This is a genomic window from Paractinoplanes globisporus DSM 43857 (assembly GCF_000379645.1).
Lineage (GTDB): Bacteria > Actinomycetota > Actinomycetes > Mycobacteriales > Micromonosporaceae > Actinoplanes > Actinoplanes globisporus.
Window position 1 is genome coordinate 1312927 of sequence record NZ_KB903294.1, and the last position, 56971, is coordinate 1369897.

Sequence of the window (56971 nt, forward strand, 5' to 3'; positions counted from 1 at the left end):
TCGGACCGGCCGTACTTCTCGTCCAGGGCCACGAGGTCGGCGACCGGCGGCGGACGGCGAACGGTGACCGGGCCGGACACGCTGACGAAGCTGCGTACGGTCCCGTCGGTGGTCTCGACGCACAACGTCGCCTGGCCGGTACGCGCCGCGTTGCGGGACTTGACCGCGTCCGCCTCGGCCAGAAAGCGGATCTCCCCGTCCGCGTAGAGGAAATGAACCGGCACCGAATGGATCCAGCCGGCGGGATGCAATGTGGAGAACACGCCGGCCAGGGGGCGGGCCAGCAGGCCGGCGCTCTCGTCGGGGGTCAGCCGGCGCCGGTTCTCGTCGGCGGGTGCGGGCTGGGACATGCCGTCAGCGTACGGAGGCGGCGGCTGCCGCGGTCCCGCCGCACCCGCGACGGTCCGAATCAGCGAACGGTGATCACGGCGACCGGGAACTTGCGGTCGGTCTTCTTCTCGTAGTCGGCGGCGTCGGGCCAGTACTCGCGCCACACCTCGTACAGCTGGTCCCAGTCGTCGTCGAGCCCGGGGCGGACCACGCGGTGGTCGGCCTTCACGGTCTCCGTACCCAGTTCGACGGTCACCGGGCCGTCGACGGCCTCCAGGTTGGCGACCCACTGCGGGTCCTCGGGCGCGCCGCCGCCGCTGCCGCAGACGATGAACGAGTCCTTGTAGGGCGCCGCGACCAGCGGGTTGACGAAGTTCTTGCCGGACTTACGACCGGGCGTGTGCAGCAGGAGGGTCGTCTTGCCCTCCCAGTGACCGCCGAGCACGCCCTCGTGGGCGCGGAAGTTCTCGATCACCGTGTCGTTGAAAGAAGCCATGCCCCGAACGGTAGTTGACGTCGCAAATTTCCACCGGGATTGTGATCGATTTCGCTGGAAAGCGTTTTCCGCCTACCCGTAGACAGTGATGTTTATCGATATTAGCGTCGATGCGGACCCGACCTGAGAGGAGTTGTCATGCACGTCCGCATCGGCCGCCTGCTCATCGCCGCCGTCGGCATCGTCGCGGCGGTCGTCGCCACCGGCACCGCCGCGCCCGCCGCGCCCGCCGCAGCCGCCGTGCCTGCCGTGCCCGCCGCGCGTGCCGCGGCCGGCTCGCTCCCCCGACCGGCCGCCGACCACCCCGAACTCCGCGGAGCGAACGCCCGTGTCCGCGGCGAGGTGCGCGGACTGACCGGCGCGGCCGCCAGCGCTCTCGCCGGCGAGGCGGCCACCCGATTCCTCGCCCTGACCCGCGGCCAGATCTCCACCACATTGGCCGCTCAGGCGCTGCACACCGCGTGGGGCACCGCCTTCGACCAGCCGCAGGCGCAGGGCATCAGCGCCACCCACAGCGTGCTGACCAACAACGGCACCACGACTCGGGGCGGGGAGTACATCTACTCCCCCACGTCATTGAGCCCCGGCGGTGCCTGCATCGAGATGACCACGGCGTACACACCGAGCGGCCCGCTGCTCTGGGCCTGGGACTGGTGCGGCGGCCGGTCCGGCGTCGGCAAGGCGCTGACCATGAACAGCGCCTTCCGGTCCGCCTACACCACCACGGTGAACGGGCTGCCGGCGTACAGCTTCCAGGTCAGTAAGACCAACGCCTCGACCAACGAATGGACCGCCTACCTGTACAACTATCAGACCCATGCGTTCCAGACCTTCTACACCAGCGCCGGCAGCTACGACCTCGGCGACACCTGGTTCGGCTGGAACATGTTCGAGATCTACTCCTCGATCGAGCCGTCCACCGGCGTCGGCTACTACTGCACCGACATGGCCGGCCAGGGCTTCGACGCCAGCGCGATCCAGGTCGAGCTGAACGGCGCGTGGCAGCCCGCGACACCGTCCAACTCGTACTCGTACGGCACCCCGCCACCGTCCGGCAGCAGCTTCCAATGCCCAACGCTGACCTTCACAATGAACAGTCCATACAACCATTGGAGCGCCCGCATCGCCGGCTGACCCCGCTGTCTATCCGCCGGCTGCCGTGGCCAGCACCGGCCGGCCGGCCCGCTTCGCCGACTTCCTGGCCCTGGTCGACGCCGGCCGGCTGCCCGAGATCCTGGACCGGATGGACAACACCGGGACCGCGAAGAGGCTTTACGTGCCGCCGCCGGCGCAGCGGGAGCTCAAGAAGAACGCGCTCGGCCGCATGCTCGCCGGCTGGGCCGTGCTCGAGCTGGTGCCGTCGGGCCGGGCGACGCTCCGGCACTCCTGGTCGGGCTTCGGCGGCGAGATGAAGCCGGCCGGCGGCGCCGACCCGTGGAAGTGGTACGGCGACACGACGGGGACCTTCCGGACGGCGCGCGATGCCTGCCTGGCGTAACCCTCACCCCGTTCGGCGATGGCGGACAGCCACGGCCGTCGACTAGCTTCTACATCTTGTAGGAGCTTGTCGGGAGGGTCTGTGACGGCACTGGGGGACGTGCTGCTCGTGCTGCTGGCCGACCGTGGCGGCACGGCGCACGACATCCAGCTGCGGCACGCCGCCACGTTCGGCGCCGATCAGCGGGTCGACATCTCGCGGGTCTCCTGGACGCTCACCCGGCAGGAACGCCTCGGCTTCGTCCGCTCGGCCGCCTCGCCGACCCAGGCCCGCCAGCGCCGCTACGAGCTGACCGAGGAGGGCGCCCGCCGGCAGCGGATGTGGATGCTGCGGGTCCCGGCCGACTTCAGCGCCGAGGACGTCCGCACCCGGGTGCTGCTCGCGATCGAGTCCACCGACCGGGCCACCTTCGAGATGGTCGTGTCGGTCTGCCTCGCCCACCTCGAGCTCAGCCGCCTGCGCACCAACCCGGGCCGCCCCGGCGCCCCGCTCTCGGCCGACTCGGCCCGCGCCGAGCTGACCGACGCCGGCCTCGCCGCCGAGGTGACCTGGCTGCAGGGCCTGCGCACCCGCGCGCGCCAACGCGACCACGCCGACCAGCACGCCCTCGGGGCCTAACCGACGCCGAGGACCGGCTCACGGTCGCGCTTGCGGTGGGCCGCCTTCTGGGCGTACATCGCGGCGTCGGCTCGGCCGATCAGCGCGTCCCGGTCGATACCGGCTCCCCGCAGCACGCTCGCGATGCCGGCCGACACTCCCACCCGTACGCTCGCGTCGCCCACCTCGATGGACGTGCCCACCAGGCCGGCCACCCGCGAGGCCAGGTCGCCGCCGGCCCGGCCGCGGCGCAGCACCAGGAACTCGTCGCCGCCGATCCGCCCGACCACGTCGCCGGGCGCGGCGGCCTCCGCCAGCCGGGCGGCGACGGTACGTAGCACCGCGTCGCCCGCCTGGTGGCCGTAGCGGTCGTTGACCGGCTTGAACCCGTCCAGGTCCAGGAGCAGCACGGTCACCTCGTCGATCACGCCGCGCTCGAGGTCGGCCAGCGCCCGATCGATCTCGGCGACCACGTGCCGGCGGTTGTGCAGGCCGGTGAGCTCGTCGTGGTGGGCGTGATGGGCGAGGGTCTGCTCGGCCTCGCTGCGCAGCAACGACATCTGCCGCAGCCGCAGCAGCACCAGCGGCACAGCGAGCATCGACCCCACCGGCAACAGCACGCCGGCTCCCTGGTCGCCGCGCACCGCCTGGATCGCGGCGATCAGCGGGTTCGCGCACAGGGCCGCTCCCATCCAGAGCAGCGGCGGCTTGCCGGTCACCTCGCGGCCCGGCCGGTCCGGGTTGGTGATCATCGGTGCGGCCGGGTGCAGGGCAGCGCCCGCGATCGTCAGGTACGCGATCATCAGCAGCACCGCGGACGGTACGGCGCTGCCGTGCGAGGCGGTCAGTACCCCGGTGACGTGCGCGCCGAGGGTCGCCGCGATGCACAGCAGGAGGTAGGCGATCGGCCCGCGCGCCCGGCTGACCCGCCGCCCGATCCGGACCAGGCAGCCGAGCACGGCCGAGAGCACCGCCACGTCGGCCAGCACGAGCATCTCGCCGAGCGGGGTCGCGGCCGGGGTGAGCCGCGGCGCGAGCAGCCAGGCCCAGACCGGCCCGGCCATGCACACGCCGAACAGGGCCGCGTCGAGCAGCCCCGCGAAGTCGTTGGCGCCGTGTTTGCGCAGCACACCACCGGCGCCGGCGAGGAAGAGCAGATGCGCCGCGGCGATGCCGAAGTCGGCGGCCCGCCCCTCGGCGCGCCCGAAATGATGCGCGGAGACCCAGTCGGACCAGAACGCCATGCTGACCGCGAGGAGCACCAGGCCGCCGGCCGCGATCAGCCACGGCCGGCGGTCGGCGAGGTGCCCGACGCCGAGCGCGCCCGCGAAGGTGGCCACCGGCACCAGCGTGACCAGGGAGAAGATGACCGGGCGCAGGTGCGGTCCGGAGATCCCGTACGCCGTCGCGGCGGTGACCGTCACGAGGAAGGTGGCCGCGTGCACCGGCCATGCCGGAGCCGCCGCCCGCGGCCACCTCGTCATCGTGTCCCCCCTTGCCGAATGCCAGCCCATCGGCGGCGTCGGCGGGAGCTTGAGGAGAATTCAGCCGCGCTGGCGTTCCCGGGCGAGGGTGGCCTCGACCCGCTCGACGAGGGCGCGCGGGCTGAACGGCTTGATGACGTAATCGGTGGCGCCGGCCGCGAAGGCCTGCTCACGGTCCTGCGGCCGGGCCCGGGCGGTCAGCATGATGATCGGGACGCCGGCGGTCGGCGGCCCGGCCCGCAGCTCCCGGCAGACGGCGATCCCGTCCATCCGCGGCATGCGCACGTCGAGCAGCACGAGGTCGGGCGGATCACGCAGGCAGGCGTCGAGCGCGGCCGGCCCGTCGACCACCTCGATGACCTCGAAACCGGCCCGGCCCAGCTTGTACGCGACCATGTGCCGGATGTCCGGATCGTCCTCGGCCAGGAGGATCGTGCTCATCCGTGTCACCACCTCGGTCCGCTCGCCGCGAGCAATATATCCGTTTTGCGCGGAGGGCAGGGTGCAATGCGGTGCGCCGCTCAACCCGCCTCGCGCGGCTCCGATAGACCCACCGTGAAGATCAGAGCATTGCGGTCCCGGAGCCGGCGTGCCGTCGGCCTGGCCGCCGTCGTGCTTACGCTCGGCCTGGCGGGTGGTGCGGCAGCGACGGCCGGTCTCGCTCTCGCCGCCGACGACGCCGGCGCCGCGGAACTCACCCTGCGTGAGGCGAGCGTCCGCTCCGCGCTGGGTTCCGCCCTTCAGCGGTACGCGGACACGATGCACGACGTGTCGGCGGTGGCCGGGAGCGACGCCCTGCCGGACACGGTGACCCGGATCGCCGGCGAGCGCCTCCCCGGCGCGCACCAGGTGCTCGTGGTCGCGGCCGACGGCACGGTGCTGGCCCGGCACGCCGCCGACGGGAGCACCCCGGCCACGGCCGCCGCCCTCTCCCCCGCCCCCGAGCTGTCCCGGGCCATGGCGCTCGCGACCCAGCACGGCGGCCCCGTCGCCGGCGCCGCCCACGTGCTCCCGGCCGACGCCGGCCTGCCCGCCGCCCAGCGCCAGCAGGCGTTCGAGCTGGTGGCGCCCCTGCGCGACCCGGCCGGCTGGGTGATCGTCAGCGTCCGCGCCACCGACTTCCTCGACGCGGCCCTCCGCGCCGCCGGCGTGACCGGCGTGAGCGTCACCCTGACCGACAGGGCCGAGGGCGTGGCGACGTGGTCGCAGGGTGGTCCGGCGTCGGGCGACGAATCCCGGCTTGTCGACCTGCCGATGAACGGCAACTCCTGGCAGGCCCGGGTCCGGCCGACCACTCCCCTGGTCAGCGCCGCGGTGGCCGCCGCCGCGCCGGTCACGATGGTCGGGGCCACGCTCGCCGGCCTCGCTCTCGCCGCGCTCGTCCTGTTCCTCTCCCCCGTCACCACCCCGGCCACGATCACGCGCACCCGCGAGATCGACAACGAGCTGGCGGGCTTCGCGGCCACCGCGACCGAGCACCTGCACACCCCGCTGCACACGATCGCCGGGTTCACCGAGATCCTGCTCGAGGACGCCCCCGGCCTCGACGAGGAGTCCCGCGGCTTCGTGCGCCGCATCGACTCCGCCACCCGGCGCATGCTCACGATCGTCGACGAGCTGGTCACGTACGCCTCGGCGGCCGACGCCGCCCTCAAGCCGGAGCCGATCGAGGCCAGCCTGCTCGCCCTCGACGTCGCCGCCTCGCACCTGCCCGGCCCGAGCATCGAGATCGGCGAGCTCCCGGCCGTCTCCGGCGACGCCGCCCTGCTCCGCCAGGTCCTGGACCAGCTGATCACCAACGCCCTCCGGTTCGTCCGGCACGGCGCCCCGGCCCTGGTCGAGGTGACGGCCAGCCCGCGCGACGACGGCTGGTGGCGCATCCAGGTCGCCGACCGCGGTATCGGCGTCCCCGAGGAGCAGCGGTCCCGCATCTTCGCGCCGTTCCACCGCACCCCGGCCGCCGAGGGTTACCCCGGCACCGGCCTGGGCCTGGCCGTCTGCGCGCGCATCGTCGCCCTGCACGGCGGCGAGATCGGCGTCGAGACCAACCCGGGCGGCGGCAGCGTCTTCTGGTTCACCGTCGCCGGCGCCGCTCTGGGCGCGCGCGAGCCGGCCGGAGCGCTCTAGGAGGCGGGAAGGCGGACCGTGACGGTCGTGCCCATGTTCTCGGCGGAGGCGACGGCGATCGTGCCGCCGTGGTTGTCGACGATCTTGCGGCAGATCGCCAGCCCCAGACCGGTGCCGGGCACCGCGCGCCGGATCGCGTTCGTGGCGCGGAAGAAGCGTACGAACAATGCCTTTTGCTCGGATTCTGGAATGCCCATGCCGGTGTCCGCCACCACCAGCACCGCCTCCCCGGCGTCGTGGGCGGCGCGGACCGTCACCGTCCCGGCGGCCGGGGTGAACTTCACCGCGTTGCCGAGCAGGTTCGCCAGCACGCGGTCGAGCTGCACCCCGTCCCCGCGTAACGGGAGCGGCCCCCGTACCTCGGCATGAAGACCCACCGAAGCCTTGGCCGCGACCGGGCCGATCTCCGTGATCGCCCGCTCGACGACCTGGGCGAGGTCCACCTCGCCCGGCTCACTGCGGAAGCCGCCGCTCTCGATCCGGGAGAGCGTGAGGATGTCCTCGATCAGCTCGCGCAGGCGGCGGGCGTTGCGCGCGATCACCTCGAGCATCCGCCGCTGCGCGTCGCTCAGCTCGTCGGGCTCGGCGTCGCGCAGCAGCTCGACGTAACCGGAGATGCTGGTCAGGGGCGTGCGCAGCTCGTGCGACACGGTCGCCATGAAGTCGGTCTTGGCGGCGTCCAGCGCCCGCATCCGGGCCATCAGCTCGTCCTCGCGGCGGCGGGACCGCTCGGTCTCGGCGGCCGTGGCCAGGCAGGCGGCGCGCATCCGGGCCGTCTCGCGGCCGAGGGCGAGCGCCGCCGTCGCACCCCCGGTGAGCAGACCGGCCAGGAACGCCGCGCCGTTGGCCGCCCCGCGCACGCCTCAGGCCCGGGCCCTGCTCAGCAGCGACTGGATGCGGGAGACGAGCTCGCGCGGGCTGAACGGTTTGGTCACGTAGTCGTCGGCCCCGGCGCTGAACCCGCCCTCGACGTCCTGCTCCTGCACCCGGGCCGTGAGCATGATGATCAGCATGCCGGCGGTCGCGGGGTCGGCGCGCAGCATGCGGCACACGTCGATGCCGGAGAGCCCGGGCATCGAGACGTCCAGGACCGCGAGCGTGGGCTGCCGGCTGCGGGCCTGCTCGAGCGCCGTCTGGCCGTCCTCGACGGCGATCACCTCGAACCCGGCCTGCTCGAGCTTGAACGCCACCAGGTCTCGGATGTCGGCGTCGTCGTCGGCGACCAGCACCACCGTCACGGCTTCTCCTCGGTTGGCCAGCTTTTAGCTCCTAATCGGCACCATATCGCCTTATTTCAGCGCTGGGGGCCGCTCGGCGAATGCAGGACATGGCAACCGAGCTGCAACCATTCGGCATCGTTGTTGCAGCCTGCGACAGGTGTCCTGGTTGCAGGAGACCGAACTGCTACCACCCGGTTGGAGGATCCGATGGCCGCGTTGATGGACGACGTCCGCACCGAAGCCCTGTTCGTCTCGGACCTGCAGCGTTCCCAGGAGCCGACCGCCGAGCTGATCCGCGAGGCGGTGCTCGCGATGGTCGACCGGCTCGGCGAGCGCCGGTGCGCCGAGCTGGTGGCCCAGGAGTTCGGCGAGCACCCCGACTGCGCACCGTCGCGCATGCGGTGGGCACGCTCGGCCGTCCTGGTCGCGTTCGCCTGACATGCGGAAGGGCGACGGGGTGGCGCGCCGGTGCGCGCGCCCCTTAAGCTTCCGGGCATGCACGCGCGATTGAGCATGTGGTGGCCCGCCTCACCGGCGGCCACACTCCCCCGCGCGTAACCAACCACGCGGCCGCCTCCCCGAGGCGGCCGTTCCCATGTGAGGGCCCACCTCGGCCGGCGACCGCCCAGCCAGGAAGAGGTCCCGACCATGCAGCCTTTCGCCCTGCTCCATCGCGACGGCGCCGACCACGTCGAGGTGCTCACCGGCGACGTGATCACGGTCGCCACGCTCGCCGACATCCCCGTCGAGCCCGGGCGGCAGACCCTCGCGGTGATCCCCTATCGCCAGATCGCCGAGCGCGGTTTCGACTGCGTCGACGACGGCGCCCCGCTGGAATGCCTGCTGATCACCTCGCGCGGCACCGAGCCGCTGACCTCCTTCCCGGCCGGGCCGCTGCGGCTCGGCCCGGGGCGGTTCGACCTCACCGACGACGAGTACGGCGAGATCGTCGAGACCGTCCTGCGCGACGAGATCGGCCACGGCGAGGGCGCCAACTTCGTGATCCACCGCGTCTACGAGGCGTCCGTCGAGGGTGATCCGGTCGACGCCGCCCGTGCCGCGTTCGGCCGGCTGCTCGCCACCGAGCAGGGCACCTACTGGACGTTCCTCGTGCACACCGGCACCCGCACGCTGGTCGGCGCCACCCCCGAGCGGCACGTCAGCGTGGCCGACGGGATCACGATGATGAACCCGATCAGCGGCACGTTCCGGCACGGCTCCGGCAGCCTGCTCGACTTCCTCGCCGATCCGAAGGAGGTCGAGGAGCTCTACATGGTGCTCGACGAGGAGCTCAAGATGATGGCCACGGTCGCCGAGCACGGTGGTCAGGTCGCCGGGCCGTACCTCAAACAGATGGCCCATCTGACCCATACGGAGTACCTGCTGGCCGGTCGCGGGTCGCTGGACGTGCGCGAGGTGCTGCGGGAGACCATGTTCGCGCCGACCGTGACCGGCAGCCCGATCGAGAACGCGTGCCGGGTGATCGCCCGCCACGAGCGCCGGGGCCGCCGCTACTACGCCGGGGTGCTGGCCCTGCTCGGCCACGACGACCAGGGACGGCAGACGCTCGACGCGCCCATCCTCATCCGCACCGCCGAGATCACGCCGGACGGGGCGCTGCGGGTTCCGGTCGGCGCCACGCTCGTGCGCCACTCGACGGCGGCCGGCGAGATCGCCGAGACCCACACCAAGGCGGCGGGCATCCTGGTCGCGCTGGGTGCGTCCGGTCACGCATCTTCTCCCGTACGCCCGGAAGCGGAGTCACCCGAGGTCCGGGCGGCGCTCGCCGCGCGCAACCACGACCTGGCCCGGTTCTGGCTCGACTCACGTGCGCCCGGCGTCCTGATCGTGCCCGCGCTCGCCGGCAAGACCGCGCTGATCGTCGACGGCGAGGACACGTTCACCGCGATGCTCGCCCACCAGCTCAAGGCCCTCGGCCTGACCGTCCGGGTGGTGCCGTGGCAGGAGGCGGTCGGCCGCACCCCCACCGAGCCCGACCTGGTCGTCGTCGGCCCCGGCCCCGGCGACCCGGACGACCTGACCGACCCGAAGATGGCCGCCATGCGCGACCTGGTCGCCGACCTGCTGGCCGCCCGCCGCCCGCTGCTCGGCGTCTGCCTGGGCCACGAGATCCTCGCCGTGCTGCTCGGCCTGCGCCTGCATCGGCGCGACTCGCCGTACCAGGGGCTGGCCCGCGACGTGGACCTGTTCGGCCGGCGGCGCCGGGTCGGCTTCTACTCCAGTTTCGCGGCGCTGGCCGACTCGGACCGGCTGGAGTCGCCGTGCGGCCCGGTGGAGATCGCCCGCGACCCGGCCGACGGCGCCGTTCACGCGCTGCGCGGGGACGGCTTCGCCGGACTGCAGTTCCACCCCGAGTCGGTGCTCAGCCGGGACGGGGTGGCGGTGCTCGCCGAGATCCTGCAGGCATTGATGACCGGCGTGGTTAGCCCGGCCGCGAACGGGTAGCGAGAAGGGCAACCGGTGGTTCAAGGGGATCGAGAGCCTCCGCTTGGACCACCGGCCCGATCTTTTTCGGGCCCGCTGTCGATTCCGCGCGTACCCGTCTGTCGGGTGTATGAAAGCCACGACGATGGAGGGACGACACGATGGCGCGCTACGCAGTCATGATCTTCGAGCGGAACGGGAACGACCTGCCGCCCGAGGTGGTCGCCGAGCACATGACGCTGGCCGGGCGGATCACCGAGGCCGGCGGCAAGGTGATCGCCGGGATGGCGCTGCAGGAGAACAGCACGGCCACCTCGATCCGCGGGGACCTGATCACCGACGGGCCGTGGATCGAGACCAAGGAGATGATCGCGGGGATCTTCGTGATCGAGGCGCGGGATCTGGACCACGCGATCGCGCTGGCCAAGATGACCCCGATCCTCGACGGCGGCGTCGAGGTGCGCCCGCTGATCGACTTCGCGGTCGTGGAGGAGAGCTGAACGCCTCGGAGGCCGTCGCCGACGCGCACCGCCGGGAGTGGGCCCAGGTGCTCGCCTCGACGGTGCGCGTCACGCGCGATCTCGACCTGGCCGAGGAGGCGGTGCAGGACGCGTACGTCCAGGCCCTCGCCGCCTGGGCCGCCGATGGGGTTCCCGCGAGACCCGGCGCCTGGCTCACCGTGGCCGCCCGGCGGAACGCGCTCAACGTGCTTCAGCGGCAGCGGACCCTCGAGTCGAAACTGCCGCTGCTGATCGTGCCGGACTCGCCGGTCGAGTCGGACATTCCGGACGATCGGTTGCGGCTGGTCTTCACCTGCTGCCATCCGGCGCTCGCGGTCGAGGCGCAGGTCGCGCTCACCCTGCGGATGGTCTGCGGGATGGCCACCGCCGAGGTGGCCGGCGTGCTGCTGGTCTCCGAGCCGACGATGGCGGCCCGGATCACCCGGGCGAAGAAGAAGATCGCCCTGGCCCGCATCCCCTACGTGGTCCCGTCGGCCGCCGACCTTCCGGACCGGGTCGAGGCCGCGCTCATGGTCATCCATCTGCTGTACTCGGCCGGGCACACCGCCACCGCCGGGCCGGACCTGATGCGCGACGACCTCGCCGAGCGGGCGCTCGACCTGGCCCGGATGCTGCGGCTGCTGCTGCCGGGCGAGCCCGAGGTGGCCGGCCTGCTCGCGCTGCTGCTGATCCACCACGCCCGCCGGTCGAGCCGGGCCGACGCCGACGGCCGCCTGGTGCGCCTCGACGAGCAGGACCGTTCCGGCTGGGACCGGGCGATGATCGCCGAGGCCGACCGGCTGATCACCGCGGCCCTGACCGCCGCGGCGCCGGGCCGGTTCACGCTGCAGGCCGCGATCGCCGCGCTGCACGCCGAGGCCGCGACGTACGGGGAGACCGACTGGGCGCAGATCGTCCTGCTCTACGACCAGCTGCTGCGGATCTGGCCGTCGCCGGTGGTGGCGCTCAACCGGGCGGCCGCCGTCTCCCGGGCCGACGGCCCGGCCGCCGCGCTCGCGCTGGTCGAGGAGCTGGAGCGTGACGGCCGGCTGGCCGCGTACCACTATCTGCCCGCCACCAAGGCGGATCTGCTACGCCGACTGGACCGCCACGACGAGGCCGCCACGGCCTACGCCGAGGCCCTCGCGCTCGCCGGCAACGCCGCCGAGCAGCGGTTCCTGGAGGCTCGCGTCGACGAGATGCGCCGGCCGACGCGCTAGCGTGTGTGCCGTGCGGGTGCTTGGAGGCCGGCCGGAGGGGTGGAACGCGCCGACGCTGGTGGGCCGGTGTGCCGAGCGCCGCGTGCTCGATGAGCTGGTCGGCGCGGTGCGGGACGCGGGCGAGAGCCGTGCGCTGGTCGTGCACGGGGAGAACGGCGTGGGCAAGACCGCGCTGGTGGAGTATCTGGCCGGTCACGCGCGGGGCTGCCGGGTGGCGCGCGCCGTCGGCAGCGAGTCGGAGATGGAGCTGGCGTTCGCCGGGCTGCATCAGCTGTGCGCGCCGATGCTGGACCGCCTGGAGGTTCTGCCGTCGCCGCAGCGGGACGCGTTGCGGGTCGCGTTCGGCGTCAGCCCCGGGCCGCCGCCGGACCGGTTCCTGATCGGCCTGGCCGTGCTGAGCCTGCTGTCCGCCGTGGCCGAGCGGCAGCCACTGATCTGCCTGATCGACGACGCGCAGTGGCTCGATCACACCTCGGCCCAGATCCTCGCGTTCGTCGCCCGCCGCCTGGGGGCGGAGTCGGTGGGCCTGGTCTTCGCCGCCCGGGTGCCCGGCAGTGACCTGGCCGGGCTGCCCGAGCTGGCGGTCCGGGGCCTGCCCGAGGCCGAGGCCCGCGCGCTGCTGGACTCGGTGCTGAACGGACCCATCGACCAGCGGGTCCGGGATCAGATCATGGCGGAGACCCGGGGCAACCCGCTGGCACTGCTCGAACTGCCGCGGGGACTGACACCGGCCGAGCTGGCCGGCGGCTTCGGGCTGCCCGGCGCGGTTCCGCTCGCGGGCAGCGTCGAGGAGAGCTTCCAGCGGCGGGTCGGCTCGCTCCCGGCTCCGAGCCGCCGACTGTTGCTGCTCGCCGCGGCCGACCCGACCGGCGACCCGGCGCTGGTGTGGCGGGCCGCCGACCGGCTCGGGATCGGCGCCGACGCGGCCGCGCCCGCCGTCGACACCGGCCTGGTCGAGTTCGGCACCCGGATCCGCTTCCGTCATCCGCTGGCCCGGTCGGCGGCGTACCGGTCGGCGCCGGCCCGGGACCGGCAGGACGTGCACCGGGCGCTCGCCGAGGCCACCGACGGGGAGCTCGATCCCGATCGGCGGGCCTGGCACCGGGCACAGGCCGCCTCCGGCCCCGACGAGGAGATCGCCGCCGAGCTCGAGCGCTCGGCCGGCCGGGCCCGGGCGCGCGGCGGGCCGGCCGCGGCGGCCGCGTTCCTGAAGGAGTCGGCGACGCTGACGCTCGACCCGGTGCGCCGCGCCGACCGGGCGCTGACCGCCGCGCAGGCCGAGATCCAGGCGGGCGGGTTCGACGCGGCCCAGGACCTGCTGGCCGTGGCCGAGTCGGGACCGCTCGGCGAGTTCGAGCGGGCCCGCGCCGATCTCGTCCGCGCGTGGCTCGCGTTCGCCGCCGGCCGAGGGGGTGAGGCGCCGGCGCTGATGCTCGCGGCGGCCGGACTGCTGGAGCCGGTCGACGCCGAGCTCGCCCGGGCGACCTATCTGGACGCGCTCGGCCTCGCCCTCCACGCGGGTCGCCTGGCCGGTCCGGGCGGCGACGTGCCGACCGTGGCGCGTGCGGCCGGCGCGGTGGCGTCGCCGCGTACACCCGGAGCAATTGATCTTCTTCTTGAGGGGTTGGCGGCCAACGTCAACCAGGGGTACGCGGCCGGGGTGCCGGCCCTGCGGAAGGCGCTGTCCGCGTTCGCGAGCGGGATGCCTCCGGAACAGGAGGTGCGCTGGCTGTCGCTGGCGTTCGCGGTGGCCCTGGACCTGTGGGACGACGAGCGCTGGGACCTTCTGACCGGGAAGTACGTCCGGCTCGCCCGTGATCTCGGTGCGCTGACCGAGCTTCCGTACGCCGTCGACTCGCGCACGTTCCTGTTCCTGTTCACCGGCGACCTGCCCGCCGCGTCGGCGCTGGTCGAGGAGGTGCGCGCGGCCACCGAGGCGATGGGGAGCCGCCTCGTCTCGTTCGGCGCGCTGGCCGTCGCCGCGTTCCGGGGCGTCGAGAGCGAGGTCGCCGTGGCGGACATCGAGGCGCGCGGCGAAGGAGTCGGGATGACGGCCGTCGCCTGGACCAGGGCCGTGCTCGCCAACGGGCTCGGCCAGTACGACAAGGCGCTGGAGGCCGCGCGGCAGGCGGCGGAGAACCCCTGGCAGCTGGCCTTCCTGAACTGGGCTCTGGTCGAACTGGTCGAGGCCGCCGCCCGCAGCGGGGACATGGAGACGGCGGAGGACGCCTACCGGCGGCTCAACGAACGGACGGCGGCCAGCGGCACCGACTGGGCACTGGGCATCGACGCTCGGGCGAACGCGCTGCTGAGCGAGGGCGCGACGGCCGAGCTTCTTTATCGGGAAGCGATCGCTCACCTCGGCAAGACCCGCCTCCGCATCGACCTCGCCCGCGCCCATTTGCTGTACGGGGAATGGCTGCGCCGGGAACGCCGTCGGGTCGACGCCCGCGAGCAGTTGCGCACCGCCCACGGCATGTTCGACGCGATGGGTGTCGACGCCTTCGCGGCCCGGGCCCGGCAGGAGCTGCGGGCCACCGGGGAGGCGACCCGCAAGCGCAGCCCCGCCGCCCGGGACGAGGAACTGACCGCTCAGGAGGCAGTGATCGCCCGGCTGGCCCGGGACGGCCTGTCCAACCCGGAGATCGGCACGCGCCTGTTCATCAGCGCGCACACGGTCCAGTACCACCTGCGCAAGGTGTTCGCCAAGCTCGGCATCACCTCGCGCGTCCAGCTCGACCGGGTGATGCCCCGGGACCGGCCCACGTTCCCGTGACGGCCCCGGGGAATCGACTCACGCCGTCGTGGTTCTCTCCGTCACTGAAGATCCCCACGTTTCCCCCGCGACGCCGCTGGGTATCCGCGTCGCGTCTCAACAAGGGGGAAACATGACGGAGCCACAGGTCACACTGGACCCGGCCAGCCTCAACCCGGTGGAGGAAAAGCTCCGCGGCCCACTGGAGGACCAGCTGACGTCGGCCCTGCGGTCCGCCACCGAGACAACCAGGCACGCGTACGCCGGCGAGCCCGTCGACGAGGTCGCCACCATCCTGCTGGAACGCACCAAGGCGGCCCTGCACCCCGACATAGCCGACGGCTTCCACCCCGACCAGGCCCAGCTGCGCCACGTAGCGGAGTCCATCGTCGCCGACGCCGAAACCCGCGACATCCCCCGCCCGCGCCCGTAGTCACCTCGCTTCGGCCGCTTTGCTCTGCTTACCCCTGCGCGCTGCTCTGCTTACCCCTATGCGCGCGGCGGGCCGGTCGCATAGGGGTGGCTGGGCTCGGCTTGCCATGGCCCGGGCACTGCCGGGTTGCGCTCAGCGTGGCCAGTTACGTGCCCCGGGTCCGGCGCGCGCCGCCACCAGCGCCTGCGCCCGCCCCTGCAGGCCGCGCAGCGTGTCGGTGTGCAGCCGCAGCGCGTCGCCGATCCGCCGGCAGGGCGGGTACGCGTTGCTGGCCTCCGCGGCCCGGCTCGCCGTCCAGACGTGTTCGAGCTCGCTGCTGCCGCGGATCAGCTCCTCGCACGCGTCGTCGAGGGCGGCGGCCATCCGCAGCCATCCTTGCGCCTGCCGGGCGATCGCGTCGGTGTCGGCATCGACGAGCATGCGCAGGGTGATCGTGATCATCGTGATGGCGGCCCGGCGCCACCCACGCGCCCGACGCCACCCACCCGCCCGGCGCTGCCCACCCGGTCGGCGGCGGCCTGGTCGCTGCGGCGCAGGGGCCTGGGCCGAGGCGGTGAGCCCGTCGCCGAAGGCGCGGACCTCCCCGGCGAGTTCTCCATGAAGCCGTGCCAGGCCGGCGCCGCCTCGAGCAGGGCGGGATCGGTGTCCCAGCCGCCGTCGCCGTCAATGTCACACCGTGGCCGGCACGGTACAACGCGTCAGCGTGAGATCACGGGGCCGCGGCGAGCCGGATCGCCTCGACGTCACCATTCAGGCGCAACGGCCCGGCGGCGTACGGAATGACCAGGGTTTCTCCGCGCCGGACCGGGAGATCGTCCCGCGAGCCCGTCAAGGAACCCTCGCCGGAGACGATGACCAGGACGCTGTAGCCCTGTTCCAGCAGCGATCCACCACGATGGCGGACGGCGGTGAAGAACTGGTCGGCCATTGACGGGAGACGATCGGTGCCGCGGAGCGAGGAAAGACGCGCGGGCGACCAGGCGCCGCGGTCGACGCACTCCAGGGCCAGCTCGTAGCCCAGCCCGAGATGCCCGTCGGCCAGCCCGAAGCTCTCGTACTCGAGCAGCACCGAGAAATCCGTCGGCTCCTGGATCTCGACCAGCAGAATGCCGTCGCCGATCGCGTGCGGCATTCCCGCCGGGCAGAGAATCGCGTCGCCGGCCGCCACCGGAATGCGATTGGCCGCCGCGAGCATGCCCGCCGAATCCTGGCCGGAGACCCACCCGGTCAACTCCTCCGACGAGACGTCCCGCGAAAAACCCAGATATACGTACGCGTCGGGACGCGCCGAAACGATCACCCAGGCCTCGGTCTTGCCGTACGGCGAGGACAGATGAGCCGTGGCGAATCGCCGGTCGGGATGGACGTGCAGCGGCAGCCGCTGTCCGGCGTCGAGCAGCTTCACCAGAATTCCGGCGTCGGACCGCGGCCCCAGCCAATAGCCCGGATCCGCCTCGATCGCCGCCGCGAGCAACCGGCCGTCGGGCAGCGCCGAGAGGCCGGACGGCGCGAGGCCGAACCGGCTGGTCACCGACGCGACCCAGTCCTCGGGCCGGTCGGGCAGCGCCGGATCGCCGCGGAACGACGCGATCCGGCCGGCGCCGCGGTAGAAGGTCTCGGGCTGGTTCGCGGGCAGTGGTACGACCGTCATCGCGGGCTCCCCATCGGTGGCTGAGCCTTCAAGTATCCGGTACCGCGCGGCGTTGGTTCGGCCAAACTGAGAGCACTGCTCTTGACAGTGGGCGGGCGCTCGTAGTTCACTGTTCTCAACAGAGAGCGGTGCTCTCGACACGAACGAACCGAGGAGAAGCCATGCGCTACGTCGCACCCACCCGCGCCGCCCACGCCTTCAACGCTCTCACCAAGTGGCTCACCGCACGCGGCATAAGCCTGATGGGCAGCCGGGTCCTCGCGGTGCGGGGCCGCAAGAGCGGCAACGTTCACACCACGGTCGTGAACCTGTTCACGTACGAGGGCCACCAGTACCTGCTGGCTCCGCGCGGCCACACCCAGTGGGTCCGCAACCTGCGCGCCGTCGGCGAGGGCGAGTTGCGGCTGGGCCGGCGCAGCGAGGCGTTCACCCCGTTCGAGGTCGCCGACGCCGACAAGACCCCGCTGATCCGCCTCTACCTGCGCAAGTGGGCCTGGGAGGTCGGCGCCTTCTTCGAGGGCCTCAACGCCGACTCCCCCGATGCCGACGTCGCCGCGGCCGCCCCGGGCTTCCCCGTCTTCCGCATCGACCCGCGCTAGCCGGGCTCCCGCCGGCCGGCTCCCGCTAGCCGGCTTCCGCGAGCCGGTGGTACTGCGCCAGCGCGGCCGCCCGGTCGACCTCGTCGAGGTTCGGCCCCGGGCGCCCGCCGCCGCGGAACCGGGGACCGGCGGTCTGCACGGCGAGGACCTCCGCGACCGTGCGCGGGCCGGCCTTCGAGCGCTCGTAGTCCTCGGGGTCGTCGGCGAACCGCAGCGCCGCCGCCGCGATCAGGCCGCGCGGGTTGCCGCCCTCGAGCCGCCGTTGCTCGTCGGCGAGGTTGACGGCGTCGATCGCGGCCTGCTTCCACAGCGAACGGAACGACAGCACCTCGGTCAGCGACACTCCCCCGAAGACCGGGAACCGGTACGTGAGCAGCGACTCCACCAGCGGCGTCACGTCGCCGTCGAAGCGGCTCAACGCGTGGTCCCCGGGCGCGAAAGGCGAGGCGGCACGCGGATCCTCGGGGCAGGTCAGCTCGAGCGCGGCCAGCGCCACCCGGATCCGCAGCGCCGAGTTCGGATAGTTCCGGGCCGCGGGCTCGGTCGCCAGCGTCGCCACCGGCGCGGCCAGGAAGCCGGCCAGCGCGCCGACGTAGGCCGCACCGCCGCCCAGCACCCCGTAAACGTCGGCGAAGGTCTCCCCCAGACGAGGCAGCCACCAATCCGGGTCGGGCGAGGCGGTCAGGCCGGCTACAGCCGCCGCCCGCAGGTCCTCGGTCAGCCCGAAGTCGTCCTCGACGTGATGGCCGGTCTCGTGCGCGAGCAGCAGCAGGTCGGGCAGGTGGCCGATCTGGTGCCACGGCATCGCGATCACGGGCACCGGCAGCGACCGCAGCTCGCCGGCGAACTCCTCGGTGTACAGCCGGTTCGCGTCGCCGCGGCGCTCGTAGACCGAGTGCCGGGACAGGGCGGTCGGCGTCGAGTCGATCCCGAAGAACGTGAGCGGCGGTTCCCGTACCGCGGCCGGCTCGACCCCGCCCGACTCGATGGCCGCCCGCTGCGCCGGCGAGTAGCAGGCCCACACCAGCTCGTCGGCGGCGATCAGCGGGTCACGCAGCCACGGCGGGTAGCGCAGCGCGAACTTCGCCCGGAAGAAGTCCCACAGGTGGTGCAGGTCGAGAATGAGCAGTTCGAACTTGGTCCACTCGCCGAGCAGGCCGTCGCCGGCGTTGTCCAGGTCGTCCCGGATCTGCCCGGCGAGCGTCTCGACCCGGGTGGTGATCCGCCGGATCTGACTCTGGTGCTTGTCGAGCGGCGGCGTCTCGGCCGCGGCCCGCCAGGCCGCGAGCTCGGCCGGGACGGCGTCGAGCTTGGCCGTCATCTCGGCCCGCTTGCGCGCCTCGGGCGTCGCGCTCACCGCACACGCCAGCGTTGCATCGCGTACGGGGGAACGTGGGTGGAAATGACGACGCTCGCCAGCTCCTTCCCGGACGTCCGGGGCTCGGTGTGCCGCAGTTGGTGGGCCAGGTCGTTCGCCGTCTCGCCGAGGGCGAGCGAACCGATCATGGCGGCACGCCGGTACTCGTCGGCGGGGTCGAGGCCCATGGCGAGGACGGTCGGGATGTTGGCCAGTTCCAGCAGGTGCCGCGCGAACGCGTTGCGCAGCAGGAGCTGCCGGACCGCCTCGCTGTGTGCGTCGGGCCGGCCCGGGTCGAGGATCACCAGCGGTCGCGGCAGATGGGGCGGCAGGGCGGCGAACGGCCGGTCGAAGGTGGTGCTGGCCAGCACGCCGGAGGACCGCGGCCCGGTCCATTTGCCTAGGTCGGTCACCTCCTGAGCGGACGCGAACTCGACGTACACGTCGTTGCCGGCGATGCCGAACCCGCCGACCACGTGCAGCACCGCGAGGCGGCCCCGTAGCGCGCAGTTGCGCACTTCCGTGGTGAACTCGTCCGGCCCGGGACTGTGCATCACCCGGACCCCGAAGCCGTGCTGCTTGTAGAGCTTGGCCACGTCGATGCCCTGGCCCCGGCCACCCCGGGCGTGCGAGATCTCCAACCCGGGATTCGGGCGTACGACGAGAACCTCGGGCAGGCCGGTGGCGGACTCCGCGGCCGACAGGTGGAGCCGTCGCCAGGCGTCGGGGTCGAGCTCGTCCGGCAGGCCCTCGGATCGGTAGAAGCCACGAAGGGCCCGGGCGGTGTCCGGGCCGAAGAGCCCGTCCACGGCCAGGTCGCTGCCGCGCTGCCGGAGAACTCGTTGCAACAGCGCGACGGTGTGCGTGGCCGCGAGGTCGCCGTCGAGGACCCGGGTCACCGACGAGAAGTGGAGATTGCGAGCCAGCCGTTCGGAGCTGGAGCCGAAGGTCGCCAGTTCCCACGGCATCGCGCCGAGCAGGGAGGACCGGGTGGCGATCGACAGATCGACCTGCCCCTCGCTCCGCTCCATCGGCACGCCCTCGCCAAGGAGCCGGCCGAGCCCCGCCTGCAGCCGTCCCGGGTGGTCGAGAAGCTCGGCCACCAGGGACTCGAGCTGGCTCGCGAGTGGCTCGTCCGGCGCGGCATCGAGGAGGGTGGACATCGCGCTCAACCGGTCGACCGGCGCCCGGCCCGGCCGGTCGAAACGGGTGGCGATCGCCGGGTGCTTCCAGCGCAGGCGAGCCACCACCTGCGTCGGCGTCCAGGCCGCCAGCTCGGTGGGCACGGGCGACGGGGGCGACGGCTCGCTCGCCGGAACCTCGAGCCGCCGCACGGCCTCCTCCGGCAGCGGGACGCCGGGGTGGATCCGCTCCCAGACCCGGGTGGCCAGGGTCAGGTGCTTCGCACAGCTGTCCGGCCGGCCGGTCTCCAGCGCCACGGCGGACCGGGCGATCTCGAGGTACGCCTCCCACTCCGAGCCCACCCCGCCCCCGTTCGCCAGTTCGGTGCCGGCATCGCGCAGTTCCCGGGCCGCGTCCGGCAGGTCCGGCCGCCGCAGCAGCTGGAGAATGCGGATCGCGGCGGCGAGCACCGGCGCGACCTCGGCCAGGCGAAGAGCGGAGACATCGACGTACGGCGTCGCCACCGATCCCGGCCCGAGGCGCAGCGCGGCGTCCATGACCAGCCAGGTGCGGAAGGCCGAGTCCGGCGTCGCGTGGGGCGGCAGCAGGGCGGCCGCCTCGTCGACGGCGGTTTGCGCGGCCGCCGGATCGCCGAACACGCGCTGGTACTCGGCCCAGGTCAGCAGGGCGGGCAGCACGTCCTCCGGTGAGCGCTCCGGCATGGGCCCGATCAACCGGGCCAGCTCGGCCTGCCGGTCCGCGTCGACCGGCACCGGCGGGCAGAAGCGCAGTCGGATCAGCCCGGCGAGCCGGGCGGCGACGGTCTCGGTGCGGCGCAACCCGTCCAGCAACAGCGCCAGGCCCGCCTCCGGCTCCGCGCCGAGCATGACGATCCCCATCTCCACCGCGTGCCGCGGCACGGGCTCCGGGCCGAGGGCCGCCCGGGTCTCGGCGATCAGCGAGCCCAACTCGGGCGCCCCCTGCCGGGCGGCGATGCGGATGCGGGCCACCCGGTAGCGGAACCAGCCCTCGGTACCGGGCCGCCGGTCGGCCTCCCGCGCGCTGAACAGCAGGTAGTCGAGGTGGTTGGCGAGGGTGGCGGCGCCGCGCAGGTCGAACTCGAGCGGCAGGCCGGCCGCCTGCCACGAGCGTTCCGCCTCGCCGGCGTCGGTCCAGTCGCGGCACAGGACTTCGACCCGGGAGAAGGCGTCGGAGACGTTGAGCAGATCGCCGTCGATCCGGGCGGCCAGCTCGGACAGCTCGTTCCGGAAGGAGTCGGCGGCCTTGAGCGCGCCGCGGACCTCGTCGAGGGCGGCGAACGGCTGGTGCAGGGCCAGCCGGGCGGCTCCGAGGCACCACGCGCGCGCCTCGGCGATCACCGGGTCGCCGCGATTGAGGGCATAGGCCCGCTCGAGCAGCGTGGTGGGCATCCCGGCCCGGAGCCAGAGGCGGCCCTCGTTGATCAGCACGGACGCCCCGGCCGCGGTGACCGGCAGTGGCACCGGCAGGGTGGCGAACATCTGCAGCGCCTCGGTCAGCTGGTCGTTGTCGGCCCGCAGGGTCAGCAGCTTGAGCCAGAGCCGTCGCTGCGCGGGCGTGGCCTCCGTCGTCTCCAGCGCACCCTTGTAGATCTCCGCCGCACGCTCCGGCTCGCGGCCGCGGATGCCGTCGGCGACGACCTCTTCCAGGGCGGCGCGTTCGTCCCCGGTGGCGGTCGTGAGGGCCTCGCGGGCGACCTCCAGCGACCGGTTGCGGTCGTCGGCGAGGCGGTGGGCGGTCGCCGTGATCCGGGCGAGCTCCGAGTCCTCCTCCGGGCCGCCCGGCCAGCCGTGCTCCTCCCGGATCCGCTGGACCTGCCGCAACTCGGCGAAGCCCCGGCGCAGCACCGGGTCGGTCGGGCCGAGCCGCCGCCGCTCGGCCAGGGCGACGGCCGCCCGCGCGAGCTCGAAGTGCGCGTGCGCGAGCAGCGGCCAGGTCACCAGGGTGCGGCGCTCGTCGAAGGCACGCGGTGCGCCGTACTCGTCGACGTACTCGGCCCGGAGGACCTCCTCGGCGATCCGGCGGCGCGCCGGGAAGTCGCCGCGCGTGTAGGCGTCGCCGAGCGCCCGCCGCCAGGTGGCCTCCGCCTCGTCGGCCCGGCCGCCCTGGAAGCGGTGGTAGATCTCCTCGAGTGTCCACATCAGCCAGTTGTCGTAGTCGGCGCGGGCCCGGTCGGCGCAGTACCGGGCGGCGTCCGCGTGCAGGTCGTTGTAGACGCGATGCTTGCGGACCACCCGGCGCAGCGGCTCCACCAGGTCGGGGTGGAAGACCACGGCGTCGGGGTGGTCGGCGAACGTGGTGACCCAGGACGACTCGCCGGCGTACTGCAGGAGCCGGCGCCAGATGGCGTCGAGATCCAGCGGGGCCTCGGGCGTGGCGAGCACGTCGGTCGGGAACAGCGACTCCGCGACGCCGCCCGGCAGGTCGTCGTCGCCCGGCGTGTCCACCTGCGACCGGCCCGCCATGCCCTGACGCAGGTAGGGCGCCATCACCTCGGTGACGAACTCGCGGCTCAGGTGCCGCGGGATCACGCCGTACCGCAGCAGCCAGCGCACCGCCGGGTCGTCGATCCGGGCGACGATCCGCTCCACGAGGTAGAGCACGGCCGGGTCGTCGTACGCCCAGACCTCCGCGGCCGTGAGGCCCGGATTGTCGCGGGCCAGGTCGCCGAGCAGCGCGAGCATGAACGGCCGGCCCCCGCTCTTGGCCACCATCGCGGCGATCAGCTCGTCGTCGGTCAGCCGGCGCCGGCGCCGCAGGTACTCGCGGCTCTCGTCGGGCGAGAACGGCTCGATGTCGACCCGCTCGATGCCGGGTACCAGGGCCGGCAGGTTCTCGATCCGGTCGCTCAGCGGGTAGCGGCCGGCGACCACCAGCCGTACCGACTCGTTGCCCTCGAGCAGCCGGCCCATCGCCCCGAGGATCTTCTCGGGGTCGCTGTCCGGGTGCAGCAGCACCTGCTCGAACGTGTCGAGGACGATCAGCACCGGCCGGTCGGCGGTCTCGGCCAGCACCCGGGCGAAGCGCGAGGTGACGTCGGCGTCGATCCGCTCGGCGCTGGCCAGCTGCCCGGCGGCGGCCCGCATGGCGGCCGACGGCATCGGGTCGAGCAGGGCGCGGAAGATGCCGTGGTCGTTGAGCATCTCCTGGAACGGCGACGAGAGCATCTGCCGGTTGAGCTGGTCGGCGATCTCCAGCAGGAGCAGCCACGGCCGGTGCGCGGCCGCGGCCGGCGAGACGAGATCGAAGTCGAGCCGGGCGCACGGGATCCGGCGCGGCTCCGGCACGCACTCGCGGGCGATGAACGACCGCAGCAGCATCGTCTTGCCCATGCCGCCCGGCGCCGAGATCTCGACGGCGCGCGGGCCCGCGTTCCCGGTCAGGGCGAGCAGCCGCTCGTCGGCGGCGGCCCGCGGCAGGTAGCGGGCCGACTGCCGCCACTCGGTCGCCCAGAACAGCCGGGCCCGAAGGTACGCGTGCCGGTCGGCGCGCAGCTCGGCGAGCTGGTCGCCGAACCAGCCGATGCGGGCCGGCTCGCTCAGCGTGTCCAGCACGTCCTGGCAGCCGGGCAGGTCGAAGCGCCGGTCGGCCTCGCTGAACAGGTCGGTGAAGAGCGTGGCGGCGCGCTCCGGCTCGGCGACCGCGCGGTGGTAGAGCTCCTCCAGCCGGTCCTCGAACCCGGCGTAGACGTCGGCCAGCGTCTCGCTGAGGTCGACCACGCCGTGCGGCACCCGCTCCTCGGGCTGGGCGGGCCAGGTGTCGAGCCATTCGTCGCGGACCCCGCCGCGCAGCCGGTAGAGGTCGGTGGCGCCGGCGACCCGCTCCGCGAAGCCCGCGTTCACCACCTCGGTCAGGCCGGGTCCCTCGGCCGGGTTCAGCAGCGTGTCGTAGAGCGAGTCGTCGAACGTACGCGGCACGGCGCAGCGCTGGAGCGTCTTCTGCCAGGGCTCGGCCACCAGCGATCGCTGCAGTTGCCGCGGGTCCTCCCCCGCGGCCAGGCGCCGGACGAGGTCGTCCAGGAAGTCGTCGGTCATTGCCGCAACGACCTTCGCACCACCCGGTCGAAGTCGCCGAACCAGTGCGGGTACCAGTTCTCGCCGACCAGGTCCTGGTACGCGGTGACGACGGGCAGGAACCGGCTCCACATCGCGTCGTCGTGGCCGGCCCGTGCGTAGTGCTCGCGCTGCAGGAACGGGTAGAGCCGCTGCTCGATGCCGGGCACCTTCACCTCGTGCAGGGTCGCCCGGACCTCGGGCGCGAGCAGGCTGACCTCCTCGTCGCCGAGAACCACGATCAGGCGTACGGGCAGCAGCTCGCCGCGCGCCGCCGGGCCGAGCAGATAGGGGCTGAGCACGGTGGTCAGCTCGTCCCCGATGACGCCGCCGACGCCGACGAGGTGGTCGAGCGCGAGGGTGAGCGGCTTGTCGGCGGCCGCGGTGCGCAGTGCCTCGATGAAGCGCGCGAAGATCCGCCGGGTGTACTCGGGGGCGTGCTCGGTGCCGGCCGCGAACTCGGGGCAGGGCGGCTGCTCGGGCACGGGCTCGCCGTCCCGCGGCGCCCGGCCCTCGGCCAGCGCGCCGATCTCCCGGTTGAAGACCGCGAACGCGTCGGCCGGCAGGGCGGCCCGCAGGCCCGAGCCGCCGACGGCGAGACCGTCGCGGATCGCGTACAGCACCTTGATCCAGGACATCCGGCGGGTGCCGAAGAAGTCCAGGTAGCGCACGGCGTGGCCGCGGCTCGCGCAGGTCAGCAACGAGGAGTAGACGAGCCGGGTGCGCCCGGCGTCGACCTGACCGGTGACCGCGACCAGGCCGTGCGGGCTGCCGCCGTCGGTCGCCGCCGGGTCGAAGGTGCCCCACATCTGGCGGCGCTGCAGGTCGCGGTCGACGAGCCGGGGCACCTCGGTGAACTCGGGGATCTGGCCCAGCCGCTCGATCTCCTCGTGGGTGAGCGCGCAGCTCACCGGCAGGATGCCGGCGACCGGGACGCGCAGGTGCAGCGCGGGCAGCGCCCAGTCGCGCCGTCTCAGGTCGCCCTGCTGGGCGATCCGCATGCGGGCCTTGGTGACGGCGGCGTCGATCGGCTCGCCGGCGTTGAGCGCGCCGTAGAAGACGCCGGAGAACAGCACCGCGATCTCGGAGTCGACCAGGCCCTGCATGCACAGGACCGCGGACATGCCGGCGTCGATCGCGGCCTCGGCTACGCTCCAGACGCCGGCCTGCGCGGACAGGTCGCCGCTGCGGCACGCGTTGAGGACCAGCAGCGACGGTATCCAGCCGAGCAGTCCCGTACGGATCTTGTCGGCGGAGATGTCCCACGGCTCGCGGGTCGCCGACGAGACGAGCTTGAGCACCGGCGTCTCGCTGTCGTTGGCGAGCCCGCCGTGGCCGATGAAGTGCAGGATGTGCGGTTTCAGGTCGGCGACCCGGTCGTAGAAGTCGCCCGAGGACGGCTCGATCAGCACCTCGCTGTGCGCCCGCCAGGCGCGCGGCGCGAGGGCCCGCTGGATCGCGGCGACCTCGGCGTCCGCGTTGAGTTTCGGGTCGGTGTCGCCGACCACGACCAGCACCCGCAGCGGGCTCGGCTCGGCCCCGGCCGGCTGGTCGAGCGGCAGGTGGACCCGGGTCAGCCCGCCGTCCAGCGCAGGTCGCCGGCCGTCCACTGTGGTCAGCTCCCACGGTAGTTGCGCGAGCTCACCTCGTACGTCCAGAAGGGTTGTGGTTCCTTGCGACCGGGACCGGGCCGCCTGCCAGGCGGGGCCGACACCGCCGTCGGACAACAGCCCGAACAGGGCCGAGCTGACCGCGGCGACGACGTCAGGCGGGGGACGGTACTCGTCGACGACGACCTCGCGGGCGAGCTGGGCGAGCGGCCGCTCCCGGACCCGCGGCAACAGCTCCGGGATCGTGCCGGTGGCCAGCACCGCGCCGTCCTCCAGCAGCCGCACCGGGTAGCCCGCCGCCGCCCGCGCGGTGATCTCGAGGACCAGCACCGGCTCGGTCATGGCGCCTTCGGGAACCATTCGTCGGCCATCCGGGCCAGCTCGGCGATCGCGGTGTCGCCGCCCGCCTGCTGCTGTGGGCGGCCACCGCGGCCCTCCTCGCCCTCGCCCTCGGCGGGCGCGCCGTGCTTGAGCCGGACGACGTCGGCGAACGCGCGGCCGTGCATCGCATCCGCCTCGTTGGCGTCGGCGCGGGCCTCCTGCTTCCGGGCGGACTCCTCGGCCTTCAGGGTCTGCCCGCGCTGGACGCTCGTGCCGAACAGGGCGCCGCCGGCCGCGAAGACCAGCGCCTCGAAGCCGCCGAACAGGTAGGCCAGCCGGTCCCACTGCGGGGAGTCGCGCAACACGATCAGCACGATGATGAAGACCACGAAGAGGCCGATGAGCACCAGCGCGGCCACCTGTTCCACCTTGCCGAGCACCATCACTCCGGGCGTGGAGACGGGCGGCTTCACTTCGGTCACGGGAACCTCCACGAGAGAGAGTCGACGACTCATCGCACCACCGGGGAAGTACCGCCGACATGCGCCGTTCGGTGGATCCGTTCCGAAAGTCCGCGATCCGACATACGCGGCCCGGCCGGGTGATTTACGGCGCGTCCACGACCTCGTAGGCCGAGTAGCCGGCGGCCGACATCCGCTCGGCGAGCAGTCGCAGGCCGCTGCGCAGCCGCGATTTCGCCGTTCCCTCGGGCACGCCGAGCTCGACCGCCACCTGCCGGTAGGACAATCCGTAGTAGTAGGCCAGGGCGATCGCGTCCCGATACAAGACCGGGAGATCCCGTACGCACTCGCGCACGGCCTTGGCCTGAGCGGCGCCGACGACGTCGTCCTCCACGGTCGGCTCGACCGGAGCCTGACCGGCCAGGCGGGTCAGGTGCACGCGCTGGGCGGACTGGCGGCGCAGCAGGTCGATCGCCCGGCGCCGGGCCAGCATGCACAGCCAGGTGCGCAGCGAGCCGGTGTGCGGGTCGAAGCGCTCGGGATGCCGCCACAGCTCGACGAACGCCTCCTGCACCGCGTCCTCGGCCCAGCACGGGTCACCGGTGATCCGGGCGGCCAGTGCGTACGCCGAGGGCGCGTGCCGGTCGTAGGCCTCGGTCAGCGCGTCCTCGTCGGCGGCGACGAGCATGGCGCGGAGCCGCACGTCGTCGGCGTGGGACCGCACGTCACTCACACCCCAGGGTGGCGGCGACGGTGAGCAGGTCGAGGGCGGCGGCCCGGTCGCCGCTGACCGCGGCGACCGACGGGGTGACCGGCACCCGGCCGGCCATGAGCCGGCCGAACCGGTCGGCCGGCATCGACACCTCGGCGAGGCAGGGGGTGCCACCGGCCGCCGCCCGGGCCGAGAGCCCGACGACATGCTCGGCGCCGCCCGGCCCGCTGAGCGCGAGGCGAACGGTCCCGGCGCGTCCGCGGCCGGCGGCGTCGATCGCGCCGGGCAGCAGCGCCAGCCCGAATCCGAGGATGCGGGCCAGGTGACTCGGGGCGGGCGCGACCAGGGGCAGCGCGACCGCGGCGCGGATGTCGTCCTGGTGGATCCAGGTCTCGAAGGCCCGCTGGGTCAGCGCCTCGCGCAGCGGCCGCCGCGCCGGCACCTTCCCGGCCATCCGGACCGGCCGGGCGAGCACGTCGTCACCGCCCTGGGCGACCGTGCGCAGCAACAGGTCGGACTGGTCGCGCCAGAGGGCGCCCGCCTTTCGCCGGGGCGGCACGATCGTGCCGAGGTCGGCCAGCACGTTTCCGTCGTTCCCGGCGAGGTGCAGCACGAGGTCGCCGACCGAGCGACCGTCCACGGTGGGCGCGGACCACTGCGACGGGGAGAGGGAGTCGATCAGGGCACCGAAGGCGGCAACCTGGGAGACGTACGCCGAAGAAGCGGAACCGGACGACGGCGGCCGCACCGCGACAGCGGCCGCGAGGACCCGTGAGCGCAAGCCACTCGGCGGCGGCGCGACATGCGTCAGCGCCAGCCATCCGGCCGCTTGACGTGCCAGCTCGACGTGCACCGAGCACTCCTCACACGACGCTACATGTGCGCCCACTTCGGGCGCGGAGCCGAACGCGTAGGACTCCAGCAGGTCATCAGGGTGGTCCACGGTCACCCCCTTCCTGCGCCTGCCATCGACGGGCACCATACGCGCAAAGCGGCCATGAGCGCAGGACCGCATTCGTATTCCGGACAGATGGGCGGGACGGTCATCCGCTATGCCGTGGTGTGCGAACAGGGTTCATGCAGACGCGGAGAGCACCGTTGAGGTGGACTTTCGTCAATCACGATCCGGCGCTGGCGGCGGACCTGCTGCACGAGTACGTGGAGGGTTGGGTCCGGCACGACATCCCGGCGGTGCTGACCACATTGGCGGAGGACTGTGTGGTGGTCGAGGCGGATGGTCGTTCGCACCGCGGCCGGGATCGGGTGGAGTGGTGGATGAAGCGGTGGTTTGCTACCGGGGGGCGGGTTGAGGGGTGGCAGATCACTTCGAGCGCGTCGACCGGGGAGTTGCTGGTCGCTGAGTGGCAGCGGGTTTGCAGTTCGCAGGGCGGCGGGGCCATGTCGGTGGTGGGCGCCACTATCGCGCGGCCGGTCGCCGGGCGGATCGGGCATCTGCGGGAGTATGTGACGGCTCGGTTTTAGGCCTTTCGCGCCAGATCAAAGCCCGCGCTGGAGGAGGCGGCGGATGCCGTCGAGGATCAGGGCTAGGCCGAAGTCGAAACGGCGGGCGGCTTCGTCGGTTGGCGACTTTTCCTCCAGGGCGTGGCCGATCACGTAGTTGATCAGCGCCTGGATCGTCCACGTTGCGGTGTCGGAGGGCAGGCCGGCCTCTCGGAGGATCTCGGCGCCGGTTTGGGCGGGGGGTTCGAGGGCTGCCGTCTCGGTTACCAGGCGGGCGCCGTCGCGCAGGCTCAGCAGGGAGCGGCGCAGGCGGTGGGCGAAGGTGATCAGTCGCTGGTCCCACGGGCCGGCGGGGGGCGCGTCGGCCACGCCGGCCAGCAGGTCGTCGGCTATCGCGGCCAGCAGGGCCGGACGGGTAGGGAACAGCCGGTCCCCTTGGTTTGGCTGCAGCGCGTCCAGGCCCTCGGCGTCGATTGTCTCGCGGGCCACGCGCAGCACATCGGCGCGACGGAGCTGCACCGGCGGCCTCTTTCAAGGAAAGGGGACAAGGACGGTGCGATCCTCCCACATCGCCCGCGCGGGGAAATTTGACGGCGCATGACGGGCATGCGAATTTGATCAAATGAAGACGTTCGCCGAGGCAACCGCGGTCATCGAGCGCGACGGATCGTTCGTGGCCGAGCTCGACCCGCAGTGGGCGGTCGGCGACAAGCTGCACGGTGGGTACCTGATGGCGGTGCTGGGACGGGCGGTCTCGGTGGCGGCGGGGCACGAGCACCCGGTTGCGATCACCACGTCGTTCCTGCGGCCGCCGACGCCCGGCGAGGCGACCGTCGACGTGGTGACATTGCGCGAGGGGCGCACGACGTCGCAGTACCGGGCGACGCTCGCCCAGGACGGGCAGGTGTGCGCGGAGGCGCTGGTCACCCAGGGCGGGCTCGATGACGCCGAGCCGTGGTGGAGCGCGGCGCCGCCGCCGGAGCTGCCGCCCGAGGAGGAGTGCGTGCGGCTGCCCTCCGTCGCGCCGGGTGCGCCTTTCGTCGTACCGCTGCTTGATGTTGTGGAACATCGACTGGATCCGTCGGTGCTCGGGTTCGCCGTGGGGCAGCCGTCGAAGGCGGGGCGGACCGGGGCGTGGCTGCGGCTCGCGGACGGTGCGGACTGGGATCCGCTGAGCCTGCTGGTGGCGCTCGACCTGGCGCCACCGATCTCACTGACGCTGGGCGTGACCGGGTGGGCGCCGACGATCACGTTCACCGCGTACCTGCGCCGGCTGCCGGCGCCGGGGCCACTGCGCGTCACGATGCGGGCCGCGGAAATCACCTCCGGGCGGATGGACGAGACGGCGCTGGCCTGGGACACGAAGGGCAACCTGGTCGCACAGGCGACCCAGCTCGCCGCGATTCGTCACTGACGGTCTATTCCCGGCGCCCGGGCGGGGTCGTACCATGCCCCGGTGCGAAAACGACCGGCCGTTGCCGTTGCACTGATGCTTGGTCTCGGGACGCTCGGCGCGTGCCACTCGGGTGGTCACGACGACCCGGCCGCGGCCGCGCCCCTCATTTCCAGCCCTTCCGACAGTTCCGATTTGTCGGGCGGGGCGTCGGCCGGGCCCTCGGTCTCGGCCTCCGCCTCCGCGTCGGCCAAGCCGACGCCATCGAAGTCGGTCGCGCCCAAGACGCTTCCCAAACCCGGCAATTCGTCCGGTCACGCTGCGATTCCCGCCGCCGCGCGTGCGGTCGACACCAGCCATCCCACGCGTACGGTGGGAAACGGCACCGCCGCCAGCTGCACCTCCGCGGCGGTGGTCAAGGCCGTCGCCGCCGGTGGCATCATCGCGTTCAACTGCGGCCCCGTCCCCGTCACGATCACGATGACGGCCACGGCCAAGGTCCACAACAGCACCAAGCCCACCGTGCTCGACGGCGGCGGCCGGGTGACGCTCAGCGGGGGCGGCAAGCGCCGCATCATCTACATGAACGGGTGCGACAAGAGCCTCGGCCCGTCGACCTCCCGCTGTGTCGACCAGGACTGGCCCAGCCTGACGATCCAGAACATGGCCTTCACCCGCGGCAACAGCATCGGCCAGCACAACGACGACGTCTACCCGGGCGGCGGCGGCGCGATCTTCGCCCGCGGCGGCCACATCAAGGTGATCAACTCACGCTTCACCGGCAACCGTTGCGACAGTACGGGCCCGGACCTCGGCGGCGCGGCCATGCGCGTGCTCGAGCAGGGCGGCGACGACCCGGTGTACATCGTGGGCAGCACGTTCAGCGGCGGCACCTGCTCGAACGGCTCGGCGCTGAGCAGCATCCAGGTCTCGTGGACGGTCCTCAACAGCCTCTTCACCGGCAACAACGCCATCGGCAACGGCGCCAACCCGGCCCGGGCCGGCACCCCCGGCGGCGGCAGCGGCGGCGCCATCTACCTCGACGGCGACAACTTCAAGCTGGTCCTCGACGGCACCGTCATCGAGAAGAACCACGCCAAGGAGGGCGGCGGCGCCATCTTCTTCGTCAGCAACGACCGCACCGGCACGCTCACCATCAAGAACTCCACCCTGCGCAAGAACCCGAACGACGGCTTCGACACCTTCCCCGGCGTCTTCTACCTCGGCAAGGGCAACCCGGTCATCAGCAACTCCAAAGTGAGCTGACCGCCGCGATGTAGTCGGCGGTGATCTCCTCGCCGGTCACCAGGGCTCGGTAGTAGAGCGGGCCGACCAGGCGGTCGACCAGGATGTCCAGGTCGGTGCCGGCGGGCAGGTCGCCGCGGGCCACGGCGCGCTCCAGCGGCAGTCGATCGCGGGCGCGCTGGGCGGTCAGGTGCTCGGCACGCAGGCGCGTGGCCAGGCGGGGGTCGTGCAGGCTCTCGGCGGTCAGCGCGCGGAACACGGCCCCGGCGTCCGACTCGGTCAGGAAGCGGGCGACGGCCGTAAGGTGGGCCCGCACGTCGGCGGCGAGGTCGCCGGTGTCGGGCGGGGCCAGTTCCTCGGCGGCGTCGGTGAGGAACGCATCGAGCAGGATGTCGGTCTTCGACGGCCACCAGCGGTAGATCGTCTGCTTCGCGACGCCGGCCTTCTGCGCGATCGCCTCCACGGTCAGGCGCGCGAAGCCGTGCTCGACGAGCAGGTCGTCGGCGGCCTGAAGCACGGCGAGACGCGCTTCCTCGCTGCGGCCGTGCCGGTTTCCTCGGTGCATGTCTCGGTATTTCCTTGAGTAGACGCTACGTTGCGTCTAGCCTAGCCGTCATGACGACTTTGCGCACCCCGCCGCTGTGGGACGTCCTCGAGCGGCTGCACGCGGCGGCCGACAACGACAGCGAGCTGGAGCTCGGGCCGCTGCCCGCCGGCGCGAGCTCCGCCGAGCGGGCCGACCACCTGGCTCAGGTCTACATGCCGGTGTCGGCCGAGGGCGGTGGGCTGCTGTACTCGCTGGTGCGGGCGGCGCGGCCGCAGATCGTGGTGGAGTTCGGGACGTCGTACGGGATCTCCACGCTCTATCTCGCCGCGGGCGTGCGCGACAACGAGGCCGGGCGGGTGGTCACGACCGAGCTCAGCGAGACCAAGGTGGCCGCCGCCCGGTGGAACCTCGCCGAGGCCGGCGTCGGCGACCTGGTCGAGGTGCTGCCCGGCGACGCGCTCGAGACGCTGGCCACGATCGACGGCCCGATCGGCCTGGTGCTGCTCGACGGCTGGAAGAACCTCTACCTGCCCGTGCTGCACCTGCTCGAGCCGCGCCTCACCCCAGGCGCGCTGGTGATCGCCGACGACTCGTCCTTCGACAGCGTGCAGCCGTACCTCGCCTACGTCCGCGACCCGGCCAACGGCTACGTGAGCACCGCGTTCCCGGTCGAGGACGGCATGGAGATCAGCTGCCGCGCTTGAACCAACCAACTCGGCGGGCGCTCGCCGGCTGTGAGCCGCGTCTCGGTCACACTTTCGGGTGGCGGCGAGAACGCCGCCGAGCCAGTCAGGACGCGATCACGCTGCGGTGCCAAGCGCGGAAGAGCGGGCTCACGGCCGACCCGCGCGAAAGGTACCTATCGAACGTTTCACCAAGAGTCGACCATGTTTTTGTTGTCGACGACAGCAATAGGGACATAGGTGAACAACATTCATGCCCATCGGTGATTGGCGGTCGAATTGATCAAACTTGTTTGACCGCCCGTGATCGCTAGTATCACTGCGCGCGCAATTCGTCGGCGCTCACGGAGTAACGCTCGACTTCGGAGATTTCAGTGGCAGGACGGCGCCGCGTAGTAGCCATCGGCGTGGATGGCCCCGGCATCGGCTCCTCGGTGCCGGACCTGCGGTACGCGCAGCGTGACGCGCAGGCCGTGCGGGACGTGCTCTGCGACCCTGAGATCGGCACCTTCGATCCCAGCGACGCCCACCTCTTCCTAGGGCTGGAAGCAGACGCCACCGAAATCAAGGAGACCCTCCGCGGTCTCGCGATCGACTCCAGCCCGTCCGACCTATTGCTTTTCTATTTCGCCGGCCACACGGTGGCGCCGGCCTGGAGTCGCGGCACCGACGTTTACCTGGTTACTCCGGACCTCGATGTGTCCAGCCTGTCCCGTAAGCCTGAAGCGGGATTGCGGATGACTTTCCTGGTTCACGACGTACTTCCGCATTTTGCCGGGACAGCCCTGTCGATCCTCGACTGCTGCCGGGCCGGGAGCCTCGCCGGCGACGGTGGCGTCGACTTGATCAGTTTCGCCGGGCGGGACGACTCCCGGCACTCGATGCTCGCCGCGTGCGCCCGGGACGAGTTCGCCCTCGAGGATCCCGCCAACCAGCACGGGCTGCTGACCCACCAGGTACTCCGAGCGCTTCGGGGACAGGCCCTCGACGAGCGCGGCATGGTGACGTTCGAGTCGATGGCCAACTACGTCGCGGCTCAGGGCCTCAACCCGCAGCCGAATGTGGTGCTGCGTTCACGGGGCACTACGGCGCTCACTCGCCCGGACACCCCCCTCGGCGCCAAGGCACGCCCAACGCCGCCTCCGGCCGAGGGCGCCGCCAAGGTGCGGGCGCTCGAATCCCCCCTGGACCGGCAGGCGCCCGGCGTGCGGAGCCTCATCGACCGCCTGGCGCGGATGGCTCGGGAACGATCGTCCATAACTGGGGCACATGCCGCGGAGAGCACGAGCACCACCACGTCTCGGGTCGAGTACCTCAGGTCGGCCGTCGAGGCCGACGCTGTGGCCTATCTCAGCCGCTCGGGCGGCGACTTCATCGCGATGGACCTCACCGCCCGGTTCGACCTGGAAAGCGTGCGCCACCTCATCCACCTCCCGGGCGATGACCCCGCCCTCGGGTTCGGTCACGTTGCCGAGGACGCCACACGGAAGCTCTGGTGTGCTCCGCTGAACCGCGATGGCAACACCTTCCTCGCCGTCGTCAATCCGCCCGATTCGCTGCTGGAGCTCGAACAGGCGGGCGCGAAGGTGCTCGAAACCGTCTGGCGAGCCGACTTCGCGGCCTTTCCGGAGGAGGCCGAGATACAGGTACTGACCGCGCTGCGGGCGGCTTTCGGCCGTCTTCCCGGCGAACTGTTCGAGCGGTGCCTCGATCTCTATCGACGGGTGCTGGCGTCTTACCACATCGTCTTCCAGCCGGTGGTCAAGATCAGCAGGAACCCCGCCCTGGTCGGCGTCCACAGCTACGAGGCTCTGGCCCGGCGCGCGATCGAGGACCAGAGCGCTCCGTTCGCGATGCTCGAGGTGGCCCACACCTGGGGAGATCACTTTGTGATCGAGCGCGACAAGATCATCGTTCGGACAGCGCTGTCGAGCTACGCCGCGGCGCACGCCGCCGGTCCATGGGACGAGCCGAAGCCGATATCAGTGAACGTCTCGGTGCGCTCGCTGCTGTGCGACTCCTACGTCGACACGCTGCGCGAGACCATCGCCGAGGTGCACCTCGACGCCGACCTGATCACGCTGGAGATCGCCGAGCGGGACGCGATCGAGCCATGGCCCGGCGAGCAGTGGCGGGAGGCGCCGCACACCTATTTCCACAACCGGCTGGCCAAGATCGTTCAGGATGTCGGCGTGCATTTCGCCGTGGACGATTTCGGAGTCGGCTACGCCTCCATCTCGCGGGCCGCCGAACTGCCGCTGACCCAGATCAAGGTCGATCGCGGGATCCTTCACCACCGGCTGGCGCTGCGAGAGCTCGACCTTGTCGTGGAGCTGACCCGCGACCCGGTCGTGCTGGGCGTGACATCGAGGCGGAGGGAGTTGATCGTCGAAGGCGTCGACGACGAGTCACCGCTCACCCTGAGGCAACTTCACGAGCGCGGCATTCGATACATCCAGGGCTTCATCACCGGCGAACGGGGCGCGCCGGATCTTCGCCCCTTGAACCCCGAGGTCCGTGAGGACATCGCGGCACGCGTGAGGGGCAACGATGAGAACCGTCAGGCTCGACTTACCCACCGAGATCGTCCAGGAGACGGCGTTCCCCTACGAAGGGGTGCGTGACCTCGCGGGCATCGTGGTCGCCATCGAGGGCATCAATTTCACCGCGAGCGTGGTCACCTTGGCCACTCTGAAGCAGTACGCGCCCGCCCTCGTCGAGGCCATCCGCCGCTGGCGCCTGGGCCAGGACACAAGGCCGATGGTGCTGACCGTCAAGGGCGACGGCATCAACCTCACCATCGAGCTGCCGCCCAACGTCAGCACCCGGCAACTGCTCCAACAACTCGCCCCACTTCTGGAGAGCGACGAAACGGGCACGGCCGCGTAAGGCAATTGCCGCCCGATCCAGGAATGTTGGCCGAGATCTCTATCTGCCGCGCCTGCTGAGGATCGCGAGCAGGGCGGCGTGGGTTTGCTCGTCGGCGGCCGCCAGCAGGCCGGCGCCCTCTTCCTGCCACGGCTGGCCGCGCAGGCCGGTCACCACGCAGCCGGCCGCCTCGCACAGGGCGATGCCGGCCGCGAAATGGACGCTGTCGCGCAGGTCGCCGTAGGTGACGTAGGCGGCGCGCCGGCCGGCGGCCACCCAGGCCACGGCGAGGGTCGTCGAGACCACCCGCGGGCGGAACCGGGCCGCGAAGTCCGGGTCGGCCAGTACTGCGAGCGGGCCGTCGGCCGGGTACGGCGGGTCGATGTTGACGTCGACCAGAGCCGAAACGGCCGACGGGGTCAGCGGCTCGTCGACGCCGTCGCGGCGCACACGGGCCCGTACACCGTCGGTCCAGTACACCTCGCCGGCGAAGGGATCGGCCGAGGCCGAGGCCAGGGTCGACGAGCCGGAGCGCAGGGCGACGTTGACCGCGACCAGCATCGTGCGGGCGGCGAAGTTCAGCGTTCCGCACAGCGGGTCCACCAGCCAGAGCCGGTCGGAGCCGCCCGCGCCGGAGCGACCGCTCTCCTCCCCCACCACCTCGTCCCCGGGGCGTTCGCGGCGGAGCACGTCGAGGATGGCGTTCTCCGCCTCGATGTCGGCGGCGGTGGCGAAGTCGCCGGCGCCCTTGTCGAATCGGTCCAGCGGGGCGCCGAACGCCCGGCGGACCACGGCGGCGCCCGCCTCGGCGGCGGCGATGGCCAGGTCGGGATCATCAATGGGCACGGTGCCAGTAAACGCTTTATGCGGGCTCCGCGCCCTGGCAGTGGCGCCAGCGCCAGCGGCCGTCGGCGAGTTCCACCATGCCGGCGAGGCGGTAGGGGAACTCCTCCTGCTCGCCGGCGTCGGCGGTGAGCACGCCGTCGGCCTCGGCGAAGACGTACGCGTGGGCGCCGTAGCGGTGCACGGTCGCGGTGGTGATTTTCCACGCGTACGCCTCGTCGCGGAGGAAGATGCGGCCGAGCAGCGCGGTCAGCGCGTCGCGGCCGGTCGCGGTCTCGCCCTGCTCGGAGCCGGCGTAGCCGATGTCGTCGCCGGGGACGAAGCAGGCCAGGGCCGCGCCGAGGTCGCGGGCGGCGAAGGCGTCGCTGAGGTCGATGACGGCATCCAAGGGTTCGCTCATGCGGCGACCGGCTCTTCCTGATCGATGGGTGACGGCGCGGCCCGGACGAAACGCTCCGCGAGGACGAGACGAGGCACGGACGGGTCGTACGCGTGCCGCGCCCGGTAGTAGGCCGCCCGCTCCGGCCCGCGCATCCCGGGCAGGAACAGGAAGCCGAACGTGACCGCCGCCCCGAGCAGGCCGGCCCCGAGCAGCGTCTCCCGCACCCCGATCCAGGAGGAGACCGGCGCGGCCAGCGCGTACGACAGCGGCAGCAGCGCCGTCGACACGAACCAGTCGACGCTGGAGACCCGCCCGAGCATCCCGGCCGGCACGAAGCGCTGCTTGACCGTGGCCCAGGCGATCGTCCCGGCCGCCTCGAGGCCGTTCACCAGCACACACGCGATGGCCAGCTGCCAGGTCGCGGTGGCCGCTCCGTACCCGGCGACGGCCAGCGTGGCCACCGCCCAGGTCCCGTACATGTAGGTGATGAATTTGCGCGGGATGCCCAGCCAGCCCACCGTGAGCGCGGCGGCGATCGCGCCGAGGCCGCCCGAGGTGAGAATCAGGCTGAGGGCGGTGGCGCTGCCCGCGAGCTCGGTCTTCACCACGTACGGCAGCAGCACCTCGGTGGGGCCGACGAACAGCAGGTAGGTGAAGGTGGCCGAGAGGAACGTCCCCCACAGCCAGACGTGCCGGCGGACGTAGCCGATGCCCTCCCGCATCTCCTGCCAGAGCGACTCGGGCTCGTCGCCGGAGAAGGAGTCGGCCGAGACAACGCGGCGCATCGCCAGCAGGCAGGCGACCGAGACCGCGAACGTGACGGCGTCCGCCGCCAGCGCCCACCCCGCCCCGGCCACCGCGATGGCCGCGCCGCCCAGCATCGGGCCGAAGATCTGCAGGCAGGCCGGGCGGACGAACTGGTCGAGCGCGTTGGCGGCGACCAGGTCGTCCTCCGGCACCAGCCGCGGGACGAGCGCGTCGAAGGCCGGACCGAAGAACCCGGCCGCCGCCCCGTAGATCGCGACCAGGCCGAGCAGCGTCCACAGCGACGTCAGCGTCCCGGTTATCGCGAGCAACGCCACGCCCGCCATGACCGCGCCCCGCACCAGGTCGGAGGCGAGCATGACCCGGCGCGGCTCGAAACGGTCGCTGACCACGCCGCCGAACAGCAGCGTGACAACCTGCGGGAGGCTGAGCGCGACGCCCACGGCGGACATCGCGCTCGGCAGCCCGAACTGGTCGTACACGTACCAGGCGAGGGCGACGAGCAGCATCCCGTCGCCGATCAGCGAGGCGCTCATGCCGGTCCACAGCAGCCGGAACTGCCGATGGCGCAACGGTGCGAGCGGACCGGCCGCGCGCATCAGCGGCGAAGCTTCCCGGCCTCGGCGAGCTCGGTGATGACCGCGTTGAGCTGGTCGAGCTCGTCGTCCGCGTTGGCCGCGGTGATCTGCGCCCGGAAACCGACCTGGTCGCGCGGCACCAGCGGGTACGCCGCCAGCGTCACGTAGATCCCGCGCTCCCAGAGCAGCTTGCCGACCTCGTCGATATCCTCGCCGGCCGCCAGCGGCAGCTCGATCACCGGGGTGTCGCCGGTGTTCGGCGTGAACACGCCGAGGCCGCGCACGTGGTCGAGAACCTTCATGGTCTTGCGGTACAGGTCGGCGCGGATCGCGTCGCCGCGCTTCTCGTTGACGTCGAAGCCGGCCAGCACGGTGGCCAGCGACGCGGTCGGGGCCGGGCCGGAGTACAGGTACGGCGGCGCCGCGACCTTGAGGTGGTTCTTCAGCCACGTGGGCAGGGCCAGGAAGGCCAGCAGCGACGAGTACGACTTGGAGAAGCCGCCGACGAGCACGATGTTGTCGTACGACTCGCCGCAGTACTTGACGATCGCGTTGCCCTTGAGGCCGTACGGCGTCGTCTCCTCGAAAGCCCGCTCGCCGATCACGCCGAATCCATGCGCGTCGTCCACGTAGAGCAGCGCGCCGAACTCGCGGCAGACCGCGGCGAACGAGCGCAGGTCGGGCGCGTTGCCGGTCATGCTGTTGACGCCGTCCATGGCGACCACCTTGGGCACGCCGGCCGGGGCCGCGCGCAGCAGCTCGCGCAGGTGCTCGTGGTCGTTGGCGCGGAACCGCTGGACGGTCGCGCCGAGCCCGCGGGCGTACATGCTGCCGTCGTAGATGGTCTTGTGGGCCTGCGAATCGAGGAAGATGTGCCCCTTGCCGGCCAGGATCGGCAGCACCGACATGTGGATGTGCGTGATGGTCGGCAGCACCAGCGTGTCGGGCGCGTCGAGCAGCGCGGTCAGCCGCTCCTCGATCTGCGGGTAGAGCGCGGGGTTGCCGAGCAGCCGCGACCAGCTGGGGTGGGTCCCCCACCGGCGCACCTCGGGCTCGATGGCCGCCATGATCTCCGGCTCGAGGTCGAAGCCGAGGTAGTTGCAGGACGCGAAGTCGGCCAGCCAGTGGTCGCCGACCCGGATGCGCCGCCCCTTGATCTCCTCGATCGTGGCGTCGTACATCGGATTGCCGCTGCGCAGCCGCTCGAGGTCGGCCCAGCGGCCTTCGCGCTGGACGTACTCGAGGCCGGTGAGGGGCGCGAGGGTCATGAAAGTCCTTCCAATCAACGGGGGGTGGTGGTGCCGGCGAGCAACTGGTGGATCTCATCGGCCGTGACCGGCTTCGAGAAGAGGTATCCCTGGCCGTACGGGCAGCCCATGCCGACCAGCGCCTGGCGGTGCCCGTCGAGCTCGATGCCCTCGGCCACGACCGCGAGTTCGAGCGTGCGGGCGAGGCTGACGATGGTCTCGACCAGCGCCATCTGCTGGGTGCTGTGCAGGATGTCGTCGATGAACGACTTGTCGATCTTGAGGACGTCGACCGGCATCTGGCTCAGGTAGCTGAGCGACGAGTAACCGGTGCCGAAGTCGTCGATGGCGATCCGGATGCCCATCCCGCGCAGTTCGCGCAGGTCGGCCCAGACCTGGTCGGCGTCGTGCAGCACGAGGCTCTCGGTGATCTCCAGCAGCAGCCACTCCGGGCGGGCGCCGGTCTCGGCGAGCACCTCGCGCACCTGGTCGACGAAACCGGGCGTACGGAACTGCCGGGCCGAGACGTTCACGCTCATGTACCGAAGCGAGGCCCCGGCCGGCGAGGAATGCCAGTTGACGAAGGTGCGCAGCGCCTCGCGCAGCACCCACCCGCCGATCGCGACCACCGAGCCGTTCTCCTCGGAGAGCTCGATGAACTCGTTCGGGCCGAGCAGGCCGCGCGCCGGGTGCTGCCAGCGCACCAGCGCCTCGAGCCCGACGACCTCGCCGGTGGGCAGATCGACGATCGGCTGGTAGCGCAGCCGCATCTGCTCGCCCGGCACCGCCTCGTTCAGCGCCGAGCGCATCTCGAGCCGGCGGATCATCTCCTGGTGCAGCTCGTCGCGGTACAGCCGCCAGGTGCGCTTGCCGTCGGTCTTGGCGACGTACATCGCGACGTCGGCCCGGCGCAGCAGCTCGGTGATCCCGGCCGCGTCGCCGCTGGTGGCGACGCCGACGCTGGCGGCGCCGCTGACCAGGTGCAGGCCGCCGGTGCCGTCGCTGACCTCGATCGGGGTGGAGAGCGCGTGCACGATGCCCTGTGCCACCCGCTCGACCTCGTCCGGCTCGGTGATGTGCTCGATGAGCACCGCGAACTCGTCGCCACCGGTGCGGGCGGCCATGTTCATCGGCCCGGCCACCTCGGCGATCCGCTTGCCCACGGCGATCAGCAGCTGGTCGCCGGCGCCGTGCCCGAGCGTGTCGTTGACCTCCTTGAAGTCGTCGAGGTCGACGAAGAGGACGCCCACGAGACTGCGGGTGGCCTCGGCGCTGAGCGCGGCCTGCTCGAGCCGGTTCTGGAACCGCAGCCGGTTCGCGAGCCCGGTCAGCGAGTCGTGGTACGCCTGGTGGGCGAGGTCGCTCTCGAGGCGGCGCCGCTCGGTGACGTCCCGGATGGTGACGACGAGGCCGCCGACGGCCGGGTCCGCGCGCAGGTCGCGGCAGGTGACCTCGACCTGGAGCAGCAGGTCCTCGCCGGAGATCGCGGTGAGGTCGACGCTGTCCCGCGAGCCGTGACCGCTGGTCGCCTGCTCGAGCAGTGCCCGGAGCTCGGCGTGGTCGGTGCCGGCGAACAGCCGGATCAGCTGGGTGCCGACCAGGTCGGTACGGCCGAAGACCGGCAGGGTGGACGGGCTCGCGTACCGGATCAGCTCGTCGTCGCCGACGATCAGGATCACGTCGGAGGCGCTCTGGATCAGGGCGCGGAAGTAGTCCTCGCTGCTGCGCCGGTTGATCTCGGCGGTCAGCGTGATCCGCTCGACGGCCATCGTGCCCTGCGCCATCAGCGCCTCGAACGAGGCCTGCAGCGCGCTCAGCACGGAGTCGTCGGCGGCCAGGTAGGCGTGGTTCCGGTTGGGCGTGCCGCCGCTGATCGAGGCCGACATCGCCTCGCCGAACAGCGCGGACTCGAAGTCGCCCATCTCGGCCGCGATCGAGGGCGGCAGGTCGGCGACCGCCACCCAGCCGGTGCGCAGCACGCCGGTCGGCTCGCCGGGCTCGGCATCGGCGCGGAAGTACAGGAACCGGTAGTCCTCGCCCTCCGGCACGATCGCGGCGACGGCCTGGCTGACGGCCTCGCCGGCCTCCTCCTCGCTGTTGGCGGTGACCAGGTCGGCCGCCGACATGCGCAGGGTCCGCTCCCGGGCGGTGTTGTCCCGCTGGGCCTGGATCAGCCCGGCGACCCGGGCCATGACCAGCAGGAACATCAGGCCGGACGCGGTGGCGATCATGATGGCGTCCTCGACGCCGCCGGTGAGGTCCTCGACGATCAGCACGGCCGGGGCGATCAGCGCGGCGAGCACCATGACCGCGATCCGGCGACCGCCGGCCATGCTCTCGGTGGCGACGTCGCCGCCCGAGGTGAGCCGGCGCATCGACGGGTGCAGCGCGGCCAGCGCGACCGCCGTGTAGAAGAAGATCCAGCCGGAGTCGGTGGGCCCGCCCACCTCCCAGGTGCCCTCGAGCTGCCGCAGGCCGTAGATCACGTCGGTGGCCAGCAGCCCGGTGACGCCGGCGGCCAGCGTGGTCAGCGCGACCGGCTTGCGGAAGGCCGCCGTGACCAGGCGCAGCAGCATCGCCAGCGCGAGCACGTCGCCGAGCGGGTACGCGGCCGAGACCAGCTTCTCGAGCAGGCCCATGTTGTCGTCCCGCACGTACGGCGAGATCAGGAAGACCCACGAGAGCAGGCCGAGGCCCGCGGTCGGCACCAGCGCGTCGAGCAGCGCGGCGCGGTTGTCGGCGCCCGACCGGGCCCGGATGAACACCAGCAGCGCCACCGCGAGCATCGGGTAGACGAGCAGGTAGGGCACGTCGGCCACGGACGGGAAGGGGTTGTCCTGGCCGAGATAGTCGGTGAGCACGTTGTACGTGGTGTCGCCGGCGGTGAAGCTGACGAGCACCCCGGCGAGTAGGTACCACGGCAACCGTTTCGACGGGCGGTGCACGCGCACGCCCACGAGGACGGCGACGGCCGCGGAGAGGCCGATCGCCGCCCAGGAGTACATGCTGACCGCCGGGAACGCGTAGAAAACCGCGGTCAGGAAGACGATCCAGGCGGCAAAGCACGACTGCATGCGGGCCGGCGACATCCGTGCTCCGTTCTGCTGGCAGGGCCGTTGGTTGAGGCCCTCCGCATCGGCACGGCGCGACGGTCGGTTTACCCGCGGCCGGTAAGTTCGGCCGAACGGATGAGCCGGGGTCAGCTCATCCGGCCCAGCGCGTGCCGCATCCGCGAGAGGTCACGGCGACGCGACTCCAGGGTCGCGGCCACGAGCACCAGCAGCAGTCCGCCGGCGGCGAGCGGGATCCACCGCGGAATCAGCTCCCACACCAGCCCCAGCTCGTGCAGCGCGACCACGGCCACCGTCCCGCCACCGGCGACCACCGGCGCGCGCAGCCGGAACTTCGCACCGGCCAGCAGAATCGCCAGCGCCGCGATCCCCAGCAACAGCCGGCGCAACTGCTGTCCCTCGTCGTTCGTCAGCACCGTGATCAGGCTCGGAACCAACCCGATGATCAGTGCCGGGCCGTAGGCGGCCCAGCTCGGCGTCTGGGCACGCTTGGCGGCGAACGCTCCGGCCAGTGCCAGGCAACTTCCCAGGATTGTGTACGCCTCGAGCACCGATCCGGCGGGCCTGGTGAGCGCCACGGCCAGGCCGCCGGCCACCGCCACGGCGACGCCCAGCCCCCGGCCCGCCGCCGTCGGCCCGACTCGCCCGGCCACCGCGGCGGCGACGACGATCACGCCGAGCACGACGAGCGAGGCGGCTCCGGGCACCAGGTCCGTCTCCGCGACCAGCAGCGTCACGGCGAGCGGCGGCACCGCGGCCAGCGCCGCCGCTCCGGCCCGGGTGAACGCGACGATCAGCAGTCCGACGGCCGCGGCGACCGTGACGGCCCGCACCTGAGCGGGGTGCGCGAGGCCGAGCGCGGCCGCACCGGTCCAGGCGATCGCCGGCAGCGACAGCAGCGCCACGATCTTCCCGCCGTCGGCGAGCACTGGGTTCCCCCCGCGCACGGCCAGAGCCGCCCCGAGCAGGGCGAACGCGACCAGCACCCCGGCCGCCACCCCGGGCCGGCCGAAGCCCGCGGCGAGCGCGTGCGCGCCGAGCAGCACTACGGCGACGACCTGGCAGACGAAGGTGACCGCCGAGGCCGCCGCGACGGGAGCGGACGGTGAGGCGGCGGCCGGCAGCGCGGCCACCCGGGCGGCCGACGGGGCCAGGGCCGGGGCGGCCCGGCGCCCGGCCGGCGCCAGCGCGGCGACGAGCGCGACGAGCGCGACGAGATCGAGGATCGGCCCGTTCCACCACGGCAGGTGCAGTCCGGCCGGGAGCGCCAGCGCGACCGCCGAGGCGCCGGCGACCAGCGCCGCGGGCCGCGCGCGGGGCGGCAGCGCGAGGAACAGGGCCGCGGCGACCAGGGCGAGCGCGGCGGGCAGGCGCCACCCGGCGGAGGGCACGGCGGCCTGCCAGGCGGCGTGGAAGACCGGCCGCGCGGTGCGGAGCGTGTCGATTCCCGCGATGGCGGCGGGAAGCAGGGCGATCAGAGTGGCCCCGGCGGCGCAGACGTAGGCCAGGGGCACGAGGAGAGCGCGCCGGGCGGCGACCAGGTTCAGCGCCGCGATCGCGCCGAACGTCAGCGACCAGCCGGCCGGACCGGGGTCGGCCGGCCCGACCAGCAGCGGCAGCGCCGGCTGGACGACGAGCAGGGCGGCGACCCGCGGCCCGGTCAGCCCGGTGACCAGGGCGTACCCGGCCGCGATGACGACCGTGACGAGGCAGACCACGCCGGCGAAGCGGGCCGGGGAACCGTCGGCGACGCCGAAGAGGTTCACATACCACGCCGCGTACCCGTCGAGCAGGGTGAGCAGGAGGCCCACCGCGGCCATGGTCTCGGCGGTGGCGGTCAGACCGCGACGCAGCGCGAGCGGCGGCACGGCGAGCGCCACCAGCGTCACGACGCCGAGCAGCACGGCCCGGCCGGTGAGCCCGAACTGCGCCCACGCCACGGCCGTGAAGACGATCGCGGCCACGCCGAGCAGCAGCCCACCCAGCGTGAACAGGACGTTCTGGACGGCACGGGACGAGGTCTCCGGCGGCGGCGGCGCGCCGACTGCCAGGCGTACGCGTGCTGCTGCTTTGTGCCGGCGCTGCCACGCCTGGCTGATCCGGACCTCGAGATCGCTCACCGCCTTCCGGGCGGTGGCGAGCTCTCCGATGAGCACGCTGATCTCGGCGTCGGTCCGGATCACCTCGGCGGCGTCCGGGTCGGGACCGCGGCCACAGGACGGGCAGCCGGTCTCAAGATTGGCGGGTGCGCCACAGTACGGGCATGGATACGTCACGTGACCGATCCTCGTGGGACCGGCGGCCCGGCGACTGAGCACGAGTACTCAGCCTCGGGTGGTGTCTAGTACGGCTGGTACGGCTCCCAGGCCGACCAGCGCTCGACGGTGATCTCCAGGAACGGCCCGGGCGGCGGCTTCTCCCGGTATTGCGGATAGCGCTCGACCAGGGCGGTCAGACCCCGCGGCGAGTTGTCGAGGATGCGGGCGACGCCGTCGGCGCGCACCCACCACAGCCGCGACCAGTCGTCCTCGTAGTGGTCGGCCAGCACGCTCACCCGCGGGTTGGCCGCGATGTTGGCGAGACGCCGGAGGTTCCGGGTGCGCTTGGGCTTGGCGTCGACCGCGGTGACGATGAGGTCGCCGAGCACGCTGAACACGATCGGCACCAGATGCGGCACGCCGTCCGGGCCGGCCGTGGCGAGACGGGCGACCCGGCAGGTGGCGAACCGCTCGGCCGGGGTCATCGCCCGGTCAGCTCGGCGATCGCCCGCTCCCACTTCTCCAGGGCCGGCTCGACGACGCTCCACGGGCCGGACGGCAGCCACACCGAGGCCCGGTCGACGCCGGCCGCCTCCAGTTGCTCGAGGGCCTTGGCCTCGGGCGGGACGCTCAGCACCTGGATCTGCAGGTGGCGCTCGGCGCGGGCACGCAACGCGGGGATGCGGGCCAGCACGTCCGGGTCGTGCCACTGCGGGAACCACCCGTCGCCGTACGACAGAACGCGTTTCTCGGCGGTCGGACCGCCCCCGCCGACCAGGATCGGCGGCCAGGGCTTCTGGGCCGGCTTGGGCCACGACCAGATCCGGTCGAAGTTCACGAACTCGCCGTGGAAGGTCGCCTCGTCGCTGGTCCAGATCTCGCGCATGGCCCGCATCCGCTCGCCGAGCAGCCGGAGCCGGGTGCGCGGGTCGGTGCCGTGGTTGGCCATCTCCTCGCGGTTCCACCCGGAGCCGATGCCGAACTCGAACCGGCCGCCGCTGAGGTGGTCGACGCTGGCGACCTCCTTGGCCGTCACGATCGGGTCGCGCTCGACGACCAGGCAGACCCCGCTGCCGACGCGCAGCCGGGTGGTCGCCTCGGCGGCGGCCGTCAGCGCCACGAACAGGTCGTAGGTGTGCCAGTACTTCCGGGGCAACTGGCGGCCGCCGCCCCAGGGTGTTTCGCGGCTGGCCGGGATGTGCGTGTGCTCCGCGAAGAACAGGGCCGACTGGCCGCGCTCTTCGACGCGGCGGGCGATCTCGCCCGGTCGCATCCCGTCGTGTGTGGGGAAATATCCGACGCCGAACTCCATATGCGCGATCCTATTCCGGCGTACGCCGAGGCCGCCGGACTGCTCCTGCGAGGTCCTCACCACCACCGTCCAGCACGGCGGCCTGTTCCTCTCGGTGATCCCCGGCGAGGTCGTGCTGCCCACCCCGGTGCTCACCGCGGACGGCGAGAAACTCACCACCGCCGGCGACCTGCCGACGCTGACCGTGACCGACACCCGGGCCGGCAATCCCGGTTGGTCGCTGAGCGGGCAGGTCACCGATTTCACCGACGGCGGTACGCAGCGGATCGCGGCCGCCAACCTGCGCTGGAGCCTGGTCCTGGTCGACAAGATGGCCGTCCAGGACATCCGGCTCGGTTCCCAGGCGGCCACCCTCGGCGACCCGGCGGTGCTGGCCGAGGCGCCGGGCGGATTCAGCGTCGGCACGGCCCGGCTCGGCGCACACCTGACCCTCGACGTGCCGACCACGACCCGGCCGGGCACGTACCACGCGACCCTCACGTACACCCTGATCTAACCCCGTCACAGGGCTCTGACCAGCACGGACGCCCGGCCGATCCGGGTATGTCCGGTCGGACCTTTTCGCGGGATCTTGTCCCCGGTTGAATCACGGGCCAGACCAGATCCTGGGGGCAGTGTGCGAGCACGTAGGTGGCGGCCGCGATTCGCGGCCACGGCGGTTCTGTGCATGCTCATCGGCAGTGCGATCGCGCTTCATGAGGCTTCTTCCGCCGTCTCATCCGCCGCTTCTTCCGCCGCCGGCTCGCACGCCGCGCACATCATGCCGTCGGCGGTGCCGGTCGCGGTCACCCAGGCGGCGCCGCTGCCGGCCAGGGGCTGGACAGTGACGGCAGACAGCTTCACATCTTCGGCTTTTAAAACCATCGATGGAAACGCCAAGACCGTGTGGCGCACCGCGGCCACCAAGCTGCCCCACATGATCACCATCGACACGCACAACCGGATCGCGTTCAGCGGGCTCACCTACCTGCCACCGGCCGACTCGGCGAGCGGGCGGATCGGCCGCTACCAGGTGCTGATCAGCGACAACGGCAAGACGTGGAGCAAGCCGGTCGCGACCGGCACGTTCGCCGACGACGCCACGCTCAAGACCGTCTCGGTCGGCACGGTGGTCACCCGGTTCGTGCGGCTGGTCGCGCTCGGCGGGCACGACACCCGCTCGGCGGCCGCCGAGATCAACCTGCTGGGCGGGACCGATCCGGCCCTTCCGCGTACGGGTTGGACCGCGACCGCGGACAGCCAGGAGACGGCCGGCGAGAACGGGCGGGCGCAGAACGTGCTCGACGGGAAGACGTCGACGATCTGGCACAGCCGGTACACCGGCGTCACCCCCGAGCTGCCGCACACGCTGACGATCGACATGAAGAAGCGGTACCTGGTCTCCGGCCTGGCCTACCTGCCGCGCCCGGCGGCGTCCACCAACGGGCGGATCGGCCGGTACACGATCCAGACCAGCGTGAACGGCACGGACTGGACCGCCGCGGTCGCCTCGGGCACGTTCGCGGACAGCGCGGTCGTGCAGTCGCGGACGTTCGCGCCGCAGCTCGCCCGGTTCGTGCGGCTGACAGCGCTCAGCGAGGCCGGCGACCGGGGACCGTGGAGCAGCGCCGCCGAGATCAACATTCTGGGCCGCACCGACCCGACGCTGGCACGTACCGGCTGGATCGCGAAGGCCGACAGCCAGGAGACCAAGCAGGAGAACGGGCGCGCCCAGAACGTGCTCGACGGCAAGGCGTCGACGATCTGGCACAGCGCCTGGACCACCGCGCTCCCCCACACGCTGACCGTCGACATGCGCAAGGCACAGTCGGTCGGCGGCCTCACCTACCTGCCGCGCCCGGCCGGCTCGTCCAACGGGCACATCGGCCGCTACCAGATCGCCACGTCGGTCGACGGGAAGACGTGGACGACCCGGATCGAATCGGCGTTCCCCGACGGCCGGGCTCAGCAGACGGTGGTCTTTCCGGCGGTCACGGCTCGATTCGTACGCGTGAAGGCCCTTAGTGAGGCCGCGGGCCGAGGTCCCTGGAGCAGCGCGGCCGAGATCAACGTCCTCGGCCCGAGCGGTTCGCTGTCGCCCGGCAAGGGAAGTTTCAGCGCGCCGGTCGGCTTCCCGCTCGTGCCGGTCGCGGCCGCGCAGCTGCCCAACGGCAAGATCCTGACCTGGTCGGCGTTCCAGCCGGACAACTTCAACGGCGGGTACGGCCAGACGGTGACCGCCACCTACGACCCGGCGACCGGCGTGGTGACCCAGCGGACCATCACCAACACCGGCCACGACATGTTCTGCCCGGGCATCTCGGCGCTGCCGGACGGCCGGATCCTGGTGACCGGCGGCAACGACAGTTCGAAGACCAGCATCTACGACCCGCGTACGGACGCGTGGACCAGCGGGCCGGACATGACGACGCCGCGCGGCTACCAGGCCAGCGCGACGCTCTCGGACGGGCGGGTGTTCACCATCGGCGGCTCGTGGAGCGGCGGGCACGGCGGGCAGGACGGCACCCCGCACAAGTACGGCGAGGTGTGGTCGGCGGACACCGGCTGGACGGCGCTGCCCGGCACCGACGTGGTGCCGATGCTGACCGACGACGCCGACCCGAACGGTGACTACCGCAAGGACAACCACGCCTGGCTGTTCGCCTGGACCGGCGGCTCGGTGCTGCAGGCCGGACCGTCGAAGGCGATGAACTGGTACGGCACGGACGGGGACGGCTCGACCACGCCGGCCGGCACCCGCGGCGACGCGCCCGACCAGATGAACGGCAACGCGGTCATGTTCGACACCGGCAAGATCCTCGCGCTCGGCGGATCGCCCAGCTACCAGGACAGCTCGGCGACGGCCAACGCGTACGTGCTGACCGTCAACGGGGTCGGCCGGGCGGTGACCGCGCAGAGGGTCGGCTCGATGACGAACACGCGGGCCTTCGCCAACAGCGTGGCGCTGCCGGACGGCAAGGTGGCGGTGTTCGGCGGGCAGAACTACGCGGTGCCGTTCTCGGACAACACGTCGGTTTTCACGGCGGAGCTGTGGGACCCGGCGACCGGGAAGTTCACGACGATGGCCTCGGCGTCGGTGCCCCGGAACTACCACAGCGTCGCGCTGCTGATGCCGGACGGGCGGGTGTTCACCGGCGGTGGCGGGCTGTGCGGCACGGGCTGCGCCACCAACCACTTCGACGGCCAGGTCTTCACGCCGCCGTACCTGCTGAACGCGGACGGCTCACCGGCCACCCGCCCGGTGATCACGTCAGCGCCCTCGACCGCCGCGAACGGCTCGTCGATCACCGTCAAGACCAACGGCGCGGTCGCCAAGTTCGCGATCATCCGGATGGGCACCGCCACCCACAGCGTCGACACCGACCAGCGACGCCTCTCCCTCTCGTCCACGCCGGTGACCGGCGGCTACCGGCTGACGATCCCGGCCGACGCCGGCGTGGCAGTGCCCGGCTACTGGATGCTGTTCGCCCTGAACGCCAAGGGCGTCCCCAGCGTCGCCAAGGTCCTCAAAATCGGCTGATCGTTTTGCGGAGCCAGCCGGGCAGCGCCCGACGCGGCTTCACCCGGCGACACCGCCCCGGGCCCCGCGCTCAGCCGGCGGCGGCTCCGAGCATCGCCACGGCCAGGTTGGCGTAGTGGTCGGCGAGCCGCCGCGGTGAGCGCGGCCGGCCCTGCCCCCACCAGCGGCAGATGTCGAGGCTGAGCGAGAGCAGTGCCAGCCCCGCGTCGGCGACGTCGTCCACGCGAAAGACGCCCTCGGCAACGCCGGCCGCCACGGTGTCGCGAAAGACGCGCTCGATCTTCCGGCGGGTGACCACCACCTCCGCCCGGTGCTCGGGCGTGAGAGCCGGAAGCTCGTAATGAACGACCCGGCCCAGGGCGTGGTGACGGGCGTGCCGCTCGGCAAAGTGGGCGACGAGCGTGCGGACCCGCTCGACCGGATCGGTGACTCCCGCCCCGGCCCGCTCGAGCGCGACGAGCGACTCGGTGTGGCCGATCCGGCTGATGTCGAAGAGCAGCAGTTCCTTGGTGCGGTAGTGCACGTAAAGCGCGGCCGGACTCAACCCCGCGCGGGCCGCGATGTCGCGCGTGGTGGTGCCGTGAAACCCCCGCACGGCGAACGCCTCGACCCCGACCGTGAGCAAGCGCCGCCGAGTGGGCGAGCCGACGCTGTTCCAGAGCTCGTCGGGCACGGTGGCGGCGGTCATGGCCGAACCTTCCTGTCGCCGGGAGTGACATAGTCCCGCGTCCTGCCGGGTTGACATGGTCGCGCGCCGCCGCTTTGCTGAGCAAGCGCTCAGCCGATAAGCGGATGCTTAGGAGTCGTGATGAGAGAAGCCCTCATCGTCGGGGCCGCGCGCTCACCGATCGGGTCACTCCCCGGCGTGAGCCCGCCCGACCTGCTCTCCGATGTGGTCCGCGCCGCGCTCAGCCAGGCGCCCGGGCTGGACGCCGCCGGCACCGACGACCTCTATGTGGGCAGTGCCTACGGCAAGCCCGACACGGCGGCCCGGGTCGCCGCCAAGCTGGGCCTGGAGTCGGGCCCGACGGCCATGGTCAGCGGCCTGTGCACCTCGTCGATGCAGACCACCCGGATGGCCGTCCACGCGATCCGGGCCGGCGAGGGCGACGCCTACATCAGCGCCGGCGTCGACTCGGCGCGCAAACCGGCCGTGCGCTCGCCCTGCATGCGCGGCGGCGCACGGCACACCCCTTCACGGTTCCGGGTAAGCCGCTACGAACGGGACGAGTTCCGCGTGCGCAGCCACCTCCTGGCCGAGCAGGCGATCACCAACGGCTTCTACCGACGCGAGATCGTCCCGGTCCGCCTGCCCGACGGCCGCGTCGCCGACCGCGACGAAGGTCCCATCGCCGGCGCCAGCTACGAGATGATGCGTTCCCACCCCGCAGCCGTACGCCTGCGAGACGGCGCCGCGGCCACCGTCATAGTCAGCGATGCGTACGCCAAGGAGCTGGACCTGACGCCCTTGGCCCGCGTGATAGCCACCAGCGTCGGCTCGGACGTCGTGGAGTCCGCCCGGCGAGCCCTCTTCCACGCCGGCCTGTGCACGCCCGAGGTGGACCTCTGGGAAATCAACGAGTCCTCAGCCGCCGAAACAATCACCGCCTACCGAGCCCTCCGCATAGACGTAGACCGAGTGAACATCCACGGCGGCGCGCTGGCCCTGGGCCTGGCCGTAGGAATGACCGGCGCGCGAATCGTCACCACCCTCCTGAACGGCCTCCGCACCAACGACCTCGAAATCGGCCTGGCCGCGGTAGGCACCCCCAGCGGCCAAGCAATGGCCCTGGTCCTGGAACGCCTCAACTGACCCGCGCGTCCACCGCCCGCGCGCCCACCGCCCGCCGCCCGCGCGCCCGCCGCCCGCGCGCCCACCGCCTGTGCGCGCGCCACCTCACGCCCGATCGACGTCTGCGGGGCCTGCGGCGGGCAAGCGGTCAGCCGTCAGTGGTCGGTGAGGCCGGTGCGGACGGCGTAGACGGCGGCCTGGGTGCGGTCGGCGAGGCCGAGCTTGAGCAGGATGCTCGACACGTGGGTCTTGACCGTCTTCTCGGCGACGGCCAGCGCCCGGGCGATCTCGCGGTTGGAGCGGCCCTCGGCCAGCAGCAGAAGCACGTCACGCTCGCGCGCGGTCAGCGTCGACCCCTCGGACGGCGCGGCCATCAGCACGGCGGCCGCCGCCGGCTCGAGCAACAGGTGCCCGGCCGCCACCGAACGCACCGCCGCCACCAGTGCTCCCGGGTCGACGTCCTTCGACAGGTAGCCCCGCGCCCCGGCCCGGATCGCGGCCGGCATGCGGTCGGGGAAGCTGGTGACCACCAGCACCCGGCACTCGGGCGAACGATGCCGCAGCTCGTGCAGCACCTCCACGCCGTCCATCTCGGGCAGCATCATGTCGAGCAGCACCACGTCGGGCTCGCTCGCGGCGACCATCTCCAGCGCCGACGGCCCGTCGGCCGCCTCGCCGACCACCTCCAGCCCGTCCGCCAGCTCCAGAAACGTGCGCAGCCCCCGCCGCACCGCCGGATGGTCGTCGACGATCAGCACCCGGATCGGCCCGGGCGGCGGATCAGGCCGTGTCACCGGGCACCTCCAAGCGAACCACCGTGCCGGTGCCGGGGGTGGAGCGCACGGTTGCCGAGCCGTGGACCGAGCAGGCGCGGTCGCGCAGGGAGCGCAGGCCCAGGCTGCGGCCCGCGCGCAGGACCGCCGAGATGTCGAAGCCGGCGCCGTCGTCGGTCACCTCGAGCACCGCGCCCGTCTCGCCCTGCCGGGTCAGGCTCACCGCGATGTTGTGGGCCTTGGCGTGACGGACGGCGTTGTGCAGTGCCTCCTGGGCGACGCGCAGCACCACCGTCTGCTGGGCGACCGGGAGGACGGGCGGATCGACCTCCGTGTAGCGCAGCCGGGGGCCGGCGCCGCCGCCGTACGCCCGGTCGAGCACCTGCACCTGTTTGCGCAGGACCGACGGGAGGCCGTCCTCCGCGAGCTGGGCGGGGCGCAGCTCGAGCACGGCCGCGTGCAGTTCCTCGGCGGCCTCCCTCGCCAGCGTGGAGACCTCGGCCAGACGCTCGCGGGCCGCGGCCGGGTCGCGGTCGAGCAGGAGGTCGGCCGCCTGCACGGTCAGGCGCAGGCCGAACAGCCGCTGAGCGACCGCGTCGTGCAGGTCGTGGGCGATGCGGGCGCGTTCCTCGGCGATGGTCAGCTCGCGATTGCGCGCGTACAGCCGGGCATGGGTCAGGGCGATCGCGGCGTGCGCGGCCAGCACGCCGACCAGTTCCTCGTCGGCGTCGGTGAAGCCACCGGGCTTGTTCGCCAGGTAGAGAGCACCCAGAATCTCGTCGCCGCTGACGATCGGCACGCCGAGGAAGGCGGCGAGCACGGGATGCGCCTGGGGCCACCAGCCGAAGCGCGGGTCGGCCCGGATGTCGTCGACCCGCTGGGCCTGCGGCTCGCGCAGCATCACCGCGAGGAAGCCGTGCTGGCGGGGCAGCGGGCCGATCGCGGCCCGCGTCTCGTCGCTGACGCCGGACACCACGAACTCGGCGAACGAGCCGTCGTCGTCGGGGACGCCGAGCGCCGCGTAATCGGCGCCGGCCAGCTCGCGAGCGGTGTCGACGATCGTCTGCAGCACCTCGGGAACGGTGAGCTGATCGCTGACGGCCAGCACGGCCTCGGAGAGACGCCGTGCTGTGCGGAGCTCGTCGCGGGTGGTCACGGGCCCACGATAGCCACCGGAGTTCGGGTCGGCCTCGGCCGGAAGAACTAGGACTATGGACCGATCCGGAACTTGTCTCGGGCCCGATACGGTCGCCGCGCCGAAGCAGGAGGGTCGAGACATGACAAAGACAGCTGTGATTACCGGAGCCTCGCGTGGCCTGGGTCTGGCCCTGGCCGAGGGGCTCGCCCGCGACGGCTGGCAGCTCGTGATCGACGCCCGCACCGAGCCCGATCTCGAGGCCGCGGCCGCCGGCCTGAGCCGCCTCACCAAGGTGGTCGCGCTCCCCGGCGACGTGGTCGACGACGACCACCGGGCCGAGCTCGCGGCCGCGGCCGATCGGCTCGGCGGCGCCGACCTGCTGGTCAACAACGCGTCCACGCTGGGCGGCAGCCCGCCGCCGGCGCTGGGGACCTTTCCTCTTCCCGCGCTGCTCGACACGTTCGAAGTCAACGTGCTGGCCCCGATCGCGCTCACCCAGCTCCTTCTCCCCCAGCTGCGCCGCTCCACCTCCGGCACCGTGCTCAACGTGAGCTCCGACGCCGCCGTCGAGGCGTACGAGGGATGGGGAGGTTATGGCGCGGCGAAAGCCGCCCTCGACCACGCGAGCGCCGTGCTGGCGAAAGAGGAGCCGGCCCTGCGGGTCTGGGCGGTCGACCCGGGTGACCTGCGCACCCGGCTGCAGCAGGAGGCGTTCCCGGGCGAGGACATCTCCGACCGGCCGCTGCCCGAGACCGTCGTGCCGCGCCTGCTGGGGCTGCTGCGCGACCGTCCCGAGTCCGGCCGCTACGTCGCGGCGGCGCTGCGATGACCGCCACCCTCGATTTCCACCTGCCCGGCGATCTGGAGGCGCGGGAGCCGGCCGAGGCGCACGGGCGGCGGCGCGATGACGTCCGCCTGCTGGTGAGCCAGGGCACCACGGTGACCCACCACCGCTTCCGCGAGCTGCCGCGCCTGCTCGCCCCGGGCGACCTGCTCGTCGTGAACAACTCGGCGACCCTCCCGGCCGCCCTCGACGCCGGCCCGGGCCTGGTCGTCCACGTCTCGAACGAGCGAGCCGACGGCAGCTGGCTGGTCGAACTGCGCCGCGCGGCCGAGAGCAAGACGACACCGGCCGAGGGCGCGACGACACCCTTCGACGGCCCGATGCCCCGACAGGTGGCGATCCCGGAGGGCACGCTGACGCTGCGGGAGCCGTTCACCGACCGCCTGTGGGTGGCCGACGCCGAGGTGCCCGGCCCGATGGTCGACTACCTGATCCGGCACGGCCGCCCGATCCGGTACTCGTACACCGACCGTGACTGGCCTCTCGAGACCTACCAGAACGCGTACGCGACCAGGCCGGGAAGCGCCGAGATGCCCAGCGCCGGGCGCCCGCTGACCGGCAGGGTGCTGGCCGAGCTGGCCGGCCGGGGCGTGCTGGTCGCGCCGGTCACGCTGCACACGGGGGTCGCGTCGGCCGAGGTCGACGAGCCGCCGTACCCGGAATGGTTCGAGATCCCGCCGGCCACCGCCGAGCTGATCCGGCACGTGCACCGGGCCGGGGGCCGGGTCATCGCGGTCGGCACCACGGTGGTGCGCGCGCTGGAGTCGACGGCGGGCGCGGCCGCGAGCGGCTGGACCGACCTGGTGATCGGTCCCGAGCACCGCATCCGGGTGGTCGACGGCATGCTCACCGGCCTGCACGAGCCGCGCGCCTCGCACCTGCGCATGCTGACGGCCATCGCCGGCGAGCAGGCGTTGCGCGCCGCCTACGCCGAGGCCCTGCGCGGCCGCTACCTGTGGCACGAGTTCGGCGACGTGCACCTCCTGCTCGCCGAGCCCCGGCACGGCGACCTCCCGCCCGAGGCGGTGCGACGCACCGACGAGCCCGAGGCCGTGCGGCGCATCGACGAGCCGCCGGGCGCGCACGGCCGCCACGGCGCGCACGACCGCCGCTCAGGCGCGCATGACCGTCGCGATGGGGATGCCGGCGGCGCGCAGGGCCGGGACGAAACCGCCGAGAATGCCGGCCACGAGACCCGCGATGATGCCGGCCACCCCGGCCTCCCAGGGGAACTGCACGTCGTGGAGGAGGGGCTGTGAGTCGCCGAGCAGCGTCGAGACCACCTTCAACGCGGCCGCGCTCGCCGCGATGGCCGCGGCCGCCGTGAGCAGGCCGGTCAGCAGGGTCTCGGCGAGCACGATCCCGGCCAGCAGCGAGCGGGGTGTGCCGACCGCGCGGCGCAGGGCGAACTCCTCGACGCGCTCGCCGACCGTGGCGAGGCCGACGTTGAGGATGCCGGCCACGCCGATCAGGAGCACCAGCCCGGCCATCGAGAAGAAGATCAGGCGCATGAGCGACAGCTCTTTCCCGCGCTCCTTGCGGGAATCCACCGTGGACAGGTACGTCTCGACGCCAGCCCCGCGCAGCTTCGCGGTCAGCACCCGTTCGGCCGGCGTCGACGGCGCCAGCATCACCCGCATCTCGCCGCCCGTGTTCGGGTCGGCGAGCCCGCCGGGCGGCAGCCAGTTCGCCAGCTCGTCCACCCGCACGTACGCGCGCGGCTGCGGATCGCCGTCGTCGACCACCCCGATGAACTGCGGCGTGACGTCGTGGACGGCGCCGCCCACACGCATCTCGGCCGGCACGTGATGCTCCTCGAAGCCCTTCGCCGCCTCGCGGTTGAGCACCAGCCGCGGCGCCAGCGCGGGCATCGTGGTGAAGTCCAGCCACCGCCCGGACTGCAGGCGGAACGGCCGGAACGCCCGGATGTCCCCGGTCAGCGCCGTGAGCCGCAGCTCGACCGCCTCGCCCTTGGGCCCGCCCTGCTCCTCGCAGTGCCCGTCGGGGTAGCAGATCGACGAGGATCCCCAGTTCTCGTCCATCGGGGAGCCGCCGGGGTTGACCGGCTGCACCCCGGGCTCGCCGATGATCGCCGACGCGGCCATCGAGGCCACCGCGTCCGAGCGGCCGGCGATCGTGCTGACCACGATGTCGGCGGCCTGCGGGTTCGGCGGCATGTCCAGGACCCGGGTGCCGTCGATGCCGTTGGTGAGCTCCAGGTCCGACATCAGCGCGCGCTCGGCGATGCTGGCTCCCGCCTGCACCACGACGACCGCGAGCACGCCGAGGAAGAGGCTCACCATCGACAGCAGCGTGCGCAGCTTCCGGGCGCGGATCCCCTGCAGGCCGATGATCAGCGACGACCGCAGCCGGCCGGAGAGGCGCATCATGCCGGCACCCGCTCGGTCAGCACGCCGTCGGCGAGGTCGAGGATCCGGCCCATCCGCGCGGCGTGGTCACGGTCGTGGGTGACGAGGATCAGGCCGCAGCCGTTCTCGGTCGCCCCGAGCAGTGCGTCGATCACGAGCGTTCCCGTCTCGGTGTCCAGGGCCCCGGTCGGCTCGTCGGCCAGCAACACCCGCGGATTCCGGACGAGGGCACGCGCGATCGCCACCCGCTGCTGCTCCCCGCCCGACATCTTGGCCGGCCGGTTCTTCGCGAGGTGGGCGATGCCGACCTGGTCGAGGGCCGCGAGCACCCGCCGGCGGCGTTCCCGCCGGGGCCAGCCCTGGCCGTTGACCAGTGCCATCGCCACGTTCTGGGCCGCGGTCAGGTGCTTGAGCAGGAAGAACCGCTGGAAGACGAAGCCGAAGTGGGAACTGCGCAGCTTGGCGGCCCGCCGCTCCCGCAGCCGGCTGATGTCCTGGCCGGCCAGCAGATACCGGCCCGCGTCCGGCCGGTCGAAGAGGCCGACCACGCTCAGCAGCGTGCTCTTGCCCGAGCCGGAGCGGCCCACGACCGCGACGCTCTCCCCCTCGCGCACGGTGAGATCGACCCCGTCGAGGATCGTGCGCGGCTCGCTCTGCCCCTTGAGCACCTTCGTGATGCCGGTCAGCTCGATCAGCGGCTCGCTCATCCGGGCGCCCCCGAACCGCCCTGATCGGGGTTCGGGGCGGCCGTCGGCAGGTCCGGCCCGGGCACGGCGATCGTCTCGTCACCGCGCAGCCCCTTGCGGATCTCCACGACCTTGCCGTCGGTGATGCCGAGCGTCACGTCGACCGT

At 72.5% G+C, this 56971-nt stretch carries 52 protein-coding genes and 1 pseudogene (2 of these 53 running past the window's edge); 22 read left to right on the top strand and 31 right to left on the bottom strand.

The window, feature by feature from the left end; all coding sequences use genetic code 11:
* Both A3CQ_RS51640 and A3CQ_RS0105760 read right to left on the bottom strand, forming a co-directional pair.
* Positions 1-350: the 5' portion of a pyridoxamine 5'-phosphate oxidase family protein gene (locus tag A3CQ_RS51640; protein WP_020509965.1), read on the bottom strand. The gene continues 94 nt to the left of window position 1, outside the view; the window shows 350 of its 444 coding nt (coding positions 1-350); its start codon is at positions 348-350; its stop codon lies beyond the left edge, outside the window.
* A gap of 59 nt (positions 351-409) precedes the next feature.
* Positions 410-826 carry a nitroreductase/quinone reductase family protein gene (locus A3CQ_RS0105760; RefSeq protein WP_020509966.1) on the bottom strand — a complete coding sequence of 139 codons (417 nt, stop codon included), beginning with the start codon at positions 824-826 and terminating at the stop codon, positions 410-412.
* A gap of 138 nt (positions 827-964) precedes the next feature.
* On the opposite strand from A3CQ_RS0105760, the gene A3CQ_RS51645 reads away from it, so the two are divergent.
* From A3CQ_RS51645 to A3CQ_RS0105775, 3 genes are all read left to right on the top strand, one after another.
* Positions 965-1960: a hypothetical protein gene (locus tag A3CQ_RS51645; RefSeq protein ID WP_020509967.1), complete on the top strand. Its 996-nt coding sequence runs from the start codon at positions 965-967 to the stop codon at positions 1958-1960.
* 25 nt (positions 1961-1985) lie between these two features.
* A complete protein-coding gene (locus A3CQ_RS0105770) occupies positions 1986-2324 on the top strand; it encodes a hypothetical protein (RefSeq protein ID WP_020509968.1) in 339 nt (112 codons plus the stop codon).
* Positions 2325-2405: 81 nt separating this feature from the next.
* The gene (locus A3CQ_RS0105775; protein WP_157295338.1) at positions 2406-2942 is read left to right on the top strand and encodes a hypothetical protein; all 537 of its coding nucleotides are present in this window, start codon (positions 2406-2408) and stop codon (positions 2940-2942) included.
* Here A3CQ_RS0105775 and A3CQ_RS0105780 read toward each other — a convergent pair.
* Positions 2939-4405 carry a GGDEF domain-containing protein gene (locus tag A3CQ_RS0105780; RefSeq protein ID WP_157295345.1) on the bottom strand — a complete coding sequence of 489 codons (1467 nt, stop codon included), beginning with the start codon at positions 4403-4405 and terminating at the stop codon, positions 2939-2941. The two genes, A3CQ_RS0105775 and A3CQ_RS0105780, sit on opposite strands and share 4 nt — an antisense overlap.
* Before the next feature lie 60 nt (positions 4406-4465).
* Positions 4466-4846: a response regulator transcription factor gene (locus tag A3CQ_RS0105785; protein ID WP_020509971.1), complete on the bottom strand. Its 381-nt coding sequence runs from the start codon at positions 4844-4846 to the stop codon at positions 4466-4468.
* Between the two features lie 114 nt (positions 4847-4960).
* On the opposite strand from A3CQ_RS0105785, the gene A3CQ_RS63575 reads away from it, so the two are divergent.
* Complete coding sequence (locus tag A3CQ_RS63575; RefSeq protein WP_157295347.1) at positions 4961-6532, top strand: sensor histidine kinase; 1572 nt, start codon at positions 4961-4963, stop codon at positions 6530-6532.
* On the opposite strand, the gene A3CQ_RS51650 is transcribed toward A3CQ_RS63575, so the two are convergent.
* Together A3CQ_RS51650 and A3CQ_RS0105800 are read right to left on the bottom strand one after the other, a co-directional pair.
* The gene (locus A3CQ_RS51650) at positions 6529-7392 is read right to left on the bottom strand and encodes a sensor histidine kinase (RefSeq protein ID WP_020509973.1); all 864 of its coding nucleotides are present in this window, start codon (positions 7390-7392) and stop codon (positions 6529-6531) included. The genes A3CQ_RS63575 and A3CQ_RS51650 overlap by 4 nt on opposite strands.
* A 3-nt stretch (positions 7393-7395) precedes the next feature.
* Positions 7396-7770, bottom strand: a complete 375-nt coding sequence (locus tag A3CQ_RS0105800) for a response regulator transcription factor (RefSeq protein ID WP_020509974.1) — start codon at positions 7768-7770, stop codon at positions 7396-7398.
* 189 nt (positions 7771-7959) lie between these two features.
* On the opposite strand from A3CQ_RS0105800, the gene A3CQ_RS0105805 reads away from it, so the two are divergent.
* The 6 genes from A3CQ_RS0105805 (at position 7960) to A3CQ_RS0105830 (ending at position 15105) form a co-directional block, all read left to right on the top strand.
* Complete coding sequence (locus tag A3CQ_RS0105805; protein WP_020509975.1) at positions 7960-8190, top strand: hypothetical protein; 231 nt, start codon at positions 7960-7962, stop codon at positions 8188-8190.
* A gap of 210 nt (positions 8191-8400) precedes the next feature.
* Positions 8401-10218, top strand: coding sequence for an anthranilate synthase family protein (locus A3CQ_RS0105810; protein WP_020509976.1), 1818 nt, complete (start codon positions 8401-8403; stop codon positions 10216-10218).
* Positions 10219-10358: 140 nt separating this feature from the next.
* Positions 10359-10697, top strand: a complete 339-nt coding sequence (locus tag A3CQ_RS0105815) for a YciI family protein (protein WP_026205364.1) — start codon at positions 10359-10361, stop codon at positions 10695-10697.
* Positions 10698-10744: 47 nt separating this feature from the next.
* Complete coding sequence (locus A3CQ_RS0105820; protein WP_020509978.1) at positions 10745-11917, top strand: RNA polymerase sigma factor; 1173 nt, start codon at positions 10745-10747, stop codon at positions 11915-11917.
* Positions 11918-11927: 10 nt separating this feature from the next.
* On the top strand, positions 11928-14693 hold the full coding sequence (locus A3CQ_RS0105825; RefSeq protein ID WP_169516259.1) for a helix-turn-helix transcriptional regulator: 2766 nt from the start codon (positions 11928-11930) through the stop codon (positions 14691-14693).
* A 112-nt stretch (positions 14694-14805) separates the two neighbouring features.
* Entirely contained in the window at positions 14806-15105 is a 300-nt protein-coding gene (locus tag A3CQ_RS0105830) for a hypothetical protein (RefSeq protein ID WP_020509980.1), read from the top strand.
* Positions 15106-15237: 132 nt separating this feature from the next.
* Here A3CQ_RS0105830 and A3CQ_RS0105835 read toward each other — a convergent pair whose 3' ends face one another.
* Together A3CQ_RS0105835 and A3CQ_RS0105840 are read right to left on the bottom strand one after the other, a co-directional pair.
* Entirely contained in the window at positions 15238-15546 is a 309-nt protein-coding gene (locus A3CQ_RS0105835) for a hypothetical protein (RefSeq protein WP_020509981.1), read from the bottom strand.
* Between the two features lie 268 nt (positions 15547-15814).
* Entirely contained in the window at positions 15815-16756 is a 942-nt protein-coding gene (locus tag A3CQ_RS0105840) for a class I mannose-6-phosphate isomerase (RefSeq protein ID WP_020509982.1), read from the bottom strand.
* 161 nt (positions 16757-16917) lie between these two features.
* Here A3CQ_RS0105840 and A3CQ_RS0105845 point away from each other — a divergent pair, with 161 nt between their 5' ends.
* Positions 16918-17355, top strand: coding sequence for a nitroreductase/quinone reductase family protein (locus A3CQ_RS0105845; RefSeq protein WP_020509983.1), 438 nt, complete (start codon positions 16918-16920; stop codon positions 17353-17355).
* A gap of 25 nt (positions 17356-17380) precedes the next feature.
* On the opposite strand, the gene A3CQ_RS0105850 is transcribed toward A3CQ_RS0105845, so the two are convergent.
* The 6 genes from A3CQ_RS0105850 to A3CQ_RS0105875 all read right to left on the bottom strand — a co-directional run bounded on the left by A3CQ_RS0105850 (position 17381) and on the right by A3CQ_RS0105875 (position 27972).
* Positions 17381-18712 (bottom strand): hypothetical protein, encoded by a 1332-nt coding sequence (locus tag A3CQ_RS0105850; protein ID WP_020509984.1) that lies wholly within the window; start codon positions 18710-18712, stop codon positions 17381-17383.
* The gene (locus A3CQ_RS0105855) at positions 18709-23907 is read right to left on the bottom strand and encodes a peptidoglycan-binding domain-containing protein (protein ID WP_020509985.1); all 5199 of its coding nucleotides are present in this window, start codon (positions 23905-23907) and stop codon (positions 18709-18711) included. The genes A3CQ_RS0105850 and A3CQ_RS0105855 overlap by 4 nt, the downstream gene beginning before the upstream one ends.
* Positions 23904-25877, bottom strand: a complete 1974-nt coding sequence (locus A3CQ_RS0105860; RefSeq protein WP_020509986.1) for a CHAT domain-containing protein — start codon at positions 25875-25877, stop codon at positions 23904-23906. The genes A3CQ_RS0105855 and A3CQ_RS0105860 overlap by 4 nt, the downstream gene beginning before the upstream one ends.
* The gene (locus A3CQ_RS51655; RefSeq protein ID WP_157295349.1) at positions 25874-26338 is read right to left on the bottom strand and encodes a hypothetical protein; all 465 of its coding nucleotides are present in this window, start codon (positions 26336-26338) and stop codon (positions 25874-25876) included. Before A3CQ_RS51655 ends, A3CQ_RS0105860 begins: the two co-directional genes overlap by 4 nt.
* Positions 26339-26462: 124 nt before the next feature.
* On the bottom strand, positions 26463-27050 hold the full coding sequence (locus tag A3CQ_RS51660; protein WP_020509988.1) for an RNA polymerase sigma factor: 588 nt from the start codon (positions 27048-27050) through the stop codon (positions 26463-26465).
* A complete protein-coding gene (locus A3CQ_RS0105875) occupies positions 27043-27972 on the bottom strand; it encodes a maleylpyruvate isomerase N-terminal domain-containing protein (protein WP_157295351.1) in 930 nt (309 codons plus the stop codon). The genes A3CQ_RS51660 and A3CQ_RS0105875 overlap by 8 nt, the downstream gene beginning before the upstream one ends.
* A 155-nt stretch (positions 27973-28127) precedes the next feature.
* Here A3CQ_RS0105875 and A3CQ_RS0105880 point away from each other — a divergent pair, with 155 nt between their 5' ends.
* Entirely contained in the window at positions 28128-28511 is a 384-nt protein-coding gene (locus A3CQ_RS0105880) for a nuclear transport factor 2 family protein (RefSeq protein ID WP_026205366.1), read from the top strand.
* Between the two features lie 15 nt (positions 28512-28526).
* On the opposite strand, the gene A3CQ_RS57125 is transcribed toward A3CQ_RS0105880, so the two are convergent.
* Complete coding sequence (locus tag A3CQ_RS57125; protein WP_020509991.1) at positions 28527-29009, bottom strand: TetR/AcrR family transcriptional regulator C-terminal domain-containing protein; 483 nt, start codon at positions 29007-29009, stop codon at positions 28527-28529.
* Between the two features lie 103 nt (positions 29010-29112).
* On the opposite strand from A3CQ_RS57125, the gene A3CQ_RS0105890 reads away from it, so the two are divergent.
* Together A3CQ_RS0105890 and A3CQ_RS0105895 are read left to right on the top strand one after the other, a co-directional pair.
* Positions 29113-29904 carry a thioesterase family protein gene (locus A3CQ_RS0105890; RefSeq protein WP_020509992.1) on the top strand — a complete coding sequence of 264 codons (792 nt, stop codon included), beginning with the start codon at positions 29113-29115 and terminating at the stop codon, positions 29902-29904.
* A 42-nt stretch (positions 29905-29946) separates the two neighbouring features.
* Complete coding sequence (locus tag A3CQ_RS0105895; protein WP_026205367.1) at positions 29947-31149, top strand: hypothetical protein; 1203 nt, start codon at positions 29947-29949, stop codon at positions 31147-31149.
* On the opposite strand, the gene A3CQ_RS0105900 is transcribed toward A3CQ_RS0105895, so the two are convergent.
* Positions 31127-31693: a TetR/AcrR family transcriptional regulator gene (locus A3CQ_RS0105900; RefSeq protein WP_020509995.1), complete on the bottom strand. Its 567-nt coding sequence runs from the start codon at positions 31691-31693 to the stop codon at positions 31127-31129. The genes A3CQ_RS0105895 and A3CQ_RS0105900 overlap by 23 nt on opposite strands.
* Before the next feature lie 50 nt (positions 31694-31743).
* Between A3CQ_RS0105900 and A3CQ_RS0105905 the strand changes: the two genes are divergently transcribed.
* From A3CQ_RS0105905 to A3CQ_RS0105915, 3 genes are all read left to right on the top strand, one after another.
* Positions 31744-32379: an O-methyltransferase gene (locus A3CQ_RS0105905; protein ID WP_040431351.1), complete on the top strand. Its 636-nt coding sequence runs from the start codon at positions 31744-31746 to the stop codon at positions 32377-32379.
* A 353-nt stretch (positions 32380-32732) separates the two neighbouring features.
* Positions 32733-34982, top strand: coding sequence for an EAL domain-containing protein (locus tag A3CQ_RS51670; protein WP_157295353.1), 2250 nt, complete (start codon positions 32733-32735; stop codon positions 34980-34982).
* A complete protein-coding gene (locus A3CQ_RS0105915) occupies positions 34975-35247 on the top strand; it encodes a hypothetical protein (RefSeq protein ID WP_020509998.1) in 273 nt (90 codons plus the stop codon). The genes A3CQ_RS51670 and A3CQ_RS0105915 overlap by 8 nt, the downstream gene beginning before the upstream one ends.
* Before the next feature lie 39 nt (positions 35248-35286).
* On the opposite strand, the gene A3CQ_RS0105920 is transcribed toward A3CQ_RS0105915, so the two are convergent.
* The 8 genes from A3CQ_RS0105920 to A3CQ_RS0105955 form a co-directional block, all read right to left on the bottom strand.
* Entirely contained in the window at positions 35287-36072 is a 786-nt protein-coding gene (locus A3CQ_RS0105920) for an inositol monophosphatase family protein (RefSeq protein ID WP_020509999.1), read from the bottom strand.
* A gap of 16 nt (positions 36073-36088) precedes the next feature.
* Positions 36089-36469 (bottom strand): nuclear transport factor 2 family protein, encoded by a 381-nt coding sequence (locus tag A3CQ_RS0105925; RefSeq protein ID WP_020510000.1) that lies wholly within the window; start codon positions 36467-36469, stop codon positions 36089-36091.
* Positions 36466-37815: an MFS transporter gene (locus A3CQ_RS51675; protein WP_020510001.1), complete on the bottom strand. Its 1350-nt coding sequence runs from the start codon at positions 37813-37815 to the stop codon at positions 36466-36468. The genes A3CQ_RS0105925 and A3CQ_RS51675 overlap by 4 nt, the downstream gene beginning before the upstream one ends.
* Positions 37815-39062: an aminotransferase class I/II-fold pyridoxal phosphate-dependent enzyme gene (locus A3CQ_RS0105935; RefSeq protein WP_020510002.1), complete on the bottom strand. Its 1248-nt coding sequence runs from the start codon at positions 39060-39062 to the stop codon at positions 37815-37817. Before A3CQ_RS0105935 ends, A3CQ_RS51675 begins: the two co-directional genes overlap by 1 nt.
* A 14-nt stretch (positions 39063-39076) precedes the next feature.
* Positions 39077-42130 carry a putative bifunctional diguanylate cyclase/phosphodiesterase gene (locus tag A3CQ_RS0105940; RefSeq protein ID WP_020510003.1) on the bottom strand — a complete coding sequence of 1018 codons (3054 nt, stop codon included), beginning with the start codon at positions 42128-42130 and terminating at the stop codon, positions 39077-39079.
* 110 nt (positions 42131-42240) lie between these two features.
* Complete coding sequence (locus A3CQ_RS0105945; protein WP_245577007.1) at positions 42241-44388, bottom strand: SCO7613 C-terminal domain-containing membrane protein; 2148 nt, start codon at positions 44386-44388, stop codon at positions 42241-42243.
* 65 nt (positions 44389-44453) lie between these two features.
* Positions 44454-44855 carry a TIGR03668 family PPOX class F420-dependent oxidoreductase gene (locus tag A3CQ_RS0105950; protein ID WP_020510005.1) on the bottom strand — a complete coding sequence of 134 codons (402 nt, stop codon included), beginning with the start codon at positions 44853-44855 and terminating at the stop codon, positions 44454-44456.
* Positions 44852-45682 (bottom strand): LLM class F420-dependent oxidoreductase, encoded by an 831-nt coding sequence (locus A3CQ_RS0105955; protein WP_020510006.1) that lies wholly within the window; start codon positions 45680-45682, stop codon positions 44852-44854. Before A3CQ_RS0105955 ends, A3CQ_RS0105950 begins: the two co-directional genes overlap by 4 nt.
* On the opposite strand from A3CQ_RS0105955, the gene A3CQ_RS0105960 reads away from it, so the two are divergent.
* Positions 45654-46178 carry a hypothetical protein gene (locus A3CQ_RS0105960; RefSeq protein ID WP_157295355.1) on the top strand — a complete coding sequence of 175 codons (525 nt, stop codon included), beginning with the start codon at positions 45654-45656 and terminating at the stop codon, positions 46176-46178. The genes A3CQ_RS0105955 and A3CQ_RS0105960 overlap by 29 nt on opposite strands.
* 197 nt (positions 46179-46375) lie before the next feature.
* Here A3CQ_RS0105960 and A3CQ_RS64190 read toward each other — a convergent pair whose 3' ends face one another.
* Positions 46376-46615 (bottom strand): hypothetical protein, encoded by a 240-nt coding sequence (locus A3CQ_RS64190; RefSeq protein ID WP_370657604.1) that lies wholly within the window; start codon positions 46613-46615, stop codon positions 46376-46378.
* Here A3CQ_RS64190 and A3CQ_RS0105965 point away from each other — a divergent pair.
* Positions 46566-49202 (top strand): galactose oxidase family protein, encoded by a 2637-nt coding sequence (locus A3CQ_RS0105965; protein WP_020510009.1) that lies wholly within the window; start codon positions 46566-46568, stop codon positions 49200-49202. The genes A3CQ_RS64190 and A3CQ_RS0105965 overlap by 50 nt on opposite strands.
* Before the next feature lie 70 nt (positions 49203-49272).
* Here A3CQ_RS0105965 and A3CQ_RS0105970 read toward each other — a convergent pair whose 3' ends face one another.
* A complete protein-coding gene (locus tag A3CQ_RS0105970; RefSeq protein ID WP_020510010.1) occupies positions 49273-49890 on the bottom strand; it encodes a TetR/AcrR family transcriptional regulator in 618 nt (205 codons plus the stop codon).
* Positions 49891-50010: 120 nt separating this feature from the next.
* Here A3CQ_RS0105970 and A3CQ_RS0105975 point away from each other — a divergent pair, with 120 nt between their 5' ends.
* Positions 50011-51015, top strand: coding sequence for a thiolase family protein (locus A3CQ_RS0105975; RefSeq protein ID WP_026205371.1), 1005 nt, complete (start codon positions 50011-50013; stop codon positions 51013-51015).
* A 134-nt stretch (positions 51016-51149) separates the two neighbouring features.
* On the opposite strand, the gene A3CQ_RS0105980 is transcribed toward A3CQ_RS0105975, so the two are convergent.
* Positions 51150-51788: a response regulator gene (locus A3CQ_RS0105980; RefSeq protein WP_040431354.1), complete on the bottom strand. Its 639-nt coding sequence runs from the start codon at positions 51786-51788 to the stop codon at positions 51150-51152.
* Positions 51775-52923, bottom strand: coding sequence for a GAF domain-containing sensor histidine kinase (locus A3CQ_RS0105985; protein WP_020510013.1), 1149 nt, complete (start codon positions 52921-52923; stop codon positions 51775-51777). The genes A3CQ_RS0105980 and A3CQ_RS0105985 overlap by 14 nt, the downstream gene beginning before the upstream one ends.
* A gap of 121 nt (positions 52924-53044) precedes the next feature.
* On the opposite strand from A3CQ_RS0105985, the gene A3CQ_RS0105990 reads away from it, so the two are divergent.
* Positions 53045-53734, top strand: coding sequence for an SDR family NAD(P)-dependent oxidoreductase (locus A3CQ_RS0105990; protein ID WP_026205372.1), 690 nt, complete (start codon positions 53045-53047; stop codon positions 53732-53734).
* A pseudogene (locus A3CQ_RS58790) lies at positions 53731-54723 on the top strand (S-adenosylmethionine:tRNA ribosyltransferase-isomerase); the annotation flags it as partial. The gene A3CQ_RS0105990 and the pseudogene A3CQ_RS58790, both read left to right, overlap by 4 nt.
* 138 nt (positions 54724-54861) lie before the next feature.
* Here A3CQ_RS58790 and A3CQ_RS0106000 read toward each other — a convergent pair.
* The 3 genes in view from A3CQ_RS0106000 to A3CQ_RS0106010 are tightly spaced (each overlapping or abutting the next) and all read right to left on the bottom strand, a layout consistent with a single transcriptional unit that may run on beyond the window.
* Positions 54862-56139: an ABC transporter permease gene (locus A3CQ_RS0106000; protein ID WP_020510017.1), complete on the bottom strand. Its 1278-nt coding sequence runs from the start codon at positions 56137-56139 to the stop codon at positions 54862-54864.
* On the bottom strand, positions 56136-56825 hold the full coding sequence (locus A3CQ_RS0106005) for an ABC transporter ATP-binding protein (RefSeq protein WP_020510018.1): 690 nt from the start codon (positions 56823-56825) through the stop codon (positions 56136-56138). The genes A3CQ_RS0106000 and A3CQ_RS0106005 overlap by 4 nt, the downstream gene beginning before the upstream one ends.
* Positions 56822-56971, bottom strand: the end of a protein-coding gene (locus tag A3CQ_RS0106010) for an efflux RND transporter periplasmic adaptor subunit (protein WP_157295357.1). The gene runs 876 nt beyond the window's last position; only the last 150 of its 1026 coding nucleotides appear in the window; its start codon lies off the right edge, out of view; its stop codon occupies positions 56822-56824. The genes A3CQ_RS0106005 and A3CQ_RS0106010 overlap by 4 nt, the downstream gene beginning before the upstream one ends.

Bases quoted from the DNA above. Each gene is read 5' to 3' on its own strand.
- A3CQ_RS0105760 (WP_020509966.1), bottom strand. From the start codon at position 826: ATGGCTTCTTTCAACGACACGGTGATCGAGAACTTCCGCGCCCACGAG.
- A3CQ_RS51645 (WP_020509967.1), top strand. From the start codon at position 965: ATGCACGTCCGCATCGGCCGCCTGCTCATCGCCGCCGTCGGCATCGTC.
- A3CQ_RS0105780 (WP_157295345.1), bottom strand. From the start codon at position 4,405: ATGACGAGGTGGCCGCGGGCGGCGGCTCCGGCATGGCCGGTGCACGCG.
- A3CQ_RS0105785 (WP_020509971.1), bottom strand. From the start codon at position 4,846: ATGAGCACGATCCTCCTGGCCGAGGACGATCCGGACATCCGGCACATG.
- A3CQ_RS0105805 (WP_020509975.1), top strand. From the start codon at position 7,960: ATGGCCGCGTTGATGGACGACGTCCGCACCGAAGCCCTGTTCGTCTCG.
- A3CQ_RS0105810 (WP_020509976.1), top strand. From the start codon at position 8,401: ATGCAGCCTTTCGCCCTGCTCCATCGCGACGGCGCCGACCACGTCGAG.
- A3CQ_RS0105815 (WP_026205364.1), top strand. From the start codon at position 10,359: ATGGCGCGCTACGCAGTCATGATCTTCGAGCGGAACGGGAACGACCTG.
- A3CQ_RS0105830 (WP_020509980.1), top strand. From the start codon at position 14,806: ATGACGGAGCCACAGGTCACACTGGACCCGGCCAGCCTCAACCCGGTG.
- A3CQ_RS0105835 (WP_020509981.1), bottom strand. From the start codon at position 15,546: ATGATCACGATCACCCTGCGCATGCTCGTCGATGCCGACACCGACGCG.
- A3CQ_RS0105840 (WP_020509982.1), bottom strand. From the start codon at position 16,756: ATGACGGTCGTACCACTGCCCGCGAACCAGCCCGAGACCTTCTACCGC.
- A3CQ_RS0105845 (WP_020509983.1), top strand. From the start codon at position 16,918: ATGCGCTACGTCGCACCCACCCGCGCCGCCCACGCCTTCAACGCTCTC.
- A3CQ_RS0105855 (WP_020509985.1), bottom strand. From the start codon at position 23,907: ATGACCGACGACTTCCTGGACGACCTCGTCCGGCGCCTGGCCGCGGGG.
- A3CQ_RS0105860 (WP_020509986.1), bottom strand. From the start codon at position 25,877: ATGACCGAGCCGGTGCTGGTCCTCGAGATCACCGCGCGGGCGGCGGCG.
- A3CQ_RS0105890 (WP_020509992.1), top strand. From the start codon at position 29,113: ATGAAGACGTTCGCCGAGGCAACCGCGGTCATCGAGCGCGACGGATCG.
- A3CQ_RS0105900 (WP_020509995.1), bottom strand. From the start codon at position 31,693: ATGCACCGAGGAAACCGGCACGGCCGCAGCGAGGAAGCGCGTCTCGCC.
- A3CQ_RS0105905 (WP_040431351.1), top strand. From the start codon at position 31,744: ATGACGACTTTGCGCACCCCGCCGCTGTGGGACGTCCTCGAGCGGCTG.
- A3CQ_RS0105925 (WP_020510000.1), bottom strand. From the start codon at position 36,469: ATGAGCGAACCCTTGGATGCCGTCATCGACCTCAGCGACGCCTTCGCC.
- A3CQ_RS51675 (WP_020510001.1), bottom strand. From the start codon at position 37,815: ATGCGCGCGGCCGGTCCGCTCGCACCGTTGCGCCATCGGCAGTTCCGG.
- A3CQ_RS0105935 (WP_020510002.1), bottom strand. From the start codon at position 39,062: ATGACCCTCGCGCCCCTCACCGGCCTCGAGTACGTCCAGCGCGAAGGC.
- A3CQ_RS0105940 (WP_020510003.1), bottom strand. From the start codon at position 42,130: ATGTCGCCGGCCCGCATGCAGTCGTGCTTTGCCGCCTGGATCGTCTTC.
- A3CQ_RS0105950 (WP_020510005.1), bottom strand. From the start codon at position 44,855: ATGACCCCGGCCGAGCGGTTCGCCACCTGCCGGGTCGCCCGTCTCGCC.
- A3CQ_RS0105955 (WP_020510006.1), bottom strand. From the start codon at position 45,682: ATGGAGTTCGGCGTCGGATATTTCCCCACACACGACGGGATGCGACCG.
- A3CQ_RS0105970 (WP_020510010.1), bottom strand. From the start codon at position 49,890: ATGACCGCCGCCACCGTGCCCGACGAGCTCTGGAACAGCGTCGGCTCG.
- A3CQ_RS0105975 (WP_026205371.1), top strand. From the start codon at position 50,011: ATGAGAGAAGCCCTCATCGTCGGGGCCGCGCGCTCACCGATCGGGTCA.
- A3CQ_RS0105990 (WP_026205372.1), top strand. From the start codon at position 53,045: ATGACAAAGACAGCTGTGATTACCGGAGCCTCGCGTGGCCTGGGTCTG.
- A3CQ_RS0106000 (WP_020510017.1), bottom strand. From the start codon at position 56,139: ATGATGCGCCTCTCCGGCCGGCTGCGGTCGTCGCTGATCATCGGCCTG.
- A3CQ_RS0106005 (WP_020510018.1), bottom strand. From the start codon at position 56,825: ATGAGCGAGCCGCTGATCGAGCTGACCGGCATCACGAAGGTGCTCAAG.